Genomic DNA, 45,258 nt, shown 5'->3' on the forward strand with positions numbered 1-45,258 from the left:
TTCCTGGTGCTGGGCACGATCTTCATCGGCATCGCCACGCCGACCGAAGGCGGTGCGATGGGTGCCGCCGGCGCCCTCATTCTCGGTGCCGTGAAGCGGCGGCTGAGCTGGGACCTGATCCGGCAGGCCACGGAATCGACCGCCAAGCTGTCGGCCTTCGTCGTGTTCATCCTGGTCGGCGCCCGCATCTTTTCGCTCACCTTTTACGGGGTCAACGGTCACGTCTGGGTCGAGCACCTGCTCACATCGCTGCCGGGCGGCCAGATCGGCTTCCTGATCTTCGTCAACGCGCTCGTATTCGTACTGGCCTTCTTCCTCGACTTCTTCGAGCTGGCCTTCATCGTGATCCCGCTACTGGGACCGGCCGCCGAGAAGCTCGGCATCGACCTGATCTGGTTCGGCGTCATTCTCGGCGTCAATATGCAGACCTCGTTCATGCACCCGCCGTTCGGATTCGCGCTGTTCTATCTCCGGTCCGTCGCGCCGAAGGAGCGATACACCGATCGGGTCACCGGCAAGCGGATGGACCCCGTCACCACCGGCCAGATCTATTGGGGTGCGGTGCCCTTCGTCGTCATCCAGATCATCATGGTCGGCCTCGTGATCGCGTTCCCGTCGATGGTGATGCACTACAAGGGCGTGCAGACGAACATCGATCCCAGCACGATCAAGATCGAGGTGCCGCAGATCGAGCTGCCTCCGCTGGATCTCGGCCCTCCGCAGAAGTAGTGCGACAACTGGTTCTAGCAGCGAGCGCCCACACCCTCTTCCCTTCTCCCCTTGTGGGAGAAGGTGGCGCGAACGCAGTTCGCGCCGGATGAGGGGTTTCTCTCCGCGCATTTTACTCGCCGTCGGACTCGCGGAGACAACCCCTCACCCGGCTTCGCTATCGCGAAGCCGCCCTCTCCCACCAGGGGAGAGGGTGCAGCACGGCCGCGTGACAAGCGCCGCGAACACAGGCATATCGGCTCCTTCTTCAACCGAAGGACTGTCCGCTCATGCCCCGATCGCACCTCGCTTCCACGTTCTTTGGAACGTTGATCGCCTCACTCTGGCTGGCATCTGCCGCAACGCTGGTGCACGCCGAGCCGGTCGCCAACGTCCATGCGCTGGCGCAGAAGGAACAGCAGCCGCTGCTCGACACGCTGCGCGATCTCGTCAACATCGAATCCGGCAGCAAGGACATCGAAGGCCTGAACCAGATCGCCGAGCGCATTGCCGGTCAGCTCAAGCAACTCGGCGGCACGGTGGAGATCCTGCAGCCGACTGACATCTATCGCCTCGACGACACCCCCGAAAAGATCGGGCCGGCCGTACACGCCGTGTTCAAGGGCACGGGGTCCAAGAAGATCATGCTGATTGCCCACATGGACACGGTGTACCTGAAGGGCATGCTGAAGGACCAGCCGTTCCGCATCGACGGCGACAAGGCCTACGGGCTCGGCATTGCCGACGACAAGCAGGGCATCGCGCTCATTCTCCATACCGTAGCATTGCTGCAGAAGCTGAACTTCAGGGATTACGGCACGCTCACAGTGCTCACGAACGGCGACGAGGAGATCTCCTCGCCCGGCTGGCGCAGCACCATCACCAAGCTCGCATCGGATCAGGACGTGGTGTTCTCGTTCGAAGGCGGCGGCGCCGACGGCACGCTGCGCCTCGCCACCAGCGGCATCGGCTCGGCCTATCTTACCGTGCATGGCAGATCGTCACATGCCGGCGCACGGCCCGAAGGCGGCGTGAATGCGCTGTACGAGCTCTCGCACCAGGTGCTGCAGATGAAGGACTTGTCCAAGCCCGAGCAGGGCCTGAAGCTGAATTGGACGGTGTCCAAGTCCGGAACCAACCGCAATGTGATCCCTGCCGAGGCGACGGCCCAGGCCGACGCGCGCGCCCTCAAGGTGTCCGACTTCGACGAGTTGCAGAAGGCGCTGCAGGACAAGATCAAAAATCGCCTGCTGCCCGATTCCAGAGTCGAGCTGAAGTTCGAGGTGCGGCGCCCGCCGCTCGAACCCAGTGAGGCCTCGCGCCGGGTGGCGGCCTATGGCAAGACGATCTATGGGGAGATCGGACTATCCCTCAAGGTCGACGAGAAGGCCATCGGCGGCGGCACCGACGCGGCTTTCGCCGCACTGCAATCCAAAGGAGCCGTGGTGGAAGGCATGGGCCTGTCGGCCTTCGGCGCGCACTCCAACGATGCCGAATATGTGCAGGTGGGCAGCATCGTGCCGCGGCTGTATCTGACGACACGCATGATCATGGACCTGTCCACCGGCAAGCTGAAATAGCGGCTCGGTCGCCGCGTTTCACTTTCAGGCTTGCCGCCCTCCACGGCGAACGAGACCGAGCGAAGCTGTTCCGTCAGGAACAGGAAGCGTTCAGAGATCGTCTTCGAAATGACGTCCGGCATATGCGATTGTGACGATCTCGACCTCTGTCTTCAGGACACGGAACGCGATCGTCACGCGCCGCTCGAATCCGACGGTACGCAGACCTGGAAGAAGATCGTCGCGACTGGTCCCACGTTTGGGAAAGGTGGCGAGAGCCATGCATGCCTTCTCGATACGGTCGATATAGCCGCCTGCAATTCGGTAGCCGGCACGTTCTGCGATGTACTCGTAAAGGCCGACCAGATCGGCCTCCGCCTCCGGTCGGAATACGACCTTAAGTGCCACGCTTGGCTGCCTTCACGTTTCTGGCGTGACGAGTCCGCAGGCGTTTGAAAACGTCGCTCGCAGCAACGCTTGGGCGAGGATCCTGGACCGAAGCTTGGACCTTGGCGGCCAGATATTCGTCAAGCGCGGCATCCTGACGATCGAGGGCGCGGAGGGCCGAGCGCATGACTTCGCTGGCAGAGGCATATTCGCCTGACTTCAGGCGGGCTTCCAGGCTCGCGCGCTGCGGGCCAAGAGTCACGGTGATCGGCTTGCTGGTCCGCATGTGGTTCCCCTTCAGTGCTCTACAACGCAAGATATGACAGTGTCATACATACCTCAAGCGCCATCCGGGCCTCCCTGCTCCGCGCACGGGAAAAGGTGCATTGTCATTGCCGGGCCAGTTCCTCCCCCATCGTGACCTTGTCCGCCAGCCGAAACCGCAGCGTGAACTCCGCACCGCCGCCGGGCAGGTTCTCCACCGACACCGTGGCGGCGTGATCATCCGCCACGGCGCGCACGATCGAGAGCCCCAGCCCCGCGCCGTCACTGCGCCGGCGGTCGGCGCGCCAGAAGCGCTGGAAGATCAGCTCGCGCTCAGCCTCCGCGATCCCCGGGCCGGAATCGCGCACCTGCACCGAACCGTCCTCCCCCACCTCGACCTCGACGGTGGTGCCCTCCGCCGTGAACTTGATGGCGTTTTCGGCAAGATTGAACACCGCGCGCTGCAGCATCTCCGAATTGCCGTGGATCAGGACCGGTGCTTCGGTGCCCTTCAGCGCGATGTCCTTGCGTTGCGCGATCGCGAACGGAGCGATCGAGCCGACCACCTCGGCACAGACGGCGCGCAAATCCGCGGTCTCGCCGGGATCGAGCACCAGGGTGTCGAGCTCGGCGATCTCAAGCAGTTGGGCGACGATCCGGCTCATCGCCTCGATGTCGGCATGCAGCGCCCGCCGTTCCGCGCCGTCGCCGAGCGTCTCGATCCGCGTGCGCAGGATCGCCAGCGGCGTGCGCAATTGATGCGCGGCATCCGCCGTGAACTGCCGCTGCACGCGAAAGCCGGCCTCGAGGCGGTCGAGCGCCTGGTTCACGGCGGTGACCAGCGGCACGATCTCGCGCGGAATCTGCTCGGTCGGCAGGCGAATGTCGGTGCGTGCAGGGCCGATGTTGCTGGCCTCCTGGGAGGCCTTCCACAACGGCGCGATCGCGCGGCGGAAGATGATGATGTCGATGGCAAGCAGGACCAGGAGGATCGGGACGGTGATCCACCCGACCCGCCGAAAAAAGTTCGAGACGATATCGTCGATGATGACGTCCCGGTGGGCCAGATCCTCGGCAACCTGGATGCGCACCGTCTTGCCGGCAACGTCTCGCGTGACGCTGGCGCCGGAGACGGTGTCGGAGAAACGGGAGGGCGCCGTCGCGGCGGAACGCCGGTGGGAGGAGAACAGCAACCTTCCGTCGGCATCGCGAATGTCGAACTGGTAGCGGCCGTAGGCGTCCGAATAAAGCCCCTTGAGGCTGTCGGGCAGGTTGAAGGTCAACGTGCCGTCCGGCTGCGCGACGATGCGCTCCGCCAGCACCTCGGCCTGCGCGCGCATGGCATCGCGATGCAGCTGGTCGATCTCGGAGTTGAGCAGCCAGAACAACACCAGCGGCAGGAAGATCGCGACCATCGCGACCGCGACGATGTGCAGAAACACGATGCGCGAGATCAGCGATTTGAAGGTCAGCGATCCGGCACGGCCCGCGGCGGGCACGCTATTTCTCCTCGGTCATGAGATAGCCGACGCCACGGATCGTATGGATCACGACCTTGGCGCCGTGTTCAGTCAGCTGCTTGCGCAGCCGCGACACGTAGACCTCGATCGCATTGGAGGCGACGTCGCCTTCGAGACCGAAGATGTGGTCCTCGACGTTCTTCTTCGGTACCACCCGCCCCTGCCGGCGCAGCAGGATCTCGAGCACCGAGGTCTCGCGCGCGGAGATGATCCGCGGCTGGTCGTCGACGAAGATCTGCCGGCTCTCGGTGTCGTAGACGAGGTTGGCGAGAGTGAGCGAGCGGCCGAGCAACTGGCCGGGGCGGCGCAGGATGGCCTCCAGCCGCGCCACCAGCTCCTCCATCGCGAACGGTTTTGCCAAATAGTCGTCGGCGCCGCTGCGCAGGCCGGTGACGCGGTCCTGCAAGCCGCCGCGCGCGGTCAGCACCAGCACCGGCAGCGGCTCCATCTTGAGGCGCAGCTCGCGCAGCACCGACAGGCCGTCGCCGTCGGGCAGGCCGAGGTCGAGGATCATCGCGGCATAGTTCACGCAGCTCACCGCCTCGCGCGCCTCGGCCGCGCTGCCCACGATGTCGCTCTCATAGCCGGCTGCGGCCAGCCCACCGGCCACGAGCCGCGACAGCTCGGCATTGTCCTCGACGATCAGAAGCCGCATCGCATATCCGCTGGACGTTCCTGATACCGCACCGCTCGCGCCGCATCTGCGCTCTTTTCCAGCATTCGGGGCGCCGCGGCCAGCGAAAAAGCGCCGAATAGCCTCTCCTTGTCAGGTCAGTGTAAGCCAGCGCTGCGCATGAACCCGGTCATCGACCACATGATCATCGCCGGCCGAAGATTGACCCACGGAACATTCGTTTTGGCGTGTCGTTAAATCCAAGCGCTCAGGATGAGCGCCTGGAGGAGCCCGATGTCGTATTTTCCATCTGGCGAAGACCAAGCCTTCCGCATTTGCAAGGTGCTCGCCGACGTCTTCTGCGCGATCCTGCTCGGCACCTTTTCGATCGTGTTCTTCGGCTGGATCGGCGGAATTGTCGCCTTCGTCATTCTCGAAGCTGCCCTGCTCGGGCTCGACTGGCTCATGCCAAGCGCAAGAGACGCAGCAGGCGTCGTTCGCTAGCCGCGCTTCCGATGCTCGGCAGCCGACCGATGGTCCGCCTCTGGCGGCAAATAAGCTCGGCTGCTACGACTCAGCTTGCCCCAACGCGCGGACCTTTCCATTACGACGCGCGCCGGCACTAACGGAAAAGGACATCGACCAGGCCTTGCGCAGCGCTCTTTGAGTTTCATCGGGATCGAAGCGCATCGGGGGCATCGTTCAGCGCCACGATTTCGGATCGGGCGATGATGCATGTCTACCACTGTTTTGCCCGACGGGTCAAAAATTTCGGTAATTTCGCAATCGCTCGTGGTAACGAAGTCAAGTCATTGATGTCGCTGCCCCGGTCTACTGTGCATGGGGTTGTTTTCGATGTTTTGGTTGGACGCCCTCCCAACAGTAGCGACAACGCCCCGGAGTCTTTCGCTCCGGGGCGTGCCGCATTCGATCGGGACGCGATCAGCTCTGCGAGCGCCGCGCCATGAAGATGTCGTAGCCGACCTCGGCCACCTGGAACCAGGAATAGCCGTCGCTCGTGAACTTGGCGAGCGAGTCGTTCACCTTCTTGAAGTTCGGATTGGTCGCAGCGACTTCGGCGTGCAGCTCCTTGGCCGCCTTGTAGCAGGCATCCATGATCGCGGGCGAGAAGGCGTGCAGCTTGGTGCCGCCGGCGAGCAGCTTCCTCAGCGCCAGCGGATTGGCGTTGTCGTAGCGCGCCATCATGTAATTGTTGGCGTAGTGGCCGGCCTGCTCCAGCACGCTCTGGTAATATTTCGGCAGCGCGTTCCACTTGTCGAGGTTGACGAAAGCCATCAGCATCGGACCGCCTTCCCACCAGCCGGGATAGTAGTAGTGCGGCGCGATCTTGTAGAAGCCGAGCTTCTCGTCGTCATAAGGCCCGACCCATTCGGCGGCGTCGATCGTGCCCTTCTCCAGCGCCGGATAGATGTCACCGCCGGCGAGCTGCTGCGGCACCACGCCGAGCTTCTGGAGCACGCGGCCGGTGAAGCCGCCGATGCGGAACTTCATGCCCTTGAGATCGTCGGGCGTGTTGACCTCTTTCCTGAACCAGCCGCCCATCTGGCAACCGGTATTGCCCGCGAGCAGCGAGATGACGTTGTAGCCCTTGTAGAACTCGTTGAGCACATCGCGGCCGCCGCCGAGCATGTACCAGGCCTGATTGATGCGCATGTTGGGACCGAACGGCACGGCCGATCCGAAGGTGAAGGTCGGGTCCTTGCCGAAATAATAATAGGACGCGGTATGGCCGATCTCGCAGGTGCCGTTCTGCACGGCGTCGAGCACCTGCAGGCCCGGCACGATCTCGCCGGCCGCGAAGATCTGGATCTGGAATTTGTTGTCGGTCGCCTCGGCGACCATCTTGCACATCATCTCGGCGCCGCCAAACAGCGTGTCGAGCGATTTCGGCCAGCTCGTCGGCATGCGCCATTTGATTTCCGGCATCGACTGCGCGATCGCGGGAGCCGCGAGCGTGGCGGCGCCGGCCGCGCCAAGTCCTGTGACCTTGATGAAGTCTCTTCTCTTCATGATTTCCTACCCTGATGGATCTGATTGTGGAGCCTTCTTTGCGAGGCTTGCCGACAGCATGGAACATCACGGGACCGAATGCCATCCCGATCGCAAAGAAAAAGCCCGGCCTCCTGGGGAGGCCGGGCTAGTGGTCTTACGACCTAAGCCGGAGATCAGCCGCGGGTGCGCGAGCGGATCATGAAGCTGTCGTAGGTATATTCGGCAACCTGCCACCACAGATATTCGTCGGAGCGGTAGGCCTGCATGGAATCGATGGCCTTCTTGAAGTCGGCGTTCTTGCCGGAGACCTCGGCCCACAGCTCGTTGGTCGCCTTGAGGCAGGCTTCCAGCACCTCGTTGGTGAACGGACGAAGCTGGGTGCCGCCGGCGACCAGGCGCTTCAGCGCCGCCGGGTTCTGCATGTCGTAGCGCGCGGCCATCCAGCTGTTGGCGTTCGCCGTCGCGTTGGTGAGGATCGCCTGGTAGCTCTTCGGCAGCGCATTGAACTTTTCCAGGTTGGCGAAGGCGTGGACGGTCGGACCGCCCTCCCAGAAGCCCGGATAATAGTAGTACTTGGCGACCTTGGCGAAGCCGAGCTTCTCGTCATCGTAGGGGCCGACCCACTCGGCGGCGTCGATGGTGCCCTTCTCCAGCGCGGGATAGATGTCGCCGCCGGCGAGCTGCTGCGGCACGACGCCGACCTTCTGCAGCACCTGGCCGGCGATGCCGCCGATGCGCATCTTGAGGCCAGAGAGGTCGGCAACGGTCTTGATCTCCTTGCGGAACCAGCCGCCCATCTGGGTACCGGTGTTGCCGCAGGGGAAGCCGATCACGTTCGACTTCTTGAAGAACTCGTTCGCGAGCTCGTTGCCGCCGCCCTGATACAGCCACGAATTCTGCTGGCGCGCATTGAGGCCGAACGGCACCGAGGCGAAGATCGCGAAGGTGGGGTCCTTGCCGACGTAATAGTACGAGACGGTGTGGCACATATCGACCGTGCCGTTCGAGGTCGCATCGAGCGCCTGGAGGCCGGGGACGATTTCGCCGGCGGCGAACACCTGAATCTGGAACTTGTTGTCAGTCATCTCGGCGACGTACTTCGCCACCTGCTCGGCGCCGCCATAGATGGTGTCGAGCGACTTCGGGAAGCTCGAAGTCAGGCGCCACTTCACCTCGGGCGAGGACTGTGCGATCGCCGGCGAGGCCACCGCGGTCGCCGCCGCGCCTGCTGCCGACACTTTGAGAAAATCACGACGCTTCATCTTCAGGTCTCTCCTTGCTGGGGCGTTTCCCCTTGACTTCTCTTCTTGCCGCCGCTCGTTCCGGCGACGCGTTGAGGTCGCGTCGAACCGAAGGGGCTTGACTGCGGGGGGCCTTTAACACGGCCAGCCCGGTTTCGGAACGCGACAATGGCATGACGGGGCTCTACGAAAGTCGCATGCCCCGGAGCCTGCCGCGGTGCCCCCATTCAGGCCGCGGCGATGACACCCTTGAGCTGGTCCCGGACCTGGCCGGCAATGGCGCGGTAGATCGCCGCATGAGGGCCGTCCGGCTCGCTGTCGACCACGGGATTGCCGGCGTCCGAGGTGGCGCGAATCGCCATGTGCAGGGGGATCTCGCCCAGGAATGGGACGCCGAGCTTCTCGGCCTCGTGCCGCGCCCCGCCATGGCCGAAAATATCCGACTTGGTGCCGCAATGCGGACATTGGAAGTAGCTCATATTCTCGACGATGCCGAGCACGGGCACGTTGACCTTCTTGAACATGGCAAGCCCCCGCCGCGCATCGATCAGGGACAGGTCCTGCGGGGTCGAGACGATCACGGCCCCCTTGAGCGGCACGTTCTGCGCCAGCGTGAGCTGGGCATCGCCGGTGCCCGGCGGCATGTCGACGACCAGCACATCGAGCTTGCCCCATTCGACGTCGCGCAGCATCTGCGTCACCGCCGACATCACCATCGGGCCGCGCCAGATCATCGCGGTCTCCTCCTCGACCAGGAAGCCGATCGACATGATGGCGAGCCCGAAGCGCCGAAGCGGAATCATCTTGCGCTCGTCGTTCAGCTCCGGCTTGTCGCGCAGGCCCGTCAGGCGCGGCACCGAGGGGCCGTAGATATCGGCGTCGAGCAGCCCGACCTTGAGGCCGAGGTCGCGCAGGCCGAGCGCCAGATTGAGCGCCGTGGTCGACTTTCCGACGCCGCCCTTGCCGGAGGCGACCGCGATTACGGCGGCAACGCCGGGAATTTCCGATTGCCGCGCCATCGGCGACCCCCCGCCCTGGGGCGGCTTGTGGGCATGGGCCGGCTGCACGCCGGGCGTGCCGCGGCTCGGCTGCGGGGGTGGCGGCGGCGCGGAGCCCGGCTTGCGCTCGGCGGTCAGCGCCACCATGACGGTGGTGACACCGGGAATGCTGCGCACGGCGGCTTCCGCTTCGGCCCGGACGGATTCCCAGGCTCTTGCCTCGGCGGCGTCGACATTGATCGAGAAGAATACCTTGCCGTCGGAGGCGCTGATCGCGCTCAGCACATTGGCATGGGGGAGCGCGACCCCGCGGGGCGACTGGACCCTGGCGAGGCTATCGAGAACCTGTTGCTGCGTCACGCTCAAAGCGCATCTCCTGCAGTTGAGGATGCCCCATTAGAGCGGAAACGCCCAAAAGGCTACTGTCTGCCGATATCGTCCGCCTTTTCGGCCGGCGCCGCCCCCTGCTCCAGGGCGGCCTCGTAGTTCAGCTCGATCATGACCCCGTTGGGGTCGTGGACGAAGATCTGCCAGAGATCGCCACCGGGCACCTGGCGGGCCTCGAACTTGATCTTCTTTGACGCCAGCCGCTGTTTCATACCGTCAAAGCCGCGACTGGCGAAGGCGACATGGTGGACAACGCCGGAATCCGGCTTTTGTGGCTCGTCGGTCGGGGAAATGTCGACGAGGTGAACCACCGGCCTGCCCTCGCTGTACATCCAGGCGCCCGGGAAGGCGAAGTTCGGCCGCGCGCCTTTTTCCAGGCCCAGCACGTCTTCGTAGAAGCGGACGGTCTCGGCCAGATTCCGGGTCCGGATGTTGAAATGATCGAGGACGCCTACGCTCACGCCGCCCATGCTCTCGCTCCCTTGTTTTGAAGTCCTTGGGTCGCCACCCTAGCACGGCAGGCCGCCAAACGAAGCCGTTGCCCTCTGGCCTCAAGGGTTTATGGTGCGCCTCCGGTCCGCCCTCACCGCGGAACCCAGGCATCCCTCGCTTGGCAAGAACCGTAAACCCGAACTACGGACAAGGTACCACTATGGCTAAAGTCGCTTTCCTCGGTCTTGGCGTGATGGGCTTCCCCATGGCCGGACACCTCGTGAAAAAAGGGGGCCATGAGGTCACCGTCTACAACCGCACCGCGGCGAAGGCGAAGGAATGGGCGGACAAGTTCGGCGGCAAGACCGCACCGACCCCGAAGGCCGCCGCCGAGGGTCAGGATTTCGTGATGTGCTGCGTCGGCAACGACAACGATCTGCGCGCGGTCACGATCGGCCCCGACGGCGCCTTCGCCGGCATGAAGAAGGGTGCGACCTTCGTCGACCACACCACTGCCTCCGCCGAGGTCGCCCGTGAGCTCGACGCAGCCGCGACCAAGGCCGGCTTCAAATTCGTCGACGCCCCCGTCTCCGGCGGCCAGGCCGGCGCCGAAAACGGCGTGCTGACGGTGATGTGCGGCGGCGCGCAGGACGCCTATTCCGGCGCCGAGCCGATCATCACGGGCGCCTATGCGCGGATGTGCAAGCTGCTCGGGCCCGCCGGAAGCGGCCAGCTGACCAAGATGGTCAACCAGATTTGCATCGCCGGTCTGGTGCAGGGCCTCTCCGAAGGCATCCATTTCGCCAAGAAGAGCGGCCTGGACGTCGCCGCAGTGATCGAGACCATCTCGAAAGGGGCCGCCCAGTCCTGGCAAATGGAGAACCGCTACAAGACCATGAACGAGGACAAGTACGATTTCGGCTTCGCGGTCGAATGGATGCGCAAGGACCTCTCGATCGCGCTGGCCGAAGCCCGCCGCAACGGCGCCAATCTGCCGGTGACCGCGCTCGTCGATCAGTTTTATTCCGAGGTCGAGAAGATGGGCGGCAAGCGCTGGGATACGTCGAGCCTGCTCGCACGCCTGCAACGCTGACGCTCTGTTGCGGCCTGGTTCGGCGTAGCCGGCTTTGAACGTCGTCGCGACATCCGTCGCGACGGCGTTCCGTAAAGCGCGCCGACCGAAACAATCATAGACTTCCGGGGGGAAGCCTTGCCTAACGTGATCGCCGCCGTCCTTGCTGTTGTTGCGCGCCTGTTCCCGGTCGCGCTCCTGGCCCTGCTGGCATCACCTTCGCAGGCGCTTGCCGCATCGCTCGATGGTGCCAGCATTGGCCCGCAATGGGCACTTCCATTCGCGGGGATGCTGCTCTCGATCGCCATATTTCCGCTCGCCGCGCCTCACTTCTGGGAGCATCACCAAGGCAAGATTGCCGCGATGTGGGCCACCCTGATCGCGCTGCCGCTTGCAATCTGGTACGGCCCGCTTCCAACCGTCCAAGCGCTCGTTCATACGGCGCTGCTCGAATACGTCCCGTTCATTCTGCTGCTCCTCGCCCTGTTTACCGTCGCCGGCGGAATCGTGGTGCGCGGCAATCTTCACGGCTCCCCCGTCCTGAATACGCTGCTGCTCGCTCTCGGCACTCTGATCGCGAGCGTCATCGGCACGACCGGCGCCTCAATGGTCATGATCCGACCGGTGATCCGCGCCAATGACGATCGGCGGCACAACGCGCACGTCGTGATCTTCTTCATCTTTCTGGTGTCCAACATCGGCGGTTCGCTCTCCCCCCTTGGAGATCCCCCGTTGTTTCTGGGGTTCCTGCGCGGCGTGGATTTTTTCTGGACGACGACACACCTGCTTCCCCAGACCACGTTCGCGGCCTGGATTCTGCTCGCCCTGTTCTTTTGCATCGATACTTATCTCTATCGCAAGGAAGGCCGCGTCAAACCGGACCCAACTCCGGACAATCCCTTGCGGATCAGCGGCGGCCTCAACTTCGCTTTGATGGGAGTCATCATCGCTGCGATCCTCTTGAGTGCCAAGCTCGACCTCGGCGGATTTGAAGTTCTCGGCACGCATCTCCAGGTGCAGAATCTCCTGCGCGATGCCGTGATGATCGGAGTCGTGTTCGCATCTCTCGCCGTCACCTCGAAGGAGGACCACGACGCGAACGGCTTCTCTTGGGGCCCGATGATCGAAGTGGCAAAGCTGTTTGCCGCGATCTTCATCACCATCATTCCCGTGCTCGCGATTCTCAACGCCGGCAAATCCGGCGCGTTTGCCTCCGTCGTAAACATGGTCACCAACGCAGACGGCACGCCGAACAATGCCGCATATTTCTGGTTGACCGGCCTGCTCTCATCCTTTCTCGACAATGCGCCGACCTATCTGGTCTTCTTTGAACTTGCCGGAGGCGACGCCAAGCATCTGATGACGAACGGCGCCTTGACCCTTGCCGCGATTTCCGCCGGTGCGGTGTTCATGGGCGCAAACTCCTACATCGGCAACGCGCCCAATTTCATGGTGTACGCAATTGCCCGAGCGAGTGGTGTCGCAATGCCCGGCTTCTTCGGATACATGGCCTGGACCTCCGTCCTGCTGCTGCCGGTCTTCGGGTTGGTCACGCTCGTTTTCTTCAGATGATTGAAGCGCGGGTTGATGAAAGCGGCCGCCCGGACTGCGTATGAATTAACGTTCGGTTAACGTAATTCTTTAGCTCCTTAAGTCAGCTCTTAAGGATTTCTTGCCAGAGATAGACAATGCAGAAAGCCCGCGTCCGGCGTGGGCAGGAATCCGTGTTGCTTGATGAGTAACCCCGCTGAAAAGCCCGAGGTCGTGCAGCTTCCGGCCGAGCCGGTGAGCGCGCCATCGGCGAGCAGCCGAAGGGCTGCGGCGCAGCGGGTGCGCGAGGCGCGCGACAAGTTAACGTCGACCAGTGGAACCCGGCCGGCTTTCGACGCCGAGATGCTGCGGCAATACGCCCAGACCCGGCTGTCCGCCTCCTATGTCGTGATGCTCCTGGTGGTGGCGACCGGCGTGCTGTTCGGGCTATGGATGCAGCCGATCCCGGCCGCGGCCTGGACCGCGGGCATGCTCTGCATCCACAGCGCCATGATCCGCAGCTGCCGGCGCTTCCTGACCGAGCCCGCCTCTCCGGCCGCGACACGCGCATGGCGGACGCGCTTCGTCGTGCTCGACCTGCTCTATGGCCTGTGCTGGATGGCGATCCTGATCCATCCCGTGCTCGACATGGTCACCGAAACGCTGATGATGTTCTTGATGCTGCTGGTGATCGCAGTATCGAGCATGCTCGCGGCCAATCTGCCGATCGCAGCCCTCGCCGCCACGGCGCCGGTCGCGGTTGCGATGGCGCTGAGCTTCGTGACGACCGGATCGCTGGACAATTACATCCTGGCAGCGCTGTCGCTCGCCGCCGAAGGCTATTTCGTGCTGCTGGCGCACCGCCTGCACTCCTCCACCTTCGCCACGCTGGAAGCACGTGCGGAAAAGGACGCGCTGATCGGCGAGCTGGAGCAGGCCAAGGCAATCTCGGACGAAGCGCGCCACCGCGCCGAAGCCGCCAACGTCGCCAAGTCGCGCTTCCTCGCGCAGATGAGCCACGAGCTGCGGACGCCGCTGAACGCCATCCTCGGCTTCTCAGAGGTCATGAAGAGCGAGATTTTCGGCGCGCATGCGGTACCGGTCTACAAGGAATATTCCGCCGACATCCATAATTCCGGCGTGCACCTGCTCAACCTGATCAACGAGATCCTCGATCTGTCACGGATCGAAGCCGGCCGTTACGAGCTCAACGAGGAGGCGGTGTCCCTGGTCGGCATCGTCGCCGATTGCCATCATCTGATGAAGCTGCGTGCCTCGAGCCGCGGCATCACCATCCACGAAGTGTTCGAGCAGGCGATGCCGCGGCTCTGGGCCGACGAGCGCGCGATCCGCCAGGTCGTGCTCAACCTGCTCTCCAACTCGATCAAGTTCACCCCGCAGGGCGGCGAGATCTGGCTCAAGGCCGGCTGGACCGCCTCCGGCGGACAATATCTCTCGGTGAGGGATTCCGGCTCCGGCATACCCGAGGACGAGATCCCGGTCGTGCTCGCCTCGTTCGGCCAGGGCTCCAATTCGATCAAGTCGGCTGAACAGGGCGCCGGCCTCGGCCTGCCGATCGCCAAGAACCTGATCGACCTGCACGGTGGCACGTTCACGTTGAAATCGAAGCTGCGCATCGGCACCGAGGTGATCGTCACATTCCCGCCGGAGCGCGTGATGAGCGCGCTTGCCCCACTCTCGGACGATTCTCCACCGCTCCAGCCGGAGAGCTCCGTCGTGCCGGACGAGAAACGTCGGCCGCGGCACAAGCCGATCATGAGTGCCGGCACAGGCTCTTAACGAGATGCTTGCAGACATGCCCGATCATCCCTCACTATGTCCGTATGAGCAAAGAAACGCCGTGCGTCGCCGTGTGCATGATCGATCCCAAGACCAAGCTGTGCTTCGGCTGCGGCCGCACCTTGCCGGAGATCGCACGCTGGCACGCCATGGAGAGCGCGGACCGGCGCGCGATCATGGCCCTCTTGCCGGAGCGCATGACGGAAGCCGGACTAGTGCCGATCGCTGGATCCCCAAAGCACGTCTGATCCGCCTGCGTGCCCTTGGAGGCGCGCGATGATCCGCTTCCTGCTCGTCCTGATCATGCTCGCCGGCACGGCAGGTGCCGTCGTCGCCTATGGCGATCCCGACCAGATCGCGCGCGCCAGCCACAAGGTCTCGCATATTTTTCGCGCACAAGCCGCCTCCCCGGCGCCGGCCGTGCAGATCCCGCGTGGCCAGGGCGGCGAATTCACGCTGCGCGCGAAGATCAACGGCGTCACTGCGCCGATGGTGATCGATACCGGCGCGACGTCGGTGGTGCTGACCTGGGAAACCGCAAGGGCGATCGGGCTGCCGCTCGAGATGCTTGAATACGACGTCGATCTCGAGACCGCAGGCGGCCACACCAAGGCAGCGCGGCTCACGCTCGACCGTCTCGCCGTCGGCAAGCTGGTCGAGAAGTCGGTGCCGGCCCTCGTCGTGCAGCGCGGCCAGATGAAGACCAATCTGCTCGGCATGAGCTTCCTCGACCGGCTGGAAAGCTGGGGCGTGCGCGCCGACACGCTGATGCTGACAGGGTATCCGGAGCAGCAGCGCAGTCCCCGCCGCGCGCGTACGGCGGTCGACTAAAGCGCGATGCGATTAGGATGAATCGTCTCGCGCTTTAGGCTGTTGTTTGAACATGATCTTTTCGGAAAACCGCTGCGCACTTTTCCGGATCATGCTCCCGCTCATTCAGGCCGCCTCAGCCGGCGCGCGGGCCCCGACACACGTAATCGCCTCGCGCAGCACGTCGAGACCGGCGCCGGGCTTCACACCCTGCTCGGCCAGATGCCGGCGGAACGCACGCGCGCCGGGCACAGCATGAAATGCGCCGACGAAATGCCGCGTGATCGCGTGCAGCCGCGTGCCGTGCGCGAGCTGCTCTTCGATGTAGGGCATCATCGCCTCGAGCGCGTCCTGCATGGTGGCGTGCGGCGCCGGCCCTCCAAAGATTTCGTGGTCGACCGCGAGCAGCCGCCACGGCTCCTGATAGGCGGCGCGGCCGAGCATCACGCCGTCGACATGGGCAAGATGCGCCTTTGCCTCGTCGATGCTCCGAACGCCGCCGTTGATGATGACGGGCACATCGGGCATCGCGCGCTTGAGCCGGTAGACGCGATCATAGTCGAGCGGCGGGATATCGCGGTTCTCCTTCGGCGACAGGCCGTTGAGCCAGGCCTTGCGGGCGTGCACGATCAACGCATCGCTGCCCGCGGCGACCACCGCACGCGCGAGCGCATCGAGCGCGACCTCCGGATCCTGATCATCGATGCCGATGCGGCACTTCACCGTGACGGGAACGGCGACCACGCGCTTCATCGCGTCGACGCACCTCGCCACCAGCTCCGGCTCGGCCATTAGACAGGCGCCGAAACGGCCATCCTTCACACGATCGGACGGGCAGCCGACATTGAGATTGATCTCGTCATAACCGAAGTCCTCGCCGATCCGTGCCGCCGCCGCGAGCTCGCGCGGATCCGATCCGCCGAGCTGAAGCGCCACGGGGTGCTCGACCGCGTCGAACCCAAGCAGCCGCACCCGGTCGCCGTGAATGATCGCGCCGGTCGTCAGCATCTCGGTATAGAGCAATCCCCGCCGCGTCAGGTGACGGTGGAACACCCGGCAATGCCGGTCGGTCCAATCCATCATGGGGGCCACGGAAAAGCGATGAGACAACATATGGATCATATAGACTTTCGAGCCCCCGACGGGAATAGCGGATTTCATGACCGTGCCGGCTCGATGGCACGCTCTGCGAGCCAATCGGCGCGGGGGAAGGCCGGCGCCAGACCAGACGGCAAGCGGTTCGCGGCAGCACGGCGCGGCGCCGCGCTCGAACGCGTACACGTCGAACGCGACCAGCCCGCTGCCAGCGAGTAGCGCGCGAAGAGCATGCTCACTCACGTGGGCCGTCGGGAGATTTGCCTTGATCTCCCGGTACACATGCCGTGGACACGCCCCCTAACCAACATGAGAGATCGAAAGCGAAATCAAGCGCGCTATTGCAGCGCAGGCTGCTCCAATCACGTCGCCATGCAGCAAATCTGTGCAGCGTGGTTGCGCCTGATCAGATCAGGCTTCGCCACTCGGCCGTCCTTACCTCGCTTGTAGCGGGCCGCGAGGATTGGCGTACGCCGCGGCGCTACACCAAGCTCAAGCAGCAGCTCGCCCGCGAGCACTCGGGCGAGCTCGCTGGCTTCGACAGGGAGCGCCGGTCCAATGCACAAGCTCGTGAGACAGCGTCTGAAAACAATCGACCTGCTTTGCGCCCACGCATGTACCGCCTTAGCCACCAGCTGCCCGCGTGAAACGCGAGGGCAACGCCGATAAGGGGAGAGAACGAACGTTTCCTTTCCGAACGGAAGAACGTCGGAACGCAAAGCGGCAGATGACGCTATCGAGACTCTCATTCACGTCGCGCATGCGGTGTCCGTGAAAGGCCATCCAGTTCTCGATGCGACGCACGCCTGAACGTCCCAAGCCCGGCTGCGCCAGGAGCTCGGTCTTGGTGTGAAGCGACGCAATCTCGAGGAGGTAGTGCATGCGCGTCACGGGCTCTCTGCCAACCAACGCCGCAAGCGGACTGTGAACTAAAATGCCTGCAATTCGCTCAGGGAGAAGGCTTTGCCCCTGCTTGGGAACGAGAGCTTTCCTCACGGTCAATTCCAGCTAAACTTTCAGACGTTCCAAAGATCGTTCTAAGAACTCCTCTAGCAAAGCAAATCGGCGTTGTCTCACACGTACACGCTGCGGTTGATATCGATTAGACAGGTTCTAGATCGGGGAACCCCCAAAACGACAGCGGAACACGCCTGCAGGGTGACCGTGAGAACGCCGGCTATTGTGTAATGAGAACGGGACGATTCGTGATGCGCTTCGATCTCTCATCCGCGCGAGGCTTTTGGAGCTGCGATCTCTCCCGGATCGTGTTCTAGGCGATGAGTTCCTGGCGCGAGATTGTCGAGAGCAGAGACTCCGCAATCTCCTGCGACCGCACGGCAATCACCGAAAGCAGCGTGTCGCTCAGACCGTGAGAGGATTCCGAATAGCCCTGGAGGTGGATCTGCGGCCGGAACGCCGGATTGGTCACGAGCCGGTAGTTGCGATCCGGTGCCGCATCGCGAATGTAGCGGCGGATCGGTTCGAGAAACCCGTGCGGCGTATCCCTATCGTATCCCGTCGCCAGAACGACCACGTCATAGGTCGAACGACGGTTTTCGCCGCGGAACTTGTCGATCACGCCGATCTCGATGCCGCCCGGTCCCGCATCCACATTGGTAATCTCGCTGCGGGGACGCAACATGACCCTTGTGTCGCCACCGACGCGCTGCTGGTAGAGCAGCCGATAAAGCTGGTCCAGCAGGTCGGCGTCGACAACGGCGTAGTTGGTGTTCCGGAAGTTGCGGACGATCGCATCCCGCCGCTCGGCAGGCTGCGCGTAGACGAAGTCCGTATAGTGGGGGTTGAAGATCTCGTTGACGAAGGGACTGCTGTCGGACGGCTTGAGAGCATGGCCGCGGAAGATCAGGTCGATATGCGCTTCGGGACATCGGCCATGAAGATCGACCGTTACCTCGGTCGCGCTCTGTCCGCCACCGACGACGGCCACGCGCACGGACCGGCCGCGCGGGACAACGCGCTCTATCAGGTCGAGATAGCGGCTGGAATGCAGCAGCCTGCGATCGTCGGTAACCTTGGCAAACACCTGCGGAACATAGGGCTGGCCTCCAACCGCGACCACGAGATTTCGCGCCAGCCGCACGGTCTCCCCGCCGGCGAGCGAGCGCGAATGCACCCGCAACGACGTCACCGTCTGCCCGGCCGTCACCGGCTCGACGGCGACGATGGTCTCGCCGTAAGCGGCCTGCGACTTAAAATGGCTCGCCACCCACTGCAGGTAATCGTTGAACTCGACCCTGCTCGGATAGAACGTCCGACAGTTGATGAAATCCAGTAGGCGGCCGCGCTTATGCAGGTAGTTCACGAAGGTGAAGGGACTGGTCGGATCGCGCAAGGAGACCAGATCTTTGAGAAACGATATCTGCATGTCGCTGCCCGGAAGCAGCATGCCGCCATGCCAGGTGAAGTGCGGCTGCTTCTCCACGAACAGCGGCGTGCATTTCAGCCGTGATCGCTTCGCGCACTCGTCCAATGCGATGGCGAGCGCGAGATTGGAAGGCCCGAATCCGACGCCAATGACGTCGTGCTCGATCGCAAGTTGATGGGACATGAAGCCGCGCTCCGCTTGCGCTTTAAGACGAGACCGTTGGGCCGGCGGCTGCCGGAAGCCAAAGCCGATCGCCGAAGAAGCGCTCGCGCAACAGCATGACCAGGGTCGCGCGCTTATGGGGAAAGTTGAAGTTCTTGATCCTTGCGAATCCCGAGCGCTCGAGATTGCGAAGCTGCTGCGTATGCGCCGCCGCCGGCTCCCCGACGATCCGCTGCGTGCGGCAATCGTCGAGGAACATGTAGTGCATCAGAGACGGCAGCCACGCGCTGATGTAACGAGCGCCGCGAAAAGCGTCCTCGCCCACGACCACGTGCCATCCCCGGTCATAGTCGTCGGCATCATAGAACGGCGCAATGCGATTTTCCTTGGCCCAATAGAGCTCGAAATAGCCGAACGGCTGCTCGCCGAAGCAGCCGATCAACGGCAGCATATGAGGATCGGCCAGAATGCCGGCCAGATATCGCCGATGCTTGTCGAGATCGCCCGCCTCGTTCCAGAATGCATCGACGCGAGGATCGTTCATCCAGCGGTGCAACAAATGGAGGTCATTCTCGAGATCGGCCACGCGAAACGAGATGACCTCCGACAGCCAGGGAATAAAACGACCGTACACCTTTCCCGCCGGCTTTGCGGCGCGGCGCGGATGGCGCTTGCCGTCCGTCATGACGTGGAGTTGCGGCAATGGCGGTCGTCCGGGGTTGACCAGCCAGTTGTCCCGCCGCTGCATCACCAGTTCGGGCGGCAGCACCAGTCGCCCCTCGGACATGATGGCAAGACCACTCTCGGTCAGCTCTCGTGCAAGCGGCGCTCTTCCAGCGAAGTCCAGAACGAGCCGATCGGCGCCAGGTCGCCAGGCAAACAGCGCCTCGGCGGACGCCGACACCGCCCGTGCCGCAACCTCGCGGTCGTCCGAGGCATTCAGGATATCGAGGTGATCGACGCGCTCGCGCAGACGCAGTTCCAACGCGGTCACATCGGCGGCGACGACGCGAAGGCGATCGCCCTCCTGGAAAACGGTCTGAGCGGAATATGGGCCGACCGGGAACGCACGAGGTCCGGTCCCGGAATCCGAAGCCTTGTTCATCCGGCCCTCGCATCTCGATCATCGTTGAGGCGTGGTGTAGATCACTCGCCTACAGGCTGACAAGGAATGCGCGCACACGCAGATTAGATTCTCTACAAATCTGACGGCCTGTCGCAAAACGGGATCGTATGCCGTCATTTGTGCGACAGATGGCGCCAGCGGCTCGCTACAATGTGTCTAAAGCGGCGCATCGGTTGGAACTGCGGAAGGCCCAGCGACGTTGCTGGCCCTTGCCTCGCTTGCGAGGATCTTGCCGTCGCGCAGCCGCACCAGATGATCCGCAATCCCGAAATAGCGATCATCGTGTGAAATCACGATGATGGTCTTTCCGAGACGCTTCAGATCGGGCAGCAGCTCCGTATAGAAGATGTGCCGGAACGCCGGATCCTGATCCGCGGCCCATTCGTCAAACACGAGCACGGGTCTTTCCTCCAGCCATGCATTCATCAGCGCCAATCGCTTGCGCTGTCCGGTCGACAGGTCCGTCGTCGTGAACACGCCGTTCTCGACCGAGACCTTGTGCGCGACCTCCAGCCGCTGGAGATAGCGTTCCGCCACATCAGGAACCACGCCCTCTCCACGAATGAGATCCTCAAACAGATAATAGTCGGAGAAGATGGTCGTGAAGAGCTGGCGGTAATCGTCGCGTGTCTCCGTCAGGACCGGCGAACCGTCGCGCAGCACAGCGCCGCCATGCGGAGCATAAAGGCCCAGTAACAACTTGATCAGGGTCGTCTTTCCGCTGCCGTTCTGCCCCACGATGAAGACGATGTCGCCTTGCCGAACGAGCAGATCAACCGGCCCGAGGACAAAGGGATCGCTGCCCGGCACGGCGCGAAAGGCATAGGTGACGCCGCGGAGCTCGATGGATTCGATGGTGGTCTTGGCGGGCGCAGCGGGAGCACTGGTCAGCAGATCGTGCTCGGGGCTCGAAAACTGCTCCGAGAGCTGCGCAATGCGGCGCATCGCGACCTGGGCGCGGCCGAGCGCCGGCAGGATGCCGATGACCTGGTCGATGGGCCCGCGCATAAAGAGCAGCACCAGCACGAAGCCGCTGGACACCGCAGCGGGACTGTCGGGCCACAGGAACGGTCGCAAGGTCAGCGCCACGCCGATCACGACGAAGAACAGCATCGTCCCGAAGGCCCGCGCCGTCACGAACAGATTGATCGACCTGATCTGCACCAAGCTGATCCGGTCGACGGTCTGCTGGAGCTGCTCGACATAGACGCGCCGACGGCGCACCCGATTGAGGCGCAACTCCTTGGCACCTTCGGCGATCGCGCGATACTGCTTGTGCAGCTGATCTTCGGCCTCTCGCGCGGCGCTGAAGCCGCGAACGCCGCGCGTCCTCGCATATCCATGCGCCAGCGATCCCAACACGATGACGACTCCCGTGATCAGGAAAAGCTGCCAAGACAGCACCGCCAGGTAAACCATGCAGCCGAGCGCGATCACGAGCGACACGAAAAAGGACGAAAAGAAGAACGCGAAATCGCTGATCGTGTCGACGTCCTGCGTGAGAACCGGGATCAGGCGATGCGTCCGGTAGATTTCGAGCTGATCGATCGGCGCAGCCAGAATTTTGGCGGCGAGCGACTTACGAAGCTCGGCGATGATCCGCTGTCCGACATAATTTGCGCTGATGTCGGCGCCAATGGAACCGATCAGGATCAGAAGGCACAGGCCAGCGAAGGCGAAAAACAGCGTTACCACGTCGGCCTGCGTGGCATAAAGCCCATGATTCACGACCGCGAGCAACGCCGCGACGGAGGCACCGCCGACCACTCCCAGAATGCTGCCGCCGAGCACGAGTGGCCAGTAAGGCCGCAGGAGCTGCAGGATCTGCGTCGTCAGGCCGCTTCGTGAGTTCATGATGAGAGCCGCGCTGGAGGAGACCTGAAGCGAACCGATATGGCCGGACAAGCCGTGCCGAAGTGATGCGAATACATGATGGCGGCCCCGCAACTCCAGCGCTTATTTTCGCTGCTCTTTCGATGGATTCTAATTTGGGATCGGCAATGCCTTTAATATGATGCGGGTAGTATCGCTTTTGCATCGCAGCCGGCGAGCGAGCAGGATTTATGATCCAGAGCCGTGCCAGGCCGCGACATCCGAACATTGAAGCGCTTGTAAGCCGGCATCGGACAGGCCCGGTGGAGAATGACTTTGGACTTGCTGATCTCCGAAACCCGCATCGCGCTTCCCGATGCCGCCGGCCTCGCTGCGCGGATGATCGACCATCTGGCCGAGCATGACATCGCGTTCGAGGACCGGGACGGCCTCATGGTCGCGAAACTGCCGTTCGGCACCAGTTCCCTCGCCGTCGAGGCCGAAGTGCTCAAGATCCGCGTCGAGGCCGACGACAAAGGCAATTTGGAAATGCTGCGTTCGGTCGTCGCCTCGCATGTGATCGAGTTCGCGGGAGACATTGCCCCGACCATCATTTGGTCCGGTCATGAATCCAACGGCGGCACGCTGGCCAATTTCCGTGAAGTGCGGCTGAAGGCCGCGATCACCCTGACGCCGCACATGCGGCGGCTGACCTTCACGGGCGACGATATCGCCCGTTTCGTGAATGACGACGATCTGCACGTGCGGCTGTACTTCCCGCCCGAGGGCCTCGCCAAGCCCGAATGGCCGTGGCCCGCGCCCGACGGACGTATCCTGTGGCCGGAGCCAGACCGCAGGCCCATCACCCGCTATTACACGATCCGCCGCATCGAGTTGCAGAGCCGCGAAATCGACATCGACTTCGTAGTCCATGATCATGCCGGGCCGGGCTCGGCGTTCGCCGTCAACGCGACGGCCGGCGCCATCTGCGGCATGGCTGGCCCGCTCGGCCGGGGCATTCGTCCGGCGCGCTGGATGCTGCTGGCGGGCGACGAAACCGCCCTGCCCGCCATCGCGCGAATTCTGGAGACGCTGCCGGCGACGGCGGCGGGTGAGGCCTTTATCGAGGTCGCGGATCGGCGCGAGGAAGTTCCGCTGGTCGCCCCGGCCGGGGTAGCAATCCGCTGGTTGCATCGCGAGGGCCGTCCAGCCGGGACGACGCAGCTCCTGGTCGACGCCGTCAAGGCAGTGCGATGGCCGGACCATCGGGACGTCTTCGCCTGGATCGCGTGTGAGGCGCAGGCGCTGAAGACCCTGCGCAACCATCTGCGCGATGAGCGAAAGCTTTCCCGTGACCAGCTTCTGGCCGTCGCCTATTGGAGCCTACGCCAACCATGACGATCCAACACGCGCAGACGAGCGAAAGGACGCTCGCCTTGCCCGACGTCACGCAGGCCTCACTGGAAGCGCCCGCGCCCTTGTTCCAGCTCGACCAGGTCGGCTTCGCCGTGGCCGGGCGCGCGCTGCTCGAACCGCTGACGCTATCCCTTCCCGCACGCAGCGTCGTCGGGCTGATCGGCCATAATGGCTCCGGCAAATCGACCTTGCTGAAATTGTTGTCGCGCCAGCAGCCGAGCTCGTCGGGAACGATTCGTTTCGAAGGCCGCGCACTGCGCGCCTGGAGCGATCGGGACTATGCCCGCAAGGTCGCCTACCTGCCGCAGCAGACGCCGCCCGCCGCCGGCATGCTGGTCAAGGAGCTGGTCGCACTCGGTCGCTATCCCTGGCACGGCGCGCTCGGACGGTTCGGTGACATCGACCGCGAGAAGGTCGCAAACGCCATGGCGTTGACCCATATCGAACCCTTTGCGGATCGCCTGGTCGATACGTTGTCCGGCGGCGAGCGCCAGCGGGCGTGGATCGCCATGCTGGTTGCGCAGGATGCCGATTGCCTGCTGCTCGACGAGCCGACCTCGGCGCTCGACATCGCTCATCAGATCGAAGTGCTGTCGCTGGTCAGGCAGCTCGCCCGCGAGCGCAATCTCGGCGTGGTCGTGGTGCTCCACGACGTCAACATGGCCGCCCGCTTCTGCGACGAGATCATCGCGCTGCATTCCGGGAAGCTGATCGCGCGCGGCACACCGGACAAGATCATGACGCCGGCCGAGCTCGAAACCATCTACGGCATCCCCATGGGCGTGATGCCGTCGCCGGACCATGGCCATCTCATCAGCTTCGCGCGGTGAGCGCCGTCAGCCGCGCTGCGGGCGCAGCAGCCAGATGAGATAGGGTCCGGCAAGCATCATGGCGAAGATGCCGGCGGGCATCTGGAACGGGAAGATCACCATGCGTCCGGCCCAATCCGCCGTGACCATCAGGATCGCCCCGATCAACGCGGCCAGCGCCGCCTGATGCAGCGCGCGCTGCGCCCCCATCATCCGTGCCATATGCGGCGCGATGAAGCCGACCAGGCTCAGAAGACCAACCATCAGCGTGGCCGTCGCTGTCAGCAACGCCGTCAGCAGCATGATGATGACGCGGCTCCGCGTCAGCGAGATGCCGATCGAACGCGAGGTCGCAGGCCCCAGCGGCAGGATATCAAGCCAGCGGGACAGCATTGGCACCATGATCAGCAGAACGAGCGCCGCGGCGGCGAGGATTGCGGCCTCGGCCGGGCCGATCTGGTAGAGCGAGCCTGTCAGCAGCGACAGCAGCGTGCCGATGCGGGGATCGCCGGTCGCCAGCGCCATGGCAATGATCGCGCCGAATGCCGCGCTCATGGCGACGCCTGCCAGCAGCACGCGCTCCGGACTGAACTCGGACCGCCGGCTGAACAGCAGCACCAGCGCCAGCACAATGAAGGCGCCGATCCCGGCCGCTGCAATCTGCTCCAGCCGGGTGTGGGCGGGAAAGAGATAGAGCAGAACGATCACGCCCATCGCGGCGCCATAGCTGATGCCCATGACCTCCGGCGCGGCCATCGGGTTTCCGGTCATCCGCTGCAGCAGCGTGCCGGCGACCGCCAGCGTCGCGCCCGCGGCCAGCGCCGACACCACGCGCGGCCAGCGCCACGGCCAGAATTCCTGCAAGCCCGACAGGCCGCTCCAGCGCCAGCCGTCGGAGCCGACCCCGAGGCCGAGTGCGATCCAGACGGCAAGCAGCAGCAAGACGAACGCGAACAGGATCACGCGCCAGGGATGATCGAGCCGCGCCGGAACGGATGGCGTGAGGTTTCCCATCGGCATGGCGGCCCGCAGCCGCGGCAGCAGCACGAGCAACATTGGCGCGCCGATCAGGGCCGTCACCGCACCGGCCGGCATTTCGCGATAGCCGGGCGGGATCAGAAGCACGAGCTGATCCGTCAGCCACAGCAGCAGGGCGCCGCAAAGTGGCGCCCAGATCAGCCGGTCGCGAAAGCGGCGCGCGCCTGACAGCATGACGATGGCCGGCGCGGACAAACCGACAAATCCCATGACGCCGACCACGCTGACGACTGACGCACTGAGCGCGATCGCGATGACGAGCGCGAAGACCCGGGCCCTCGTCAATCCGAGGCCCAGATTGCGCGCGGTCTCGTCGTCGAAGCCGAGCAGGGTCAGCGGACGAACCATCGCCGCGATCAGCACGATCGAAATCAGCAGCCGCGGCGCCAGGAACGTGACGTTGCTCCAATCCTGCTGATTGAGGAAGCCGGCGCCCCAGATGAACAGACCGATCAGATATTCGTGGTTGAGCAGCACCAGCGCCTGGGTGGTCACCGCGCAGTAGTAGCTGACGATCAATCCAGCGAGCACCAGGAGGACGGGCGACAGCGCACGCTTCCAAGTCAGCCCGAACACGCAAAGGAACGCAGCGAACCCGCCGCACAGCGCAATCCACTCGCGGCCGAAGGCCAGCAGCGACGGCGCCCACAGCGTCGTCACGGCCAGCGCAAGATAGGCGCCGTTCAGGACGCCGATGGTGCTCGGCTCCGCAAGCGGATTGCGCAACACCTGCTGAGAGACGGTGCCGGCAAGACCGAGGGCTGCGCCGGCCAGCAGCGCCACTGCGATGCGCGGAAAAACGGTGTAGTGCACGAGCATCTGTTGGGGATCGGTGACCTCGGGCCGCCACAGCACCGGCAGCCAGGCGCCGGCGGGCAGATATCCGGACAGGTTCCGCCAAGTCAGCGCGGCCGCGGCTGCCAGCAGCAAGCCGATCAGCACCGCCGGATGCATCTCCAAGCCGGACCGGGCCGGCAGTGCCTCAACCTTGCTCATGGCTTTCCCGCGGCAGACGTTCGGCGAGAACGCGGGCGAAACGTTCGGCCGCCGGCACGCCGCCATAGAAGAACTGGTTACCCAGGACCGTCAGCCGATGCGACCGAAGAGACGGCAGGGTTTGAAGCACAGGGCTTGCCTTCAGCAGCGCTTCGACATCGGCGACCCGCGAGGTCATCAACACCAGCCGCGCGTCCGGAACCGCGGCGAGCACTTCGAGCCCAACACTGGTATGGCCCCATGGGCCGCTCTGTCCCGTCCAGGCATTCTTCAATCCGCACCGATCGAGCACCTCCTGATAGAGGCTGTTCGGTCCGAACACGAGCGCGCGGTTGCGCGCGATCTCGCTGACGAGATAGAGCGGCTTGCCGCCGCGACCCTGGAGCCGCTCACGATAGCCGGCCATGGCGACGTCGAAACGGGCGAAATAGGCTTCGCACGCCGACTGCACTCCGAGACGTTTGGCAAGCTCCAGCGTCGAATGGCGCGCCGTGTCGAGAGGATGCCCGCCGGGTCTGAAGATCGTAAACGTTTCGACCGGCGCGATCAGCTTGAGCCGGGGGACGGCGGCCGCAATGCTGGGGTCGATGACGATGATGTCGGGCGCGAAGCTCTGCAGCAGTTCGAGATTTGGCTCCGAACGCAGACCAATTTCCTGAACCGCGGACGGAACGGGCGGCTCGACGACGAGCCGGCCATAGCGCTCGATCTCCGGAATCACCAGCGGCACAACGCCGAGCGCCAGGATCGTCTGGGCACAGGCCCAGCCGAGCGCGGCGACCCGGGGCCCGGATTGCGATCCAGCGGTTTGGGCAAACGCCATGGGCCATGGACCCGCAAGGGCCGTGCCTCCGATCGCTGCGCCCGCGCCGAGGAGCGCACGGCGGGACAGCCTATGGTCTGGAATAGACGTGCTCATGGGATCCGTTCAGGCGCCTCTCGCAGAGAGGCCGCGAGAGATGATGATCATGACATACTTTGGCTCACGCTGCATTCCATGTCAGGCCGCCTTTTCGCCAGCGGCGAGAAAGGCCTTGGCCAGCGCCCGCCCGATCGCCGCCCGCGCCTGCAAGGCATCGGCCACGACATTCCCCATGCGAAGGAATTCATGGATCATGCCGGGATAAACGTGCAGATCGACGGGAACACCGGCCGCCGCCAAGCGGGCTGCATAATCGTTTCCCTCGTCCACCAGCGGATCGAACTCGGCGAGGACGATGCATGCGGGAGCGAGGCCCGACAAATCATCCGCTGCGAGCGGTGCGAAACGCCAATCGTCGCGATCCGACTCGTCGCGGAGATATTGCCGGAAGAACCAATCGACGGTGCTACGCTCCAGAAGATGGCCGGTACCGTAGCGCTCGTAGGATGCGGAGCTTTGTCGGGAGCTGAGACCGGGATAAGCGAGAACCTGAAGCACCGGCGGCGGAAGGCCCGTGTTTGTCCTCGCTTCGATCGCGAGCGCGGCGGCAAGCGTTCCGCCGGCGCTGTCGCCGCCGACGGCGACCCGGCGGGGATCGAGCCCGATCGCGCGGCCCTCGAGGCCGATCCAGGTCAGCGCATCGACTGCATCCTCGAAAGCGGTCGGAAACTTGTGCTCCGGTGCGAGCCTGTAGCCGACCGACAGCACGGCCGCACCGCTGTCCTCGGCGAGGCCGCGGCACAATGGCTGATGCGAATCGAGGCTGCCGACGACGAAGCCGCCGCCGTGCATGTAAAGAAGAACAGGAATGGGAGTGCGTTCGCTCGGCTGCGCGCTCGCATAGAGCCGCGCCTCGATGATCGCGCCATCCCGCACCGGCAGCGACAAACGCCGCTCGTAGGCGAGCGCCGGCGGATCGACGTCGAGCAGGGGCGAGGACGCATCGAAATCGGCCCGCGCCTGCGCAGCAGTCAATTGCGGAAACGGAACGCGCGCGCCGCTTTCGGTGCCGGCCTGCACCATCTCGAGCAATGCCGCGATATCTGGATCAAGACTCAAAGACTTACTCCGCTGGCTCCGGGACCGTATCCTGCGCGATCGTCGACGCCTCCGCCGGCACGAGCAGACCGCAGATCTCATCGAGCAGGCCGGCATCCCTCAGGATCGTGAAATGGTTGTCGCCGACGAAGCCGCGATCGACCGCCTTCGGCATCTGCGATTCCAGCCGATCACGCTGTGCCAGACGGGTCGAGGTCCACCAGCAGAGCGGCGTGGCTTCCAGGCCCCGCGGCAGCGCTGTGTTCTGCGCCAGCCTGTTGAGGTGCCGTCCGACTGCGAATGCAGCGGACAAATCATCGGCGCCGAGCGAGGCGTCGTTCGCTCTCACGCTCCTGCTCTGCTCCACAACAGAGGCGACCAGATCGCGGATGCGCTCCGGCGTCTCCGGCAAATCAGCGCGTTTCGCTGCCTCGACCTGCGCCTTGATGCGAGAGGCCGCAGCGCTCGGAAGAACCGCGGACAGCAATCCTGCGAGATCGTCGGCCCAGTGTGCCATCGACTCCTGCCGGTTCGGTCCGTCCGGCTGCCGCGGCACGAAGCTGTCGACCAGCGCGAGACGATCGACGCGCTCACCGCCGCGTTCGAGCTCGGCCGCGACGAGACCGACCAGCAGTCCTCCCAAGGACCAGCCGACCAGGCTATAGGGACCGCGCGGCTGCATCCGCCTGATCTCGGCCGCGTAGTCCACGGCCATGGCTTCGAGGGAGGCGTCGGTCCACGAGGGATCGACCAGCATTCTCGATTGCAGCCCGATCAGCTGCCGGTGCCCTTCGAGGCGGCGCGCCAGCGGCCCGTAGTCGAACACTGTGCCGAAGCCCCCATGCACAGCGAAGACCGGGTTCACGCCGCGAACCGCGGCATTCAGCGGCAGCAGCGCCGATGGCGCGGGTGCGACGGCGGACGCCGCGGTGGCGCTGCCGGCGAGCAAGGCGCGGATCGTCGGCTTCTGAAGCAGATCGCGCAGCTTGATCTCGATCCCGAACGTCTTGTCCTGACGGACCCGCGCCACGACCTTGAGGCACAGGATTGAATTGCCGCCAAGCTCGAAGAAATTGTCGGTGACGCCGACCTGCGGCACCTCCAGGATCTCGGACCACAGGCGCGCCATTGCAATCTCTGCCGGGGTTCGCGGGGGGACGAAGCTCCGCATCGACGCATCGGGAGCCGGCAATGCACGCCGGTCGATCTTGCCGCTCGACAATGTCGGCAACCGCTCCAGCACCACGATCCGAGCCGGCACCATATAGGCCGGCAGGACGAGCTTCAGGAAACCGGTTAAGCGCTCGACCAGCGTCTCGGCCGCATCAGGCGCGGCGTCATCTGCCGCCTTCGGCGCGACATAGGCAATGAGCTGATTTCCGGCTGCACCCGGCATCGCCACCACCGCGGCCTGCGCGATTGCCTCGTGACGGAGCAGTGAGGTCTGGATCTCTCCGAGCTCGATCCGGAAACCGTTGACCTTGACCTGGTCATCGCTGCGGCCGAGATATTCGACGGTGCCGTCCTCGCGCCACCGCGCCAGATCGCCGGTGCGGTACAGCCGCGCTCCCGGGGCCGACGAGAATGGGTCAGGCACGAAGCGCTCTGCGGTCATACCGGCCTTGCCGTGATAGCACCGTGCCAGCCCAAAGCCGCCGAGATAAAGCTCGCCGGCGACGCCGGCGGGAATAATGTCGAGCGCGGCATCGAGAATGTAGGCACGGCGATCTCCGACCGGCACGCCGATCGGCGCGTAGGGCGTGTCGCATTCCGACGCGCCATCGACTTTCCAGACCAGCGGCGTGACGACGGTTTCGGTCGGACCATAACCATTGATCAGAATGCGTGGCTTGAGAACGCGCCTGACCTTGTCGAAGCCCGCCTTCGGCATCGCCTCGCCGCCGAAAGAGTAGAGCTTGACCGGCGGTGGATTGCCGCTCTGCTCGACGCAATCGGCGACCTGCTGGAGGTAGGCCGGCGGCAATCCGATATGGCTGACGCGATGGGCGTGCAGGTTCTCGACGGTCTGTTCCGGCGTCCACAATTCGGCGTCACGCATCAACAGCCGTGCGCCATGCGACAGAACTGTGAGCCAGCGCTCATGAGCGCCGTCGAAGGCCAGCGATAGGAAATGCAGCTCGCAGGAGCTTTCGTCGATCTCGTAGAGGCTGCCCGTGACGCGACAGTGCATCGCCAGCGGACCGTGGGCGACAGCGACGCCCTTCGGCGTCCCCGTCGAGCCCGAGGTGTAAATCAAATAGGCAAGGTTCTCGTGGTGCAGTTCGGGTTGGGGCGGATGGTCGGGTCCCGCGTCGAAATCGAACGTGAGCAGCGAGATTGTTTCAACGCCATCCGGGCTGCCATCGAAATCGAGCCGTCCCGCCAACAGGAACGCGATTGCGGCATCGCGCATGACGAACGCGCGCCGCTCCGAGGGCAGCTCGGGATCGAGTGGAACGTAGGCCCCACCCGCCTTGAGCACGGCCAGCAGCGCAATCATCGTGGCAGCAGTTCGCTCGACCACCACGCCGACGCGCTGCTCGGGCTTGAGCCCCCGGGCGATCAGGTGATGCGCCAGACGGTTGGCCCTGCGCTCGAGGTCTCCGAACGAGAGCACCGAGCTGCCGATGGTCAGCGCCGTCCGCTCCGGGAGACGCCGCGCATGGCTGCTGATCGCCTCATGCACCAGCGGCAGCGGAGCGCTCGACGTCGCGTGCCGATTGCAACGATCCGCAAGGACGGCGTCGAGCTCTGTGAGGGGATGGATGCTACCAAGCAAGGCCGTGGCATCCCGAGTCAGCTCCGCCAGCAAGAGCTCGAACTGCGCCTTGATCTGCGCCGCCTGCGCTGCGGTGAAATGACTCGGCATATAGGTGTATTCGACCTGGAGCGTGTCTTCGACCAGCACCGAGAGGTCCATCGGATAGTTCGTCACGTCGACACTCTTGAGGCCGCTGAACTGCAATGCGCCTGCGCCGCGGTGCATGCTGCGTTCGATCGGATAGTTCTCGAAGACGATGATGCTGTCGAACATGGTCTGACCGGCGCGGCCGGCCCAGCCCTGGATGTCATAGAGCGGCGTGTGCTCGTAGTCCCGGATCGCCGAATTGCGGTCCTGCAGCGCGCGGAGCCATTCTCCGATCGGGCTTTCGGGCGGAATTGTATCGATCACGGGCAGCGTGTTGATGAAGAGCCCGAGCATCTGCTGCGATCCGTCGAGACCGGCCGGACGACCGGCCACGGTTACGCCGAATGTGACTGTGTTCTGGCCCGTATAGCGCTGCAGCAGCAGCGCCCACACGCCCTGGACGACGGTGTTCAGCGTGATCCGTTCGCGGCGCGCGAACGCCTTCAGCTCCGCGGTCGCGGCCTCTCCGAGACGCGTGTAACAGCGTTCGTGGCCGGATGCCTGATGGCGGCGCGCGCCGAAGGCGTCGGCGAGCTGCGTTGGCTGATCAAAGCTCCTGAGTTGTTCACGCCAGAAAGCTTCGGCAGCCTTGGCGTCCTGCGCCTGCAGCCAGGCGATATAGTCGCGGTAGCGCGTCGCGTTCGCGGCAGCAGCGCCGCCGTAATAGCACTCCAGGACTTCTCCGACGAACCTTGCCGAGCTCCAGCCGTCCATCAGGATGTGATGATAGGTCCAGATCAGCCGATACAGGTGGTCCTGGAGGCGCAACAGCCGCACCCGCTGGAGCGGCGGCCTCTGGAGATCGAACTCGGCGGCGCGCTCATCGGCAAGAGCCGCCGCAATTCTTTCATCACTGATCGCCTGCCCTCGCCAGTCCACCTGTGCGAACGGCACGATGGCGTCGCGATAGACGGCTTGCAGCGGGGAGCCGGAGAGCTCACGCCAGAGGAAGCCGGTCCGCAGCATCTGATGACGCGCGCTCACCTCGCGCCACGCTGTGCCGAGCCGTTCCGGGTCGAGGCCCCGGATCTCGACACTGACCTGATTGACATGAACGCCGCTGCCAGCATCGCGCAGGCTGTGAAACAGCATGCCCTGCTGCATCGGCGACAGCGGATAGACGTCCTCGACGCGGCTCCAGTCCAGACCGAGCCGTTCGAGCTGCTCACTGGAGAGTCCCGCCAGCGAGCCACGCTCCGATGCGGGGTCTTCCTTATCGGGCTCGACATCTCGGGACGACGCACTCAGCAGCTCGATGGTTTGATGCCGGAACACGTCGCGCGGCTCGATGAGCACGCCTTCGCGCCGCGCGCGGCTCACCATCTGCAGCGAGATGATGGAATCACCACCGAGCTCGAAAAAATTATCGGTGACGCCGATGTTGGGCTGGCGCAGCAGATCGGCCCAGATCGCGGCCAATGTAACCTCCGCCGGCGTGCGCGGCGCCACATGCTGGGCGGACGCCGCGAGCTGATCCGGCGCCGGCAATGCCTTGCGGTCGATCTTGCCGTTCGGCGTCAGCGGCAGGCGCTCCAGCACCACGATCCGCGCCGGGACCATGTAGTCGGGCAGCACCGGGGACAGCGCCGTTTTGAGCGCCGCCCCATCCAGCGCTTCGCCGCTGACATAGCCGACCAGCTGGCGGCCGGTGCCGGCCTCGCGCGCCACCACCACGGCCGCGCGGACGCTCGGCTGCGCCTGCAGCCGCGCCTCGATCTCGCCGAGCTCGATGCGGAAGCCGCGGATCTTCACCTGGTAATCGGCACGGCCGACATAATCGAGCACGCCGTCGGATCGCCACCGCGCCACGTCGCCGGTGCGGTACAGCCGCGCCCCCGGCGGACCGAACGGATCAGGGATGAAGCGCTCCGCCGTCAGGCCGCCGCGCTGCCAATAGCCGCGGGCGAGCCCGCTCCCGCCGATATAGAGCTCGCCGGCGACGCCGACCGGCGCGAGGTTGAGGTCACCGTCGAGAACGTAAAGCGTGGTGTTGCCGATCGGGCGGCCCAGCAGCGGACGATCATCCATCGCATCGAGCCGATGGCACGCCGACCACACCGTGGTCTCGGTCGGGCCGTACAGGTTCCAGACCTCGCCGGCCTGGGCCACCAGCCGCCGCGCCAGATCCGGCGGCAGCGCCTCGCCGCCGCACAGCACCCGGCAGCTCGCCGGCAGCGCAGGGCCGTCATGATCGAGCAGCATCCGCCAGGTCGACGGCGTTGCCTGGATCAGGGACACGCCATGCCGCTGCACGATCGCCTTGAGCTTGGCAGGATCATGCGCGGCCGCGCGATCCGCCAGCACGACGCAGGCGCCAATCGTCAGCGGCAGCCAGAGCTCAAGCACTGCGATGTCAAAGGACAGCGAGGTCAGGCCAAGCACCCGGTCGGCGGCCGTCATGCCGGGCTGCTCCGCCATGGTCGCGAGGAAGTTTGTCACGGCGTCGTGGCGAACCATCACGCCCTTGGGCAGACCGGTCGAGCCCGAAGTGTAGATCACATAGGCGAGGCTCTCGGCGTGAACGGCGACATCGAGATTGGCGGCATCGCTGCCCTCGCCGTCCTGTCCATCAACGAGCCAGGCTTCTGCGCCAGTCTTCGCCAGTATGTCTGCGAACTGATCGTGCAATCCCTGTTGCGTCAGCACCAGCGCCGCGCCGCTGTCGCGCAGCATGTGCGCCAGCCGCTCCGGCGGGTAATCCGGATCGAGCGGCAGATAGGCCCCGCCGGCCTTCAGCACCGCCAACAGCGCGACCAGCATCTCGACGCTGCGCTCGAGCGCCAGCCCGACCACGATTTCGGTCCCGACGCCGCGATCCCGCAATCGTCGCGCCAGCCGGTTGGCGCGTGCATTCAGCGCAGCGTAACTCAGCCCCACCTCGCCGAACACCAGCGCGATCGCCTGCGGCGACTTCCGGACCTGTGCCTCGAATTGCGCAATGATCCCTTCGCGCGGTTCATCCCGGCGCGTATCGTTCGCCCGTGCAAGCAGGACGTCTTCCGCGGGGTCGCGGGCCGCGATCATCCCGACCGGTCGATCGGCATCCATGCTCAGCGGCTCGATCAGCCGCACAAAGGTTCGCTGCAGCCGTGCGATCTGGGCCTCGTCGAAATATTTGCGCTGATAGTTGAAGACGAGGCGCAGGCGCTCATCGACGCCGATGCTGGCGAACAAAGGATAATTGCTGGTCTCGACGATCCGGGTTTCGCCGACCTGGATCTGCCGGTTCTGTCCGATTAGCGCGCGGTCGACCGGGTAATTCTCGAACACCAGGATGCTGTCGAATAGCGGCCGTCCGGGGCGCCCTGCCAGCCGCTGGATTTCATAGAGCGGCGTCGCGCCGAATTCGCGCAGGGCCAGATTGCGATCCTGCAACTCGTGCAGCCATGATCCAACGGCCTGCTGCGGGCTGACACCGTCGATGACCGGCAACGTGTTGATGAACAGGCCGACCATCTCTTCGGCGCCGGCGAGCTCCGGCGGTCTGCCCGACACGGTGACACCGAAGCAGACCGTGCCCTGCCCGGTATGCTGTCGCAGCAACTGCGCCCATGCCGCCTGCACCAGCGTGTTCATCGTGATCCGCTCGCGCGCCGCGAATTCCTGCAAGCGTCCGGTCAGAGCCGCATCCAGCTCCAGCGCGAGGGTGCCGTGGCCTGACGATTGCGCGCCCGACCGGTCAGCCAGGCTGTCTGCCAGGAAACCCGGCTCGTCAAGTTCTGCCGTCGCATTGCGCCAGAACGCCGCCGAGGCGTCGCTGTCGCGAGCCTTCAGCCACGCGATGTAGTCGCGATAACGGTGATGCAGCGCCGGCAGACGTCCCTCGCCATTATGCTGCATCACCTCGGCGATCAGACGCGCCGAGCTCCATCCGTCGAGCAGGATGTGGTGATGCGTCCAGATCAGCCAATGCCTGTCGGCGCCGAGCCGGATCAGCCGGACCCGCTGCAACGGTGGTCGCGACAGGTCGAACCCGGCGGCCTGCTCCTGCCGCGAAACGTCGGCCAGCGCCGCATCCAGTTGCGCCTGGTCCCACGTCGCACTCCGTGCTCGCCAGTCATCCTCGATAAAGGGCACTTCGGCCCGCCGATAGACGACCTGTTGCGGTGCGCCGGGCAAGTCGCGCCAAATGAATCCCGTCCGCAGCACCGCGTGACGATCGCTGGCTGCCTGCCAGGCGCGGCGCAGCTTTCCGGCTTCCAGCCCACGGATCTCCGCCGCGACCTGGTTGACGTAGAGCCCGCTCTCGCCGTCATGCATCGCATGGAACAACATGCCTTGCTGCATCGGCGACAATGGATAGATGTCCTCGATCTCGCGCCAATCAAGCGCAAGCCTGTCGAGCTCGGTCTGACCCAGCCCCGACAACGCCACGTCCGATGGTGTCAGACCGCAAGCGCCGCCGGTGCAGTGATCGACCAGCTCGCGCAACGCAGCCTCGTACAACGCGGCCAGCCGCTCGACCGTCTCGCGCCGATAGCGCTTGCGGCCGAACCCGAACGATAGAAACAACCGACCATCGCGCACCGTGCCGTTCACGGTCAGCCAGCGTCGCAGCGGGCTCGATGCATCCCGCGATCGGCCGGCGCTTTCCGCTGCCATCTTGAACAGCGCCGCCTCGTCGCCTCCGTCGATCTGGCCGAGATAATTGAACGCAATCTTCGGCTCGCCGGCATGCGATAGCGCCAAACGTTGTTCTTCGGAGCCAAGATAGCGCAATACGCCGTAGCCCAGCCCGCGGCCGGGAATGACGCGAAGCTCCTCCTTCACGGTCTTGATCAATGACGAAGGATCTTCCGAGCCACCGGCCAACCGCACGGGAAAAGCCGTCGTAAACCAGCCGACCGTGCGCGAGAGGTCGAGATCGCCAGCGAGAGGCTCGCGGCCATGCCCCTCCAGCTCGACGAGAACGTCGTCCTGCCCACTCCACTGCCAGACGGCGCGTGCAAGGCCGGCAAGAAGGAGATCATTGATCTGCGTACGATAAGCCGATGGCGCATCCGTCAGCAGGCGCCGCGTCCATTCACTTTCGAATGACAGCAGGACCTCATCGGCATCGGCGATGCGATCGTTGCCCGCGTGGTCCTCGTCGCAGGGAACGTCCGCATTTGCACAGCGGCTGGTCCAGTAGGGTAACTCCGTCGCCAGTTCTGGCGAGGTCGCGTAAGCCCGCAAGCGCTGACCCCACAGCGCGTGAGCATGAGTCTTGGGCGGAAGCGCGGCCGCGGCGTCACCCTTCGCAAGCTGCCTGTAAGCGGACGCGACGTCCTCCAGCAGAATGCGCCATGACATCCCGTCGACCACGAGATGGTGGATCACGATCAGAAAACGCTGGCTGCCATCAGCGACATCGATGCCGACGGCCCGTAACAGCTCCCCGCCGGAGATCGACAGGCTTGCTTGCGCCGACGATGCCAGCGCCGTCACGGCATCGCGGCCGGCCGCCTGCCGGACCCAGAGCAGTTCCTCCGCGCCAACAGCAGCGCCGTGCTCGGCATACCAGCTTCCTTGCTTCTGCTCGAAGCGCAGGCGTAGCGCATCATGATGATCGACCACGGCGGCGAGCGCGCGCCGCATCACGTTCCAGTCGAGGCGCTCTCGCGGATGCAAGAGCACAGCCTGGTTCCAATGATCCCGATTCTCCATGTCCTCAGCAAAGAAGCGGGACTGAATCGGCAAGAGCGGATGCGGGCCGATGACCTGCCCCTGATCGGCGAGCGTCCCCGTGCGCTGCTCGGTCCGCGCCGCGCGCGCCAGAGCTTCGAGCGTCTGATGCTGGAATACGTCGCGGGGCTCGATCAGGTATCCGGCGCGCCGGGCGCGGCTCACCATCTGGAGCGAGATGATGGAATCGCCCCCGAGCTCGAAGAAATTGTCGGTGAGGCCGACGGCCGGCCGGCCGAGCAGCTCGGCCCAGATCGCCGCAAAGGCGATCTCCGCAGGCGTGCGTGGCGCCTGATGATCCGCATGGCCATGGGCCATGTCGGGCGCCGGCAGCGCCTGGCGATCAACCTTGCCGCTCGGCATCAAGGGCAGCCGCTCCAGCACGGCAATTCTCGGCGGCACCATGTAATCCGGCAGGACGGCCGACAGCGCTGTCCGCAGCGCAGCCTCTTCCAACTCCGCCGTGCCGCTGACGTAGCCAACGAGCTGCCGGCCGGCGCCGATCTCTCGCGCCACCACGACCACGGAACGAACACCGGGCTGCTCGAGCAGCCGCGCCTCGATCTCACCGAGCTCGATGCGGAAGCCACGGATCTTGATCCGGTGATCCGCGCGTCCGACATAGTCGATCGCGCCATCAGCGCGCCAACGCGCCAGATCTCCCGACCGATAGAGCCGTTCGCCTTCCTGCCCGAACGGATCGGGAATGAAGCGCTCCGCCGTCAGCTTCTCGCGCCGCCAATAGCCCCGCGCCAAACCGGCCCCGCCGATGAACAACTCGCCGGTCACGCCTGCCGGAACCATGTTCAGATCGGCGTCGAGGATGCGGATCGTCACGCCGGGAATGGGCTGGCCGATCGGCACGCGCGTCCCATCCTCGTCGCGACAGGTCCAATACGTGGCGTTGATGAGAGCCTCGGTCGGACCGTAGCGATTGTCAAACCGCACATGGGGGAACGCCGCACGCACACGCGTCATGAGATCGAGTGACAGCGCCTCGCCGCCAGCAAACAGGCGCCTCAGCGAGGTGCAGCGCGGCGCGCCGGGCTCGGTCACGAAATGCTCGAGCATCTGCGGCACGAAGTGGAGCGTCGTCACGTCGTGGGCGATGACGGCGTCCACCAGGAGTCGCGGCTCGCGATGCGCGCCTGGAGCCGCGATCACGAGCCGCGCGCCGGTTGCGAGCGGCCAAAATATCTCCCAAACCGAGACGTCGAAGCTGAACGGGGTCTTGTGCAGCAAGGTCTCGGCAGGATCGAGACGATACTCCGCCTCCATCCAGTCAAGCCGCGCCGCCAGCGCGCGATGCGAACAGGCCACGCCCTTGGGCACGCCGGTCGAGCCTGATGTGTACATCACATAAGCCAGGCTGTCCGGATGAAGCGCCGGGTCGGGATTGCCGGCAGGCGCGCCGATCCGAGCTTCAGCCTCGCCGTCGATTGTCCAGGCCTCGACGTCCGCATCCGTGATCACAGACGCCAGGTGCGGAAGCAGCCGCTCCTGGGTCAGCACCAGCGCCGTTCCGCTATCACGCAGCATGTGGAGCAGGCGATCGGACGGGTAGTCGGGATCGAGCGGCAGATAGGCGCCTCCGGCCTTCAGCACGGCCAGGACGCCGACGATCAGCTCGATGCTGCGCTCGAGCGCCAAGCCGACCAGCCGGTCGCGACTGATCCCGTGCTCCCGCAACCGCCATGCCAGGCGATTGGCACGCGCGTTCAGCTCGCCATAGCTGATCTGCCGTTCACCGAAGATCAACGCGATCGACGATGGCGAAGCCGCGGCCCGGGCTTCGATCTGCGCGACGATAGTGTCGCCAAGCTTCGGTGCCCGCTCGGCGCTGCCGCCCCAGCCGAGCAATCTCTGCTCCTCATCGGCATCGAGGCTGTCCAGCGCGCCCAGCGGCCGCGAGGCGTCCGCCACGATCCTGGCCAGCAGTTGCGACAGCGAGGCTTGCAGATATCTGATATGATCGTGGTCGAGGCGGCTGCGATCGTAGCGAAAGCCCAGATTGATGCCGTCGGGCTTGGCGAAGACCGCCACCGTCAGCGCATAGTTGGTGATCGAGACCTGCTCGACCCGGCCGAACCGGCGTCCGCTTTCGCTCTCGCCCCGTAGCGCCTGATCGATCGGATAGTTCTCGAACACGAGGATGTTGTCGAACAACGCGCGTCCGGAACGGCCGGCAAGACGCTGGATTTCGTACAGCGGCATCCAGCCGTGATCGCGCAGATCCGTGTTGCGCGCCTGGAGATCGCGCAGCCACGCTCCGATCTCGGTTTGCGGGCTTGCCTGATCGACGACGGGCAGCGTGTTGATGAACAGGCCGACCATCTCCTCGGCCCCGCTGATCTCCGCCGGCCGGCCCGAGACCGTCGCACCGAAACAGACCGCGCGCTGACCGGTGTGGCGGCGCAACAGCTGCGCCCAAGCGCCTTGCACCAGCGTGTTCAGCGTGACGCGCTCGCGCCGCGCAAAGGCTTGCAGGCTTGCCGTCAGGTCGGCCGTGAGCAGCAGGTCCGACGAGCCATGGCCGGAAGCACCGTTGGCCGCAGGTCCTCCCAGCGTGTCCGCTAGGAAGCTGGGCTCGTCCAATTCGGCCAAGGCCGATCGCCAGAACGACGCGGACGCGTCGCGGTCCTGCCTTTGCAGCCACGCGATGTAGTCGCGGTAGCGGCCCTTCACGGCCGATAGTCGCGCACCGCGTTCGTGCTGCAGGATCTCGGCCATCAGACGCGCGGCGCTCCAGCCGTCGAGCAGGATATGGTGATGGGTCCAGATCAGCCAGTGGCGTGCCTCGTCGAGCCGGATCAGCCGGACCCGCTGCAATGGCGCCTGAGACAGATCGAATGCCCTGGTACGTTCGGCTTGCGCAATATCCGCGAGCGCAACCCGCAGCTCCTCCTCTTCCATGGCGGCCGCCCGCGAGCGCCAGTCTTCTTCCTCGAATGGCAAAGGCGCAGAGCGATAGACCACCTGCTGCGCGGCCCCCGACAGCTCGCGCCACGCAAATCCGGTTCGCAACACGGCGTGGCGCGAGCTGATCTCGTGCCAGGCTGCGCGCAGCCTGCCGGCCTCGAGACCACGGACCTCCAGGCCGATCTGGTTGACGTAATTGCCGCTCTCGCCATCACGAAGGGCATGGAACAGCATGCCCTGCTGCATGGGCGACAGCGGATAGATGTCCTCGATCTCGCGGCAGTCGATCGTCGCGACCAGCGCGTCGAGATCAGCCTGCTTGAGGTTCGACAAGGCGAAGTCCGACGGCGTGATGCCGCGGGCGCCGCCCGTGCAATGCGCGACGAGTTCGCGCAAGGAAGCCGCGTAATGCTCGGCGAGACGTTCGATCGTTGCGCGCCGGTAACGCCTGCGGCCATAGCTGAACGACAGGCGCAATTGTCCTTCGCCGACCTGACCGTTGATGCTGACCCAGCGGCCGAGTGGCGCGCTTTCGCTGCGCATCGGCCCCGAGCTCTCGGGCGCGAGGCGGAACGGGGCACTCTCTCCCATGCTGGAATCGAACTGGCCGAGATAGTTGAAGACGATGCGCGGCTCAGGGCGTGTCGCCAGGGCGCTCCGCTGCGCCTCGGTGCCGAGATGGCGCAGGATGCCGTACCCCAGCCCGCGGTTGGGAACGGCCCGAAGCTCCTCCTTGATGGATTTGATCAGAGAGGCATCGTCCTCGGGGCCACCCGACAGCCGCACCGGAAAAGCAGTGGTGAACCAGCCGATGGTGCGGGACACATCGGCGCCCGCAAAGACGTCTTCGCGGCCATGGCCCTCGAGCTCAACGACGACATCCTCAATCCCGCCCCAGCGTGACACCGCTCGCGCAAGTGCCGCCAGCAGGAGATCATTGACCTGGGTGCGGTAGGCGGCCGGGGCTTCCTTCAGCAGCCGCGTGGTCAATCCGGCGTCGAACGCCAGCAGGACTTCATCGCCGTCTGCAACCCGGTCGACCCCGCCATGATCGTCATCGCAGGGAAACGCCACATGCGATCCCCGCTCCAGCCAATAGTCGAGCTCGGCCGCCAGCTCGTCGGTTGCAGCATAGGCCTGCAATCGCGCGCCCCAGGATGCATAAGAGTCGCTCCTCGCCAGTGCGACTGAAGCCGCGCCCTGGCGGAGCTGATCGTACGCCGTCGCAAAGTCTTCGAGCAGCACACGCCATGACACGCCGTCGATGACGAGATGATGCACCACCACCAGAAGCCGCTGGCTGCCGTCCGCGAGATCCATGCCGACCACACGCAACAGCGGCCCGGCCAGCGACAGGCTGGCCTGAGCTTGTGAGGCGACCTTCGTGACTGCGGCGGCATCCTGGAGGTCACCAAGAATCCACAGCAGCTCGGACGTTGGCGGTGTAGCGCCGTACGTCGCGCGCCAACCGCCATCAATCTCCTCGAAGCGCAGGCGCAGGGCCGCATGATGCGCGACAAGAGCGGCAAGCGTGAGCTCGACGAGCTTCCAGTCGAGCCGCGACTTCGGCATCAGCGGGATGGCCTGATTCCAGTGATGACGGTCCCCTGCATCCTCACTGAGGAACCGCAACTGGATCGGCAGCAGCAGGTGCTCGCGGCCGTCGAGATCGATCTCAGCGGCGACGATCTCCGCTTTGTCTTCACTCCGCGCCACGCGCGCCAGATCCTGCAAGGTCTGATGCCGGAAGACGTCACGCGGCTCGATCAGCAGGCCCGCCTGGCGCGCCCGACCGACCAATTGCAGCGAGATGATGGAATCGCCGCCGAGCTCGAAGAAATTGTCGGTGGCGCCGATGACGGGCTGGCCGAGCAGCTCGGCCCAGATCGCAGCGAGCACCGTCTCGGCTGCGGAGCGCGGCGCGACATGCGCGATGGTTGCGGCCGGCATCTCCGGTGCCGGCAGGGCGTCGCGATCGACCTTGCCGTGCGCGGTGAGCGGCAGCCGGTCCAATCGCACGATGCGGGCCGGCACCATGTAGTCGGGCAGCTCATCCGAGAGCGCCGCACGCATCGCCGCTTCGTCGAACGGCCCATCGCCGGCGACATAGCCGACCAGCTGACGGCTGACGCTGGCTTCAAGGGCAACGACCACGGCCGACCGCACGCCGGCCTGCCGCATCAGCCATGCCTCGATCTCGCCGAGCTCGATCCGGAAGCCGCGGATCTTCACCTGATGATCGGTCCGGCCCACATATTCGATGACGCCATCGGCGCGCCACCGCGCCAGATCGCCGGTGCGATACAGCCGCGCGCCCGGCGCGCCAAACGGATCAGGGACGAAGCGGTCGGCCGTCAGCTCGGCGCGCTGCCAGTAACCGCGCGCCAAGCCCTCGCCGCCGATGAACAGTTCACCGGTCACGCCGACCGGGACGATGTTGAGATCATTGTCCAGGATGTAGGCCGAGCGGCGGCCCACCGGGCGACCGATCGGGGCATAATTGCCGTCGATCTCCTCGCTCGCATCGACCTTCCAGACCAGCGGCGTGACCACGGTTTCGGTCGGCCCGTAGCCGTTGATCAATGCCCGCGGCTTGAGCGCGCGCTTGACCTTGTCGAAGCCGGCCTTTGGCATCGCCTCGCCGCCGAACGAGTACAGCTCGACTGGCGGCGGATCGCCACGCCACATCGCGAAATCAGCGAGCTGTTGCAGGTAGGCGGGCGGGAATCCGGCATTGGTGACGCGCTGCCGGCGCAGAACCTCGATAGTCTGTTCGGCGGACCACAGGTCCGCATCCCGCATCACGAGCGCCGCGCCGCAGGTCAGTGCGGTCCAGAGCCGCTCATGGGCGCCATCGAAGGTGAAGGACAGGAAGTGCAGCTCGCGCGAGTGCCGATCCATGTCGTAGAGCCCGGCCGTCACCTCGCAGTGCATGGCGAACGGACCGTGTTCGACCGCGACGCCCTTGGGGATGCCGGTGGAGCCGGAGGTGTAGATCACATAGGCAAGGCTGGTTGGCACCACCGCGATCTCGGGATCGCTTTCGCTCTCCTTGGCGAGATCGATCGCACCGAGCGGAACGACCACAACGCCAGCTGGCGGCGGCGTTAACGCCGAACTATCTGCGTCGACCAGCACGACACGCGCGCCGGCCTCGCGCAGGGTGCCGACCTGTCGTCTGGCCGGATGCTCGGGATCGAGCGGCAGATAGGCTGCACCCGTCTTCAAGATGGCGAGCAGCGCTGTAATGAGGCCTGGCGAACGCCGTGCCGAGACACCGACAAGGTCGTCGCGCCCGACACCGAGGCGGATCAGGTGGTGCGCGAGCCGATTGGCGCGGCGGTTGAGCTCGGCATAGCTGATTTCATCGTCACCGAAGACCAGCGCCGGCGCGTCGGGCGTTTCGGCGGCCAGCCGTGCAACCGTCCGATGCACCGGTGTGAACGATGAGCTTGCCGTTTCGTCGGCGCGATTCCATTGCCGCAACTGCCCCAGTTCCTGTTCGGACAGCAACGCCACATCGGCGATCCCTTGCGCGTCGTCGGCGACCATGGCCTTCAGGGTCGTGGTCCAATGCGCGGCAAGACGCTCGATCGTCGCCGCCTCGAACAGCGCCGCCGCATAGGTAAAGACGGCGCGGATTTCGCCTGACAGCCCCTCCTCGGTATCGAGCGCGAGGTCGAACTTGACGGCATCGACCTCCGTATCGATCGTCTCGATCTGGAGACCGGTCCGATCCGATGGACTAGCCGACGCCCGACGGCGCTGGTGATTGTAGAGCACCTGGAACAGTGAATTCTGACTCAGGCTGCGCGTGGGCCGAAGGATTTCGAGCAGACGTTCGAACGGCAGGTCCTGGTTTTCCTGTGCCTCGACAGTGGCCGCATGAACCGCCGCAATGAAGTCCGCGATCGCCGCGCGGCCGTCGATCTGCGTGCGAAGCACCTGGGTATTGACGAACAGACCGATCACGCCGCGCGCTTCGCCGCGATGCCTGTTGGCGACGGGCACGCCGATGTTGATGTCGGACTGCCCGGTGTAGCGATAGAGCAGCAGCTTGAAGCTCGCCAGCAGGACGGCGAACAGGGTCGTGCGGTGCCGCCGCGCGAGCCCGCGCAAGCCATCGGCTAGCGCCGGGTCGAGCGGGATGCGATGTGCCGATCCCGCCAAATCCGGGACCGCCGGGCGCGGCCGGTCGATCGGCAGCTGGAGCACCGCCGGATCGGCGAGACGCCTGGTCCAGTAGCCGACCTGCCGTTCGCCATCGACCGCACTCATCCAGAGCCGCTGCCATTCGGCGTAGTCGGCATAGTCAATCTCCGGCTCCGGCAGCGCCGGTTCTTCACCGCAAGCGAATGCCGCGTACAGTTTCCAGAACTCGTCAACCAGCACGCCCATCGACCAGCCGTCGGCCACGATATGGTGCAGGCTGACGACGAGGAAGTGATCGCCCTCGTCCAGCGTCAGCAGCGTCGCGCGCATAAGCGGGCCGGCCTCGAGATCGAACGGCAGCGAAGCCTCCTGCCGCGCAAGCTCGCGCGCCTGCCGTTCGCGGTCGTCGCCATCGAGGGCCAGGTGCCGCAATGCGGCCGGCTGCGGAACCTGGATGACTTGTTCGGCCTGCTCCCCTTCCTGCCGAAAGACGGTGCGAAGCGCGCTGTGGCGGGCGACAAGCATATCGAACGCCTGTTGCAATGCGCGTGGTTGCAGCTGGCCGCGCACGCGCACCGTCGCTGATATGTTGTAGGCCGCGCTGGACGGATCCATCCGCCACAGGAACCAGAGGCGCGCTTGCGCAAAGGACAGCGGCGCCCGCTTTCGCCCCTGGCGCACGATCGGCAGCATGGCGAGGTTGACGCCCTTCGCCGCGAGCTGCGACACGAACGCGTGCTGCTTGCCGGAATCGAGACGCATCAAGCGCCGTGAAATGTCGCGCAGCTGCTGCTTTTGCGTGGTTGCCGTGTCACTCATGGGACAGTTCGACTTCCTTCAACAGGTCGAGCATCGCTACGATGTCGTCGCTTCGCTTGTCGATCTCGCTCTCCAGGCCCAGCGCAGCAGCCATGGTTTCAACGGTCGTCAATTCAAACAGACGATTGAGCGGCAGGTCGTGGCCGAGATCCCGCTTGATGCGGCTGACGAGCTGGACCGCGATCAAGGAATCGCCGCCGAGCTCGAAGAAATTGTCGGTGACACCGATATTGGGCTGGCGCAGCAGATCGGCCCAGATCGCGGCCAATGCAGCCTCCGCCGGCGTGCGCGGCGCGATGCGTTCTGACTCCGCGAGCTGATCCGGCGCCGGCAATGCCTTGCGGTCGATCTTGCCGTTCGGCGTCAGCGGCAGACGCTCCAGCACCACGATCCGCGCCGGGACCATGTAGTCGGGCAGCACCGGGGACAGCGCCGTTTTGAGCGCCGCCCCATCCAGCGCTTCGCCGCTGACATAGCCGACCAGCTGGCGGCCGGTGCCGGCCTCGCGCGCCACCACCACGGCCGCGCGGACGCCCGGCTGCGCCTGCAGCCGCGCCTCGATCTCGCCGAGCTCGATGCGGAAGCCGCGGATCTTCACCTGGTAATCGGCACGGCCGACATAATCGAGCACGCCGTCGGATCGCCACCGCGCCACGTCGCCG

The 45,258-nt window shown here is 64.9% G+C and carries 27 protein-coding genes (1 of these 27 only partly in view); 10 read left to right on the top strand and 17 right to left on the bottom strand.

Going from position 1 to position 45,258, the window contains the following annotated elements; genetic code table 11:
* Both I6F31_RS34220 and I6F31_RS34225 read left to right on the top strand, forming a co-directional pair.
* On the top strand, positions 1 to 729 hold the end of the coding sequence (locus I6F31_RS34220; RefSeq protein WP_109144150.1) for a TRAP transporter large permease subunit. 927 nt of this gene lie to the left of the window's left edge; 729 of the gene's 1,656 nt are visible here — the last part of the coding sequence; its start codon lies beyond the left edge, outside the window; the stop codon is at positions 727 to 729.
* Between the two features lie 269 nt (positions 730 to 998).
* Positions 999 to 2,288, top strand: coding sequence for a M20/M25/M40 family metallo-hydrolase (locus I6F31_RS34225; protein WP_225146540.1), 1,290 nt, complete (start codon positions 999 to 1,001; stop codon positions 2,286 to 2,288).
* 90 nt (positions 2,289 to 2,378) lie between these two features.
* Here I6F31_RS34225 and I6F31_RS34230 read toward each other — a convergent pair whose 3' ends face one another.
* From I6F31_RS34230 to I6F31_RS34245, 4 genes are all read right to left on the bottom strand, one after another.
* A complete protein-coding gene (locus I6F31_RS34230) occupies positions 2,379 to 2,675 on the bottom strand; it encodes a type II toxin-antitoxin system RelE/ParE family toxin (protein WP_036034500.1) in 297 nt (98 codons plus the stop codon).
* Positions 2,665 to 2,940 carry a type II toxin-antitoxin system ParD family antitoxin gene (locus I6F31_RS34235; protein WP_036022224.1) on the bottom strand — a complete coding sequence of 92 codons (276 nt, stop codon included), beginning with the start codon at positions 2,938 to 2,940 and terminating at the stop codon, positions 2,665 to 2,667. Before I6F31_RS34235 ends, I6F31_RS34230 begins: the two co-directional genes overlap by 11 nt.
* A 103-nt stretch (positions 2,941 to 3,043) precedes the next feature.
* Complete coding sequence (locus I6F31_RS34240) at positions 3,044 to 4,333, bottom strand: ATP-binding protein (RefSeq protein ID WP_225146775.1); 1,290 nt, start codon at positions 4,331 to 4,333, stop codon at positions 3,044 to 3,046.
* Between the two features lie 85 nt (positions 4,334 to 4,418).
* On the bottom strand, positions 4,419 to 5,093 hold the full coding sequence (locus I6F31_RS34245) for a response regulator transcription factor (protein ID WP_225146539.1): 675 nt from the start codon (positions 5,091 to 5,093) through the stop codon (positions 4,419 to 4,421).
* Between the two features lie 252 nt (positions 5,094 to 5,345).
* On the opposite strand from I6F31_RS34245, the gene I6F31_RS34250 reads away from it, so the two are divergent.
* Positions 5,346 to 5,555 carry a hypothetical protein gene (locus I6F31_RS34250; RefSeq protein WP_036001583.1) on the top strand — a complete coding sequence of 70 codons (210 nt, stop codon included), beginning with the start codon at positions 5,346 to 5,348 and terminating at the stop codon, positions 5,553 to 5,555.
* A gap of 438 nt (positions 5,556 to 5,993) precedes the next feature.
* Here I6F31_RS34250 and I6F31_RS34255 read toward each other — a convergent pair whose 3' ends face one another.
* The 4 genes from I6F31_RS34255 to I6F31_RS34270 all read right to left on the bottom strand — a co-directional run bounded on the left by I6F31_RS34255 (position 5,994) and on the right by I6F31_RS34270 (position 10,160).
* The gene (locus I6F31_RS34255) at positions 5,994 to 7,082 is read right to left on the bottom strand and encodes a TRAP transporter substrate-binding protein (RefSeq protein ID WP_225146538.1); all 1,089 of its coding nucleotides are present in this window, start codon (positions 7,080 to 7,082) and stop codon (positions 5,994 to 5,996) included.
* 155 nt (positions 7,083 to 7,237) lie between these two features.
* Positions 7,238 to 8,326, bottom strand: coding sequence for a TRAP transporter substrate-binding protein (locus tag I6F31_RS34260; RefSeq protein ID WP_036001589.1), 1,089 nt, complete (start codon positions 8,324 to 8,326; stop codon positions 7,238 to 7,240).
* A 206-nt stretch (positions 8,327 to 8,532) separates the two neighbouring features.
* Complete coding sequence (locus I6F31_RS34265; protein WP_036001591.1) at positions 8,533 to 9,669, bottom strand: Mrp/NBP35 family ATP-binding protein; 1,137 nt, start codon at positions 9,667 to 9,669, stop codon at positions 8,533 to 8,535.
* Positions 9,670 to 9,722: 53 nt separating this feature from the next.
* Positions 9,723 to 10,160 carry a VOC family protein gene (locus I6F31_RS34270; protein WP_036001594.1) on the bottom strand — a complete coding sequence of 146 codons (438 nt, stop codon included), beginning with the start codon at positions 10,158 to 10,160 and terminating at the stop codon, positions 9,723 to 9,725.
* A 182-nt stretch (positions 10,161 to 10,342) separates the two neighbouring features.
* On the opposite strand from I6F31_RS34270, the gene I6F31_RS34275 reads away from it, so the two are divergent.
* From I6F31_RS34275 to I6F31_RS34295, 5 genes are all read left to right on the top strand, one after another.
* On the top strand, positions 10,343 to 11,215 hold the full coding sequence (locus I6F31_RS34275) for an NAD(P)-dependent oxidoreductase (RefSeq protein WP_036001597.1): 873 nt from the start codon (positions 10,343 to 10,345) through the stop codon (positions 11,213 to 11,215).
* A gap of 126 nt (positions 11,216 to 11,341) precedes the next feature.
* Complete coding sequence (locus I6F31_RS34280) at positions 11,342 to 12,766, top strand: sodium:proton antiporter (RefSeq protein WP_225126023.1); 1,425 nt, start codon at positions 11,342 to 11,344, stop codon at positions 12,764 to 12,766.
* Between the two features lie 162 nt (positions 12,767 to 12,928).
* Complete coding sequence (locus tag I6F31_RS34285; RefSeq protein WP_036001601.1) at positions 12,929 to 14,524, top strand: HAMP domain-containing sensor histidine kinase; 1,596 nt, start codon at positions 12,929 to 12,931, stop codon at positions 14,522 to 14,524.
* A 44-nt stretch (positions 14,525 to 14,568) separates the two neighbouring features.
* Entirely contained in the window at positions 14,569 to 14,772 is a 204-nt protein-coding gene (locus I6F31_RS34290) for a DUF1289 domain-containing protein (protein WP_036022214.1), read from the top strand.
* Positions 14,773 to 14,800: 28 nt separating this feature from the next.
* Positions 14,801 to 15,355 carry a TIGR02281 family clan AA aspartic protease gene (locus I6F31_RS34295; RefSeq protein WP_036001607.1) on the top strand — a complete coding sequence of 185 codons (555 nt, stop codon included), beginning with the start codon at positions 14,801 to 14,803 and terminating at the stop codon, positions 15,353 to 15,355.
* Positions 15,356 to 15,460: 105 nt separating this feature from the next.
* Here the strand turns inward: I6F31_RS34295 and dusA are convergent, their stop codons facing one another.
* The 4 genes from dusA to I6F31_RS34315 form a co-directional block, all read right to left on the bottom strand.
* Entirely contained in the window at positions 15,461 to 16,447 is a 987-nt protein-coding gene (gene dusA / locus I6F31_RS34300; RefSeq protein ID WP_225126024.1) for a tRNA dihydrouridine(20/20a) synthase DusA, read from the bottom strand.
* Positions 16,448 to 17,699: 1,252 nt separating this feature from the next.
* A complete protein-coding gene (locus tag I6F31_RS34305) occupies positions 17,700 to 18,998 on the bottom strand; it encodes a lysine N(6)-hydroxylase/L-ornithine N(5)-oxygenase family protein (protein WP_225186879.1) in 1,299 nt (432 codons plus the stop codon).
* Between the two features lie 22 nt (positions 18,999 to 19,020).
* Positions 19,021 to 20,082: a GNAT family N-acetyltransferase gene (locus tag I6F31_RS34310; RefSeq protein ID WP_109144159.1), complete on the bottom strand. Its 1,062-nt coding sequence runs from the start codon at positions 20,080 to 20,082 to the stop codon at positions 19,021 to 19,023.
* Positions 20,083 to 20,259: 177 nt separating this feature from the next.
* Positions 20,260 to 21,957, bottom strand: a complete 1,698-nt coding sequence (locus tag I6F31_RS34315; protein ID WP_225186880.1) for a cyclic peptide export ABC transporter — start codon at positions 21,955 to 21,957, stop codon at positions 20,260 to 20,262.
* A 294-nt stretch (positions 21,958 to 22,251) separates the two neighbouring features.
* Here I6F31_RS34315 and I6F31_RS34320 point away from each other — a divergent pair, with 294 nt between their 5' ends.
* The gene (locus I6F31_RS34320; RefSeq protein ID WP_225186881.1) at positions 22,252 to 23,313 is read left to right on the top strand and encodes a siderophore-interacting protein; all 1,062 of its coding nucleotides are present in this window, start codon (positions 22,252 to 22,254) and stop codon (positions 23,311 to 23,313) included.
* A complete protein-coding gene (locus I6F31_RS34325; protein ID WP_225186882.1) occupies positions 23,310 to 24,161 on the top strand; it encodes an ATP-binding cassette domain-containing protein in 852 nt (283 codons plus the stop codon). Before I6F31_RS34320 ends, I6F31_RS34325 begins: the two co-directional genes overlap by 4 nt.
* Positions 24,162 to 24,167: 6 nt before the next feature.
* On the opposite strand, the gene fhuB is transcribed toward I6F31_RS34325, so the two are convergent.
* From fhuB to I6F31_RS34350, 5 genes are all read right to left on the bottom strand, one after another.
* A complete protein-coding gene (gene fhuB, locus I6F31_RS34330; protein ID WP_225132813.1) occupies positions 24,168 to 26,174 on the bottom strand; it encodes a Fe(3+)-hydroxamate ABC transporter permease FhuB in 2,007 nt (668 codons plus the stop codon).
* Positions 26,161 to 26,997, bottom strand: coding sequence for an ABC transporter substrate-binding protein (locus I6F31_RS34335; protein WP_225186883.1), 837 nt, complete (start codon positions 26,995 to 26,997; stop codon positions 26,161 to 26,163). The genes fhuB and I6F31_RS34335 overlap by 14 nt, the downstream gene beginning before the upstream one ends.
* Before the next feature lie 177 nt (positions 26,998 to 27,174).
* Positions 27,175 to 28,155: an alpha/beta hydrolase gene (locus I6F31_RS34340; RefSeq protein WP_036022205.1), complete on the bottom strand. Its 981-nt coding sequence runs from the start codon at positions 28,153 to 28,155 to the stop codon at positions 27,175 to 27,177.
* A 4-nt stretch (positions 28,156 to 28,159) separates the two neighbouring features.
* Complete coding sequence (locus I6F31_RS34345; RefSeq protein WP_225186884.1) at positions 28,160 to 44,596, bottom strand: non-ribosomal peptide synthase/polyketide synthase; 16,437 nt, start codon at positions 44,594 to 44,596, stop codon at positions 28,160 to 28,162.
* Positions 44,589 to 45,258 (bottom strand): phosphopantetheine-binding protein (locus I6F31_RS34350; RefSeq protein WP_225186885.1); only part of this gene is annotated, 670 nt, incomplete at its 5' end. The genes I6F31_RS34350 and I6F31_RS34345, both read right to left, overlap by 8 nt.

Origin of the sequence: Bradyrhizobium sp. NBAIM01 (assembly GCF_020194115.1) — a bacterium.
In the GTDB taxonomy this organism is placed as follows: Bacteria; Pseudomonadota; Alphaproteobacteria; order Rhizobiales; family Xanthobacteraceae; genus Bradyrhizobium; species Bradyrhizobium yuanmingense.

Excerpts from the sequence above, each read along its gene's own strand:
- I6F31_RS34225 (WP_225146540.1), top strand. The coding sequence starts at position 999 with ATGCCCCGATCGCACCTCGCTTCCACGTTCTTTGGAACGTTGATCGCC.
- I6F31_RS34235 (WP_036022224.1), bottom strand. The coding sequence starts at position 2,940 with ATGCGGACCAGCAAGCCGATCACCGTGACTCTTGGCCCGCAGCGCGCG.
- I6F31_RS34240 (WP_225146775.1), bottom strand. The coding sequence starts at position 4,333 with ATGGTCGCGATCTTCCTGCCGCTGGTGTTGTTCTGGCTGCTCAACTCC.
- I6F31_RS34245 (WP_225146539.1), bottom strand. The coding sequence starts at position 5,093 with ATGCGGCTTCTGATCGTCGAGGACAATGCCGAGCTGTCGCGGCTCGTG.
- I6F31_RS34250 (WP_036001583.1), top strand. The coding sequence starts at position 5,346 with ATGTCGTATTTTCCATCTGGCGAAGACCAAGCCTTCCGCATTTGCAAG.
- I6F31_RS34255 (WP_225146538.1), bottom strand. The coding sequence starts at position 7,082 with ATGAAGAGAAGAGACTTCATCAAGGTCACAGGACTTGGCGCGGCCGGC.
- I6F31_RS34260 (WP_036001589.1), bottom strand. The coding sequence starts at position 8,326 with ATGAAGCGTCGTGATTTTCTCAAAGTGTCGGCAGCAGGCGCGGCGGCG.
- I6F31_RS34270 (WP_036001594.1), bottom strand. The coding sequence starts at position 10,160 with ATGGGCGGCGTGAGCGTAGGCGTCCTCGATCATTTCAACATCCGGACC.
- I6F31_RS34275 (WP_036001597.1), top strand. The coding sequence starts at position 10,343 with ATGGCTAAAGTCGCTTTCCTCGGTCTTGGCGTGATGGGCTTCCCCATG.
- I6F31_RS34285 (WP_036001601.1), top strand. The coding sequence starts at position 12,929 with ATGAGTAACCCCGCTGAAAAGCCCGAGGTCGTGCAGCTTCCGGCCGAG.
- I6F31_RS34290 (WP_036022214.1), top strand. The coding sequence starts at position 14,569 with ATGAGCAAAGAAACGCCGTGCGTCGCCGTGTGCATGATCGATCCCAAG.
- I6F31_RS34295 (WP_036001607.1), top strand. The coding sequence starts at position 14,801 with ATGATCCGCTTCCTGCTCGTCCTGATCATGCTCGCCGGCACGGCAGGT.
- dusA (WP_225126024.1), bottom strand. The coding sequence starts at position 16,447 with ATGTTGTCTCATCGCTTTTCCGTGGCCCCCATGATGGATTGGACCGAC.
- I6F31_RS34305 (WP_225186879.1), bottom strand. The coding sequence starts at position 18,998 with ATGTCCCATCAACTTGCGATCGAGCACGACGTCATTGGCGTCGGATTC.
- I6F31_RS34310 (WP_109144159.1), bottom strand. The coding sequence starts at position 20,082 with ATGAACAAGGCTTCGGATTCCGGGACCGGACCTCGTGCGTTCCCGGTC.
- I6F31_RS34315 (WP_225186880.1), bottom strand. The coding sequence starts at position 21,957 with ATGAACTCACGAAGCGGCCTGACGACGCAGATCCTGCAGCTCCTGCGG.
- I6F31_RS34325 (WP_225186882.1), top strand. The coding sequence starts at position 23,310 with ATGACGATCCAACACGCGCAGACGAGCGAAAGGACGCTCGCCTTGCCC.
- fhuB (WP_225132813.1), bottom strand. The coding sequence starts at position 26,174 with ATGAGCAAGGTTGAGGCACTGCCGGCCCGGTCCGGCTTGGAGATGCAT.
- I6F31_RS34335 (WP_225186883.1), bottom strand. The coding sequence starts at position 26,997 with ATGGCGTTTGCCCAAACCGCTGGATCGCAATCCGGGCCCCGGGTCGCC.
- I6F31_RS34345 (WP_225186884.1), bottom strand. The coding sequence starts at position 44,596 with ATGAGTGACACGGCAACCACGCAAAAGCAGCAGCTGCGCGACATTTCA.